This window comes from Chryseosolibacter histidinae (assembly GCF_018598225.1).
In the GTDB taxonomy this organism is placed as follows: domain Bacteria; phylum Bacteroidota; class Bacteroidia; order Cytophagales; family Cyclobacteriaceae; genus Chryseosolibacter; species Chryseosolibacter histidini.
On the sequence record NZ_JAHESF010000040.1, the window covers coordinates 1 to 57,671 of the forward strand.

General features: G+C 51.3%; 50 protein-coding genes (1 of these 50 running past the window's edge). 21 read left to right on the plus strand and 29 right to left on the minus strand.

Going from position 1 to position 57,671, the window contains the following annotated elements:
* On the plus strand, positions 1–227 hold a 227-nt coding region (locus KK083_RS26075; protein ID WP_254168975.1), incomplete at its 5' end, for a LytR/AlgR family response regulator transcription factor.
* 25 nt (positions 228–252) lie between these two features.
* On the opposite strand, the gene KK083_RS26080 is transcribed toward KK083_RS26075, so the two are convergent.
* The 12 genes from KK083_RS26080 to KK083_RS26135 all read right to left on the minus strand — a co-directional run bounded on the left by KK083_RS26080 (position 253) and on the right by KK083_RS26135 (position 11,208).
* Entirely contained in the window at positions 253–555 is a 303-nt protein-coding gene (locus tag KK083_RS26080; RefSeq protein ID WP_254168977.1) for a DUF4286 family protein, read from the minus strand.
* 113 nt (positions 556–668) lie between these two features.
* Entirely contained in the window at positions 669–2,135 is a 1,467-nt protein-coding gene (locus tag KK083_RS26085; RefSeq protein WP_254168979.1) for a DEAD/DEAH box helicase, read from the minus strand.
* 96 nt (positions 2,136–2,231) lie between these two features.
* The gene (locus tag KK083_RS26090; RefSeq protein WP_254168981.1) at positions 2,232–2,711 is read right to left on the minus strand and encodes a 3-oxoacyl-ACP synthase; all 480 of its coding nucleotides are present in this window, start codon (positions 2,709–2,711) and stop codon (positions 2,232–2,234) included.
* A complete protein-coding gene (locus tag KK083_RS26095) occupies positions 2,692–3,918 on the minus strand; it encodes a DUF5009 domain-containing protein (protein WP_254168983.1) in 1,227 nt (408 codons plus the stop codon). The genes KK083_RS26090 and KK083_RS26095 overlap by 20 nt, the downstream gene beginning before the upstream one ends.
* Before the next feature lie 4 nt (positions 3,919–3,922).
* Positions 3,923–5,140: an NAD(P)-dependent oxidoreductase gene (locus KK083_RS26100; protein ID WP_254168985.1), complete on the minus strand. Its 1,218-nt coding sequence runs from the start codon at positions 5,138–5,140 to the stop codon at positions 3,923–3,925.
* A gap of 69 nt (positions 5,141–5,209) precedes the next feature.
* Complete coding sequence (locus KK083_RS26105; protein WP_254168987.1) at positions 5,210–5,782, minus strand: DinB family protein; 573 nt, start codon at positions 5,780–5,782, stop codon at positions 5,210–5,212.
* A 66-nt stretch (positions 5,783–5,848) separates the two neighbouring features.
* Positions 5,849–6,424 (minus strand): Crp/Fnr family transcriptional regulator, encoded by a 576-nt coding sequence (locus tag KK083_RS26110; RefSeq protein WP_254168989.1) that lies wholly within the window; start codon positions 6,422–6,424, stop codon positions 5,849–5,851.
* Between the two features lie 53 nt (positions 6,425–6,477).
* A complete protein-coding gene (locus tag KK083_RS26115) occupies positions 6,478–7,251 on the minus strand; it encodes a TIGR00266 family protein (protein WP_254168991.1) in 774 nt (257 codons plus the stop codon).
* A 21-nt stretch (positions 7,252–7,272) separates the two neighbouring features.
* Positions 7,273–8,898, minus strand: coding sequence for a M14 family metallopeptidase (locus KK083_RS26120; protein ID WP_254168993.1), 1,626 nt, complete (start codon positions 8,896–8,898; stop codon positions 7,273–7,275).
* A 64-nt stretch (positions 8,899–8,962) separates the two neighbouring features.
* Complete coding sequence (locus tag KK083_RS26125) at positions 8,963–9,181, minus strand: hypothetical protein (protein ID WP_254168995.1); 219 nt, start codon at positions 9,179–9,181, stop codon at positions 8,963–8,965.
* 8 nt (positions 9,182–9,189) lie between these two features.
* Positions 9,190–10,725, minus strand: coding sequence for a glutamate--tRNA ligase (gene gltX / locus KK083_RS26130; RefSeq protein WP_254168997.1), 1,536 nt, complete (start codon positions 10,723–10,725; stop codon positions 9,190–9,192).
* Positions 10,726–10,824: 99 nt separating this feature from the next.
* Positions 10,825–11,208 (minus strand): RidA family protein, encoded by a 384-nt coding sequence (locus KK083_RS26135; protein ID WP_254168999.1) that lies wholly within the window; start codon positions 11,206–11,208, stop codon positions 10,825–10,827.
* A 72-nt stretch (positions 11,209–11,280) separates the two neighbouring features.
* Here KK083_RS26135 and KK083_RS26140 point away from each other — a divergent pair, with 72 nt between their 5' ends.
* Positions 11,281–11,949 (plus strand): 3-hydroxyacyl-CoA dehydrogenase family protein, encoded by a 669-nt coding sequence (locus tag KK083_RS26140; protein WP_254169001.1) that lies wholly within the window; start codon positions 11,281–11,283, stop codon positions 11,947–11,949.
* Positions 11,950–12,060: 111 nt separating this feature from the next.
* Here KK083_RS26140 and glmS read toward each other — a convergent pair whose 3' ends face one another.
* The 3 genes from glmS to KK083_RS26155 all read right to left on the minus strand — a co-directional run bounded on the left by glmS (position 12,061) and on the right by KK083_RS26155 (position 16,156).
* A complete protein-coding gene (gene glmS / locus KK083_RS26145; protein ID WP_254169002.1) occupies positions 12,061–13,896 on the minus strand; it encodes a glutamine--fructose-6-phosphate transaminase (isomerizing) in 1,836 nt (611 codons plus the stop codon).
* A 30-nt stretch (positions 13,897–13,926) separates the two neighbouring features.
* A complete protein-coding gene (locus tag KK083_RS26150) occupies positions 13,927–15,213 on the minus strand; it encodes a DUF4270 family protein (RefSeq protein ID WP_254169003.1) in 1,287 nt (428 codons plus the stop codon).
* Positions 15,214–15,352: 139 nt separating this feature from the next.
* Positions 15,353–16,156, minus strand: coding sequence for a glycogen/starch synthase (locus tag KK083_RS26155; protein WP_254169004.1), 804 nt, complete (start codon positions 16,154–16,156; stop codon positions 15,353–15,355).
* Between the two features lie 120 nt (positions 16,157–16,276).
* Between KK083_RS26155 and panC the strand changes: the two genes are divergently transcribed.
* From panC to KK083_RS26180, 5 genes are all read left to right on the plus strand, one after another.
* A complete protein-coding gene (panC, locus tag KK083_RS26160; protein WP_254169005.1) occupies positions 16,277–17,122 on the plus strand; it encodes a pantoate--beta-alanine ligase in 846 nt (281 codons plus the stop codon).
* A gap of 73 nt (positions 17,123–17,195) precedes the next feature.
* Positions 17,196–17,543 carry an aspartate 1-decarboxylase gene (gene panD / locus KK083_RS26165; RefSeq protein WP_254169006.1) on the plus strand — a complete coding sequence of 116 codons (348 nt, stop codon included), beginning with the start codon at positions 17,196–17,198 and terminating at the stop codon, positions 17,541–17,543.
* A 31-nt stretch (positions 17,544–17,574) separates the two neighbouring features.
* A complete protein-coding gene (locus KK083_RS26170) occupies positions 17,575–18,615 on the plus strand; it encodes a lysylphosphatidylglycerol synthase transmembrane domain-containing protein (protein ID WP_254169007.1) in 1,041 nt (346 codons plus the stop codon).
* A gap of 274 nt (positions 18,616–18,889) precedes the next feature.
* Entirely contained in the window at positions 18,890–19,594 is a 705-nt protein-coding gene (locus KK083_RS26175) for a zinc metallopeptidase (RefSeq protein ID WP_254169009.1), read from the plus strand.
* A gap of 108 nt (positions 19,595–19,702) precedes the next feature.
* Entirely contained in the window at positions 19,703–20,842 is a 1,140-nt protein-coding gene (locus KK083_RS26180; RefSeq protein ID WP_254169010.1) for an acyl-CoA dehydrogenase, read from the plus strand.
* 132 nt (positions 20,843–20,974) lie between these two features.
* On the opposite strand, the gene KK083_RS26185 is transcribed toward KK083_RS26180, so the two are convergent.
* From KK083_RS26185 to KK083_RS26205, 5 genes are all read right to left on the minus strand, one after another.
* Complete coding sequence (locus KK083_RS26185) at positions 20,975–21,745, minus strand: phosphoglycerol geranylgeranyltransferase (RefSeq protein ID WP_254169011.1); 771 nt, start codon at positions 21,743–21,745, stop codon at positions 20,975–20,977.
* Positions 21,732–22,148, minus strand: a complete 417-nt coding sequence (locus KK083_RS26190) for a hypothetical protein (RefSeq protein ID WP_254169012.1) — start codon at positions 22,146–22,148, stop codon at positions 21,732–21,734. The genes KK083_RS26185 and KK083_RS26190 overlap by 14 nt, the downstream gene beginning before the upstream one ends.
* 6 nt (positions 22,149–22,154) lie before the next feature.
* Positions 22,155–22,511 carry a phage holin family protein gene (locus tag KK083_RS26195; protein WP_254169013.1) on the minus strand — a complete coding sequence of 119 codons (357 nt, stop codon included), beginning with the start codon at positions 22,509–22,511 and terminating at the stop codon, positions 22,155–22,157.
* 117 nt (positions 22,512–22,628) lie between these two features.
* Positions 22,629–23,762: a Na/Pi symporter gene (locus tag KK083_RS26200; protein WP_254169014.1), complete on the minus strand. Its 1,134-nt coding sequence runs from the start codon at positions 23,760–23,762 to the stop codon at positions 22,629–22,631.
* Between the two features lie 61 nt (positions 23,763–23,823).
* On the minus strand, positions 23,824–25,011 hold the full coding sequence (locus KK083_RS26205; RefSeq protein ID WP_254169015.1) for a M20 metallopeptidase family protein: 1,188 nt from the start codon (positions 25,009–25,011) through the stop codon (positions 23,824–23,826).
* A 200-nt stretch (positions 25,012–25,211) separates the two neighbouring features.
* On the opposite strand from KK083_RS26205, the gene KK083_RS26210 reads away from it, so the two are divergent.
* The 9 genes from KK083_RS26210 (at position 25,212) to KK083_RS26250 (ending at position 36,126) form a co-directional block, all read left to right on the plus strand.
* Complete coding sequence (locus KK083_RS26210; RefSeq protein ID WP_254169017.1) at positions 25,212–27,137, plus strand: 3-keto-alpha-glucoside-1,2-lyase-like domain-containing protein; 1,926 nt, start codon at positions 25,212–25,214, stop codon at positions 27,135–27,137.
* 21 nt (positions 27,138–27,158) lie between these two features.
* Positions 27,159–29,108 carry a DUF7133 domain-containing protein gene (locus KK083_RS26215; protein ID WP_254169019.1) on the plus strand — a complete coding sequence of 650 codons (1,950 nt, stop codon included), beginning with the start codon at positions 27,159–27,161 and terminating at the stop codon, positions 29,106–29,108.
* Between the two features lie 82 nt (positions 29,109–29,190).
* Complete coding sequence (locus KK083_RS26220) at positions 29,191–29,589, plus strand: NUDIX hydrolase (protein WP_254169021.1); 399 nt, start codon at positions 29,191–29,193, stop codon at positions 29,587–29,589.
* Between the two features lie 54 nt (positions 29,590–29,643).
* A complete protein-coding gene (locus tag KK083_RS26225; RefSeq protein ID WP_254169023.1) occupies positions 29,644–30,510 on the plus strand; it encodes an aldo/keto reductase in 867 nt (288 codons plus the stop codon).
* A gap of 39 nt (positions 30,511–30,549) precedes the next feature.
* Positions 30,550–31,083 (plus strand): Uma2 family endonuclease, encoded by a 534-nt coding sequence (locus KK083_RS26230; RefSeq protein ID WP_254169025.1) that lies wholly within the window; start codon positions 30,550–30,552, stop codon positions 31,081–31,083.
* Positions 31,084–31,187: 104 nt separating this feature from the next.
* Entirely contained in the window at positions 31,188–34,037 is a 2,850-nt protein-coding gene (uvrA, locus tag KK083_RS26235; protein ID WP_254169067.1) for an excinuclease ABC subunit UvrA, read from the plus strand.
* Between the two features lie 21 nt (positions 34,038–34,058).
* A complete protein-coding gene (locus KK083_RS26240) occupies positions 34,059–34,307 on the plus strand; it encodes a hypothetical protein (protein ID WP_254169027.1) in 249 nt (82 codons plus the stop codon).
* Positions 34,308–34,366: 59 nt separating this feature from the next.
* Entirely contained in the window at positions 34,367–35,407 is a 1,041-nt protein-coding gene (locus KK083_RS26245; RefSeq protein ID WP_254169029.1) for a sensor histidine kinase, read from the plus strand.
* Positions 35,404–36,126, plus strand: a complete 723-nt coding sequence (locus KK083_RS26250) for a LytR/AlgR family response regulator transcription factor (protein ID WP_254169031.1) — start codon at positions 35,404–35,406, stop codon at positions 36,124–36,126. The genes KK083_RS26245 and KK083_RS26250 overlap by 4 nt, the downstream gene beginning before the upstream one ends.
* 134 nt (positions 36,127–36,260) lie before the next feature.
* On the opposite strand, the gene KK083_RS26255 is transcribed toward KK083_RS26250, so the two are convergent.
* The 8 genes from KK083_RS26255 to rhaT all read right to left on the minus strand — a co-directional run bounded on the left by KK083_RS26255 (position 36,261) and on the right by rhaT (position 47,313).
* The gene (locus KK083_RS26255) at positions 36,261–38,285 is read right to left on the minus strand and encodes an ATP-binding protein (RefSeq protein WP_254169033.1); all 2,025 of its coding nucleotides are present in this window, start codon (positions 38,283–38,285) and stop codon (positions 36,261–36,263) included.
* 182 nt (positions 38,286–38,467) lie between these two features.
* A complete protein-coding gene (locus KK083_RS26260) occupies positions 38,468–39,046 on the minus strand; it encodes a LutC/YkgG family protein (RefSeq protein ID WP_254169035.1) in 579 nt (192 codons plus the stop codon).
* On the minus strand, positions 39,039–40,427 hold the full coding sequence (locus KK083_RS26265; RefSeq protein WP_254169037.1) for a lactate utilization protein B: 1,389 nt from the start codon (positions 40,425–40,427) through the stop codon (positions 39,039–39,041). Before KK083_RS26265 ends, KK083_RS26260 begins: the two co-directional genes overlap by 8 nt.
* A gap of 92 nt (positions 40,428–40,519) precedes the next feature.
* Positions 40,520–41,245, minus strand: coding sequence for a (Fe-S)-binding protein (locus tag KK083_RS26270; protein ID WP_254169039.1), 726 nt, complete (start codon positions 41,243–41,245; stop codon positions 40,520–40,522).
* Positions 41,242–42,630 (minus strand): FGGY-family carbohydrate kinase, encoded by a 1,389-nt coding sequence (locus tag KK083_RS26275; protein ID WP_254169041.1) that lies wholly within the window; start codon positions 42,628–42,630, stop codon positions 41,242–41,244. Before KK083_RS26275 ends, KK083_RS26270 begins: the two co-directional genes overlap by 4 nt.
* A gap of 37 nt (positions 42,631–42,667) precedes the next feature.
* On the minus strand, positions 42,668–43,942 hold the full coding sequence (locus KK083_RS26280) for a sugar isomerase (protein ID WP_254169043.1): 1,275 nt from the start codon (positions 43,940–43,942) through the stop codon (positions 42,668–42,670).
* Positions 43,943–44,104: 162 nt separating this feature from the next.
* Positions 44,105–46,228, minus strand: a complete 2,124-nt coding sequence (locus tag KK083_RS26285; protein WP_254169045.1) for a bifunctional aldolase/short-chain dehydrogenase — start codon at positions 46,226–46,228, stop codon at positions 44,105–44,107.
* A gap of 26 nt (positions 46,229–46,254) precedes the next feature.
* Complete coding sequence (rhaT, locus tag KK083_RS26290) at positions 46,255–47,313, minus strand: L-rhamnose/proton symporter RhaT (RefSeq protein WP_254169046.1); 1,059 nt, start codon at positions 47,311–47,313, stop codon at positions 46,255–46,257.
* Positions 47,314–47,526: 213 nt separating this feature from the next.
* Here rhaT and rhaM point away from each other — a divergent pair, with 213 nt between their 5' ends.
* The 5 genes from rhaM (at position 47,527) to KK083_RS26315 (ending at position 57,520) form a co-directional block, all read left to right on the plus strand.
* Positions 47,527–47,841: an L-rhamnose mutarotase gene (gene rhaM, locus KK083_RS26295; RefSeq protein ID WP_254169047.1), complete on the plus strand. Its 315-nt coding sequence runs from the start codon at positions 47,527–47,529 to the stop codon at positions 47,839–47,841.
* Between the two features lie 116 nt (positions 47,842–47,957).
* On the plus strand, positions 47,958–50,870 hold the full coding sequence (locus KK083_RS26300; RefSeq protein ID WP_254169048.1) for a glycosyl hydrolase: 2,913 nt from the start codon (positions 47,958–47,960) through the stop codon (positions 50,868–50,870).
* 279 nt (positions 50,871–51,149) lie between these two features.
* Positions 51,150–54,464 carry a SusC/RagA family TonB-linked outer membrane protein gene (locus KK083_RS26305; RefSeq protein WP_254169049.1) on the plus strand — a complete coding sequence of 1,105 codons (3,315 nt, stop codon included), beginning with the start codon at positions 51,150–51,152 and terminating at the stop codon, positions 54,462–54,464.
* Positions 54,465–54,491: 27 nt separating this feature from the next.
* The gene (locus KK083_RS26310) at positions 54,492–56,339 is read left to right on the plus strand and encodes a RagB/SusD family nutrient uptake outer membrane protein (RefSeq protein ID WP_254169052.1); all 1,848 of its coding nucleotides are present in this window, start codon (positions 54,492–54,494) and stop codon (positions 56,337–56,339) included.
* Between the two features lie 209 nt (positions 56,340–56,548).
* Positions 56,549–57,520 carry a methylenetetrahydrofolate reductase gene (locus tag KK083_RS26315; protein WP_254169054.1) on the plus strand — a complete coding sequence of 324 codons (972 nt, stop codon included), beginning with the start codon at positions 56,549–56,551 and terminating at the stop codon, positions 57,518–57,520.
* A 3-nt stretch (positions 57,521–57,523) separates the two neighbouring features.
* Here the strand turns inward: KK083_RS26315 and KK083_RS26320 are convergent, their stop codons facing one another.
* On the minus strand, positions 57,524–57,671 hold the 3' end of the coding sequence (locus KK083_RS26320) for an MFS transporter (RefSeq protein ID WP_254169057.1). Its footprint extends 1,031 nt past the window's final position; 148 of the gene's 1,179 nt are visible here — the last part of the coding sequence; the start codon falls outside the window, past its right edge; the stop codon is at positions 57,524–57,526.

Here is a 57,671-nt window from a genome sequence, read left to right on the forward strand (position 1 = left end):
AGATCCACACGAAAAAGCAAAAGCATATTGTCAGGAACACGTTGAATGAAGTGGAGGCGCGGCTGCCGCAAAATCAGTTCGTGAGGGTGCACCGCTCCTACATCGTACGGCTGGAGGCCATTAAAGCGCTCGATGCCCAGAACATCCACCTCGAATCCACCACCATTCCCATCAGTCGTAAGATCCACAGCTGGCTGCTGGACAATCTCAACCTGTTGTCTTCCTGATCAAAAACCTGGATGTTGTAATTCTTCAGATCTCCTCCAGCAGCGTGTTGAACGCTACATGCCTGTTGACAAATTTCCGGCGATGCTCTTCAATAAGCATGGGCGCAAAAACTTCGAGGTACTGTTGTATGTGATCGATGCTCTTGGCAAAATACTGCACGCTGTACGAAATAGTGTTGTCGTCCTGGTCGTGCAGCACCTTGTACATCTTGAATGAAACAAACATGCCGGTATTCAGCACATCGGGAATATGCTTTTCCTTCATCCACTGAAGCCATTCCATCTCGACATCCTTGTCGATGCCAACCGTAACGTTATAGAGCAACATGAAACAAAATTACCTTCTTTTGTTGTATAAACAATGCGCTGAGCCTGCCTGTACGGTCATAAAAAAACCGGTTGTTACACCGGTTTATATTTTTCAGATCCATCAGATGCACATCAGTAGCTCAGGTTGTCGCTGCCAAAAGAATCGCGGTTAGCCCACCATTTCCTTTTGTCGTTGCGCGATGAGCTTGACGTATTGCCGCCCTTGCTCCTGTTGTTGCCACCGGACTTGTTATTATTATTCCTGTTGCCGTTGTTGGGCGTGGCCGCGCTCTTGTTGTTACTTTGAGCAGCCTGCTTGTGGTTATTGCTGGCAACAGGGCTCTTTTTCTGTGAGGTATGCTGACCACCGTTGCCGTGCTGGCGTTGCCTTTGAGGCTGTTGCTGACGCTGTTTCGGTGCAGCAGGCTGACGTTGTGCCGAAGTGTGTTCCGGCATCTGCGCGCTCATAGGGAACGGCTGATCGGTGATCACCGGCACCTGTTTGCCGATGAGCTTTTGAATATCTCTCAGGTACTCTTTTTCTTCGGCATCACAGAACGAATAAGCGATACCGCTCATGCCGGCCCTGCCTGTACGACCGATGCGGTGTACGTAGGTCTCAGGCACATTCGGGATCTCATAGTTGATCACGTGTGAAAGCTCATCCACGTCGATGCCGCGGGCAGCAATGTCTGTGGCCACCAGTACGCGCAGCTTGCCCGACTTGAATGCCGTGAGCGCATTTTGTCTTGCGTTCTGGGACTTGTTACCATGGATGGCAAGAGAATGAATGCCAGCCTTGGAGAGATCTTTGGCGACGCGGTCGGCACCATGCTTCGTGCGGGTGAACACCAGCGCCGATACAATAGGCTTTTCACGAAGGATGTGGATCAGCAGCTTCTTTTTATTGTTCTTCTCCACAAAATATACGGCCTGCTCGATCTTCTCTGCCGTGGATGAAACAGGTGTAACCTCAACTTTGATAGGGTCTACCAAAATGGTGTTGGCCAGCTTCTGGATCTCGGGCGGCATGGTAGCCGAGAAGAAAAGTGTCTGCCGTTTTTCAGGCAGCTTGGTGATCACTTTTTTAACATCGTGGATAAAGCCCATGTCGAGCATGCGGTCTGCTTCATCGAGCACAAAAAGTTTCAGATGCTGCAGGTTGATGTAACGCTGGTCGATAAGGTCGAGCAGCCTTCCTGGTGTGGCGATGAGAATGTCTACACCGGCTCTCAGCGCATCGGTTTGTGCTTTTTGTGATACACCACCGAAGATCACCGTGTGGCGCAGGCGAAGATATTTGCCATACGCGGCAAAGCTTTCGCCGATCTGGATGGCGAGCTCACGCGTGGGTGTAAGGATCAGTGATTTGATACCGGCAGGTCCTTTTTTGTACAACTCGTCCTGGTGCAGGATCTGGAGAATAGGAATAGCGAAGGCTGCTGTTTTGCCTGTGCCGGTCTGCGCACATCCCAGCAGGTCTTTTCTGCTCAGCACAACCGGTATGGATTGCTCCTGGATGGGCGTAGGCTTGGTATAGCCCTCTGCCTTCAGCGCATTGCGGATAGGCTCAATTAGTTCTAATTTTTCGAATGACATGAATATGTTGATATTGTTTAAATCCAGCCTGAATTGGCTGTTTTGTTCAGGTGTGTGGTGCAAAGATAGGCTTTATAATCGGATATACCACCATGGCTACCACACCTGCTCAATCTTGTAAGTTTTGTTGCCGAAATTGAACGATTCGCCCTGTTTCAGGCCCTTGAGCTTCAAACCCAGGGGTGACTCTGCAGAAAGGGCGATGTACGTCCGGTTTTCCACCACAAGTTGTCCAACACTGATGGCGACAAAAAAGTTGCCCTGGTCTGTGATCACCAGGCTTCCCGGCTGAACCGCTACCGGCTGATGGTCTACCCTGATCTGGTCCAGCAGACGCTTCAGCTTCATGGCCTCGGCAAGCTGCGCACTGTGCTTCTCCATTTCGATCTGCATCATGGCACGGCCGGTTTCGTATTTGTCTCCCGCGCTGCTTTTGGTTTCATCGTTGGCAGCATCCTGCGCACCTTGCAGCGCATCCTGCGCAGTAGCCATGCGTTGCGAAAGGTAGGCCTGACAACGTTCGTAGAGTTGTTGTTTGATCTCCCGCAAAGGATCGTTAGAGTTTGAGTTGAACACCGCGTTTACCCAACCACCCGGCAATGAACACGCAGAGCAGCGCAAACACGAACGACTTGATGAGTCCCACCACTCCATCGAGCATCAAGGCAGGCCAGTGAATTCCCACAAGGCGCACCACGGCATAGGAGAAATAAGGAATGAGGTAACACAACAGCGTGTTGGTACCCGCCGGTTTGATAACATCGAACCAGTTTGCTTTTCCTTTGATATCGGCGAGCCAGTAGACCAGGATAAAGGTTGTGATGGTGATGCCGCTGCAGATCAGGATCCACGGCGGTGTGGCACCCAGCTTGGCGATGATCCAGAATTTGTTGGTATAAAGGCCGGCCGCAAAAAGCAATGCAGCCATACCGGCGAACAATGCCAGCATCTTGCCATCGGCATTCTGTTTTTTGAAACGCAGGTACAGCAGGGAGATCACGATGCCACCCATGGTGAGAAACGGCAGCGAGCCATTGCTCAGCGGATCCATCATAAAACTGAGAAACCCGAAGGAGATCATGCCGGCGTTGGAGGCCATCGACATCACCAGCATCAGCGCCCATGCCGCGATCACGGCCACGAGACTGCTTCCTACGAAAGTGTAAATAATACTGCACACCAGGTACGACCATCCGATGAGGCCGAGTATTCCCCACCAGTATGTTGTGAAAGTAACACCTTGCTCGCCTCCACGAACCATGAATGCCAGCGTCAGCAGTGTAATGATGCCCACCGCTCTCGCTGCCCACGCCACGGCGGGTTTGACCGTTGAAGGATAAGCATTCCAGATAAGAATGAACGATGTGCAGCACAGGGTGAAATACAGCAGGCGATGCATGCCGGTAGCGGCCGCGTTGAGGTTCTCGCCATTCACCAGGAATACACCCATGATCAGCAGGGCACCGCCGCGCATGAGAATGTGCAGAACGATGCGGCCATTGCTATCCCCTTTTTTTCTCCGGTTGTTGATGGCAAACGGAATAGACATGCCAACAATGAACAGGAAGGCGGGGAAGATAGCGTCAGACAGTCCCATGCCATCCTGGTCGGCCGTGGTATGCAGCAGCCATACCGGTATGTTGGTCAGTGACCAGAGGTCGTTCACGAAGATCATCAGCACCATGGTGAGTGCCCGGAGGATGTCGACGGAAGCGATACGGGTAACACGCGCTGTCGCGGTTTCCTGACCAGCGATCAGGGGAGACTGTGCCGTGAGTGACATAATTTTATGTGGTTTGAGAAACGTAATCCTGCAAATATAAAAAATGAGGTGTCAATGCTCCGTTCTCTGTGATGGTGGCACGCTCGATCACTTCGTCTTTGTCTGCACAAACAAGCATGGGCACCACACGGTCTATCAGGTCTCTGCCAAATTCTTCGGATGCGCTCCGCGGCAGCTCACAAGGCAAGTTATCGATCGCCATCACGGTAACAAAGCGGTCTGACCGCAGTGGCGGCTGAATGCTGTCAGAAGCCGGGTCATAATCATAAATGGGATCAGCGATGGAGCTCGCCTTTTTTGTGCTCGGGATAGAGCCGTTGATATCGCAGGTAATGTCGGCGATCACCTTGATCCTGAAGTCGGGCTGAAGCATATCGGCAGGCGTGAAGAGCACGGGCGCTTTCGGATTCCAATAGGCACCGGCCATCAGGATGTCGGCCACTTTGGTGTAATCGCGGAAGAATGAATCGTACCGTTCAGGATGTTTGTGAAACTCTTCACGGTTGAAATGTCCGCCTTCCTTACGCCGGTGATAGTCAGCGCTGCTCAGCTGCACATACACGGGCTCTTCGAAAGTGCGGGTCAGAAAATCCTGCGCGCTCACTTTACGGATGCCGGCGCTGTCCAGGGTTTCCATGGAACCACGCCCCACACGACCTGCGCCGGTGAGAATGATCTTCACAGGCGGCAGCTTCACTTTGCGCAGCTCGAGCTTCAGGTCGTTCACGTCAAAACATTCAAACGCCCTGCGCAGCGAATAAGTACCGTAACGTTTTCCGTAGGTCCACAGCCCGTTATAGGCGCCCACAATACCGGCGTAACGCCCGAAGGCCACCAACCGGTTGCCCTGCTTGTCTTTGAGAGCCTCGTAGTCGATGAGCCTGATGTTCTTTTTCAGGACCTCTTGTAAAAGCTTCCGGTTGTAAGGCTGCTTCTTGATGGTGTGCGAAAAGAACAGGTATGTTTTATCGGCGATCAGCTCCTGGATCGGCACCTCTTTGATGCCCATCAGAATATCGCAGTGTTTTACGTCGGCAGCCACTTCAATATCCAGCTCCTGGTATTCACGGTCCTGAAAACAACGGGCGATGCTTTGCTGACAAACAACTTTCACATGAGGATACCGTTGTTCGATCTCTTCTGTCTGGATGGGGGTGAAGGCAACACGTTTGTCGGGAGGTGTTTTTCCTTCGCGGATCAATCCAATCTTAATGGCGTTCATTCAAAAACTTTACACCAAAAATAATGAGCTTTTTGGGATAAACTTCGATCGAACCCAGTAGCGGTGAATTTATATCGACAAAACCGGCATTTTCAACGCATGTGTTCCCGTCAGTGTGGTGTGTGCCTGAAGCACATGGCGTTGTTCGTGCACGATCACGAACTGAAGTGCCTCACCGATGTTCATCTTCAGCATCTTAAAAAACTCAACAGGCACTTTTCCGGCGTTGATGTTCACGCGTTCTGCCTTTTGCAGCAGAATCATCAGTTTTTCCTGGTCTCTCAAGAACAGGTCAAGCTCCGTTCTGTCTTTGGTGCTGTGAACAGGATCCATCCTTTTAAAGGTCTTTTGCTTTTTGCGATTGCCGGGTTGCATCATGCTGATGGACTTTCGTCCGATCCAGGTAGTCTTAACTTCCTGGTCAGCGGGTCCCTCCACCAAAAAGAGAGCATCTTCAATAGCTTTCAGGTAATATCGGTTATACAGGTTGAGGTGTGCAAAACATTCCAGGATGCTCCATGTTGAAACTTCCGGTTTATGGTTGAGGATGGCATCGGGCAACGTATAAAAATCATTCTTTACAGCACCAATGATCGCGGCGGTGTCTGATTTCAATGCCTGGAGAAACGCTTCTGTTTTCATCGTGATTTAATTTTCCTGTAAAGGAAAGCACTCAGGGAATGGAAAATATTGACGGAAATCAAGATTTCACGACGGCCTGATGCGGCTCAACGTTTCAGGTGTCATGCGAAGATACGAGGCAATGTACTTGCGGGGAATGATCCTGAAAATATGCGGGCTGCGACTCATCAGCCGGTTATACCGTTCCTCTGGGGTGAAGGTGAGCAGCTCCGTTTCGCGTTCGATCTTTCCCACCAGCGCTTCTTCCTGCAACATTCTCCAGGCGCGTTCTATTTTCGGGAACCGGTCGAAAAGTGCGTAAAAATCTTTTCTGGCGATGGCCGCAATCTCACATGCGGATAACGCCTGAATGTAATAGGCCGAGGGCTGCTGCCGGATGAACGACGGATACGAGCAGATCAGGTTGTGATCATAAGCGAAGCCCACGCAGATCTCGTCGTCGTTCACGGGATAATAGATGCGCAGGCTTCCACTGATGATGTAAAAAAGATTGGTTTCCGTTTCATCTTTCCGGATCAGAAAATCGTTGCGCTTCAACGATGGTTTGGTGTGCCAACCTTCGGCAAGACTTTCCTGCTCCCCGGGTGTAAGACTTACCGTGGCGTTAAAAATGCCGATGATCTTTTCCTTCCACTGATTCATATTTACAGGGATGACATTCGCAGAGATGACATCCTTCAAAAGGATGTCATCTCTTAACGTTCCAGCAGGCTTCCCAGCAGTGAGCCACCTTCTTTGCCGCTGTTGCCTCCGTAAGGCGCCAGTGCCTGGATGAGCTTGCGGATGGGCATCGACTGCAACCATACCTTTCCTGTTCCACGAAGGGTGGCGAGAAAGATACCTTCACCACCAAAGATCATGGAGCGCAGTCCGCCGGAGGTTTGTACATCAAAATCGATATGCGATTCAAAGGCAACCACGCACCCTGTATCCACGCGAAGTGTTTCATTGTTCAGCGTTCTTTCGATCACAGTACCGCCCGCGTGAACAAACGCTTTTCCGTCGCCCTGGAGCTTCTGAAGAATAAAACCTTCACCACCCACAAGGCCGGAGCCGATCTTTTTGTTGAACGTGATCGATACTTTGGTTCCGTACGCTGCGCAGAGGAATCCATCTTTCTGCACGATCAGCTCGTTGGAAGGGCTTTGTGCCAGGTCGATGGGGATCACGGTGCCTGGATACGGTGCAGAGAATGCCACTTTTGCTCTCCGGTTGCCGCGGTTGGTAAAATGGGTCATGAAGATCGATTCACCCGTCAGGATCCTGCTTCCGGCAGAAAGCAACTTGTCGAACAATCCCTGGTTGGGGTTCGAGCCGTCGCCCATCTTCGCTTCGAAGGTGATGCCGTCTTCCATATACAACATGGCACCTGCTTCCGCGATCACGGTCTCCATCGGGTCTAGCTCCACCTCTACGATCTGGATGCTTTCACCTTTTATCTGATAATCGATTACGTGTGATTTGCTCATAATTTTTGTCAGTCAATGGGTTTATGGATAGTACTTAAATACGGGATAAGCCACCGGTTTGTTCTTCACATCCTGCTTATCAAAATAGGCATCGAAGAAATTCCAGGTGATCAGTCCGTCGTCTGATTGCGGCTCCAGCATGTAAAAAATGAGATTCGCCAGCGGCTGCGCCAGGTCTACAACATAATCGCCCTTCCGGAATCTTTTCGAGGCGGGTGCAAAAGTACCGGTAGCAGTAGCCATGAAGTGGCCTTCAAACTTACGCTGTGCCCGTTGCAAGGCCGTAACATTAAAAACCTCACCTTTGAAAGTACGCGAGGCCGTAAGCTGTTCCACTTTCACGCCGTGTTGTTTCAGGTTCTCGGCAATGGCTGAGAACTCCGCGGGGATCACATAACCCCTGGGAAGTGTGGCCTCAACCTGCGGTGTGAACTTAGCATAGTAAGTTACACCATCGTATTGCACAATGTTGCCGGTTCTCAACCACTGGGTTGTACCGTCAGCCTTCTTCATGCCCACATAATCATAAGTAGGAAATTTATTCAGTGTGGTAGCGCTGTCCATCCTGAAGCGTACGCCCTTCTTCACTTTTCCCGCATTCTCTTTTACGTTACTGATGGCATTCTCGTCGGCTTTTTGATTGATGGTGACGATCTCTTTGGTATGGGTGTTCGTATACTCGAGGATCTCGGAAGCGAAAGTGTAGGTTGAATGAATGCGCTGATAGAATCGTTCGTGTGAAAAAGCCTCGCTCAGAATAGCCATCCGGTTGCGCAGGCTGAACTGGTTCACCAGGTAACGGGGATGATGATTGTAAGTGTAGAATTTTTTAACAGGCCATCCTTCGCTTACCTCGTAATCGCCGTAAGGCCCCATCGAAAGTCCATAACGTTCCTTCGCCGTCTTTGTGATCGCCTTCAGCATCACATCGTTGGTGTAATCAGAGGTAATGGCTTCACCAGCGTAATGATAGCTTGGCGCCCACGTGAGCGACCACGCGTGCCAGGTGCCGTTGGTGGTGTGCAGGTCTACAAACAGCTGCGGGTCCCACGGCACGATAATGCTGGTGAAGAGACCCAACGTTTCTTTGGCTTCCATCTTGATGCCGTCGCGGTTGAGGTCGAGGCCCTGGCTGTTCTCCCGGATGCCTATTTCCAGGGGACTGTCTTCCTGTGAGGGCCTTCTGCCCTTCTCCATCTTGTCGTTGCTGTCGGTGTTATAGATCGGCGCAAAAAGAATGATCTGGTTATCGAGCAGGTTCTTCTTGTTGCCCAGCAGGATGTCGCGCATCAGCATCATCACCGCTTCCTTGCCTTCCACTTCTCCCGCGTGAATGTTGCCCTGGATGTAGATCACCGGTTTGCCCGATGCCTTTGCCTCCTCCGGTGTTCTCACCAAAGGATTGGCAAGGATCGCTACCGGTATGTCTTTCCCCTCAGGGCTTTTGCCCATGGAGATCACATGAATGTTGGAGCTTTGTTTGCTGATGGCATCGATAAAAGAGATCACATCGGCATGGGTGGAGGTCTTGATGAAGCTGGACTTTTCAGGTGTAAGGATCAGCGACTCCGGCCAGGTTGACTGCGCGCTTGTGAAAAAAGAAAAGCCCGACAGGGCTATCGTTGAAAATACGGTGGTGAATCTCATCTTTGGCTGAATAATGAAAGATGAAAATGGCGGTAATGAAAGGTTATTCCAACTGAACAGGAATTTATTTTTTCTTCTTCTTTTTGCCTTTCATCTCGTCGTAGTCCTCGCGCTCGGCGAGCTTCTTGTCATCCACGTTCTCGTTGAGGAACTCGTTGATCTTTTCAATATTCATATTGGATTTGATCTCCCCAAAAGAATCGATGGATATATCGAACCCCTGAAGCTCCTTATGGACCTTCGGTTTGGGTTTGTTTTTCTTTGGTGTTTCCTTTTTAGACATATCAATATTTACGCAACTTTCACTTTCAGGGTTTTTACAGCCCCCTCAATTCTTTGCACTATTTCTTGCTTTCCAATGATTTCCATGATCATCATCAGGTCGGGTCCTCCTCCAGCGCCGGTAAGCGATACCCGCAATGCCTGCAGTATTTTGCCGGTTCCGATATTCAAAGCTGCCGTAACTTTTTCAAGCGACGCTTTGGCCGTTGCCGCATCCACCGTCGAAAGCGTACTGACCTCATCTTTAAAAGCCAAGAGCACTTTTACGGCCTCTTCATTCCATTTTTTGGCAACCACACCCTGGTCGTATTCCGCAGGTGCGTGAAAGAAATATTTGCCCTGCTCCCAGAAATCCTGCGGAAAAGTGACACGCTCTTTCATCACGGCGGCAATTTTTACAGCCTTTTCCTTGCTGCACGAAATGTTCTCTTTTTGCAGCGACTGCAGCAGGAATTCAGCGAGCTCCTCGTCGGATTTTGCACGCAGGTATTGCTGATTGAACCACTGCGCCTTATGAATATCGAACTTCGCACCTGCTTTGCCAATGCGTTCGATCGAAAATGCCTGGGTGAGCTCCTCCACAGAAAAGAGCTCCTGCGTTGTGCCGGGGTTCCATCCCAGAAAAGCGAGGAAGTTCAGCAGCGCTTCCGGCAGATAACCGGCCTCCCGGTATCCTTTGGCAACTTCCTGCGTGTGGGGATCTTTCCAGGTGAGCGGAAAGATCGGGAAGCCGAGCTGATCGGCGTCACGCTTGCTCAGCTTGCCGTTGCCATCGGGCTTCAGCAGCAAGGGCAGGTGCGCAAACTGAGGCATGTCGTTCTCCCATCCAAAAGCGCGGTACAACAGCACATGCAATGGCGCCGATGGAAGCCACTCTTCACCCCTGATCACGTGTGAGATCTTCATCAGGTAATCGTCAACAACATTGGCGAGGTGATACGTGGGCATACCGTCTGACTTCATCAGCACTTTGTCGTCGATCTGCGATGAATGTACCGAGACCCAGCCGCGGATCAGATCGTTGAGCCGCACTTCTTCCTTGCGAGGCACTTTGAGCCTGATCACATAGGGTGCGCCCGAATCGATAAGACGTTTTACTTCTTCCGCAGGCAGGGTGAGTGAATTGCGCATCTGCGTGCGGGTGATGCTGTTGTACTGTGGTGTATCCACGCCACCAGCCTTCAGCTTCTCACGCATCTGCTCGAGCTCTTCAGCGGTATCAAAAGCATAGTAACCCTGGCCGGAGTCGATCAGCTGCTGCGCATATTGTTTATAGATAGATTGACGCTCAGACTGGCGGTAAGGCGCATGCGGGCCTCCAACACCCACACCTTCGTCGATGGTGATGCCGACCCATTTCAGCGAATCCAGAATATATTGCTCTGCACCAGGCACATAACGGGTCTGGTCTGTATCTTCAATACGGAGGATCATGGTGCCTTTCTGCTGCCGGGCAAGCAAATAGTTATAAAGGGCTGTTCTCACGCCCCCAATGTGCAGCGCTCCCGTGGGACTGGGAGCAAAACGAACGCGTACTTCTCTCATGCTGTCGTAAAAGTCTGAATTCAGGACTGCAAAGGTAAACCGGATTTACGATTTACGGTACCCTTTCGGATTCTTATGACGCGTGGGAAGCTGTTTTTCTCAGGATTTTACGGCAATACACGAGATCTCCACGTTCACATCCTTGGGCAAGCGGCTTACCTCAACTGTTTCACGGGCAGGCGGTTGCGACTTGAAGTACTGGCCATAGATCTCATTCACCTTCGGAAAATTATTCATGTCTTTAAGGAAAATGGAGCTTTTTACAACGTTGCTGAAATCCATACCCGCTTCCTTCAGTATTACTTCGAGGTTGAACATCACCTGTTTGGTTTCCTGCTCAATGTTGCCTGTGAGGATGTTGCCCGATGACCTTTCGATGGCGATCTGGCCACTGATGAAGAGTATATTGCCCGACTGGATGGCCTGGCTGTAGGGCCCGATGGGTTCGGGAGCCTGTGCTGCGTATACGACTTTTTTAGACATGATTTTTTAAATTTGAAAACGTCACGTATTTCGTCAAAAATAGGTATATCTGCAGATCATTTCTGTTAGCGAATGAAAATTTTGATCATCGGTGAGCAGGCAAACTTTGAGGAGTGCCGCGAAAAATTAGGCCACGACCACACCTATTCATGGGTGGGCGACCACCGTGAAGCGGAGAAATTCCTCGACACCCATTCGCTGATCTTCGATTTTATCATCGATGAAGAGCCCCACGAATTTGAGATCTATGCCAACAAGTCCGTTACCGTATTTCTGAACACCTGCAAGATCAGCCTGGGGGAGCTGGCCCATTCGGTGAACCACAAGATGTTGTGCACCGTGTTCGGGTTCAACGGCCTGCCTACACTTTTCAACAGGCCGGTGCTCGAGCTGGCCCTGTGGCAACAGAAAGACCAGCAGCAACTGCAAAAGATCTGCAGCAGCCTCGGCACAGAATTCATGCTGGTGGATGACCGGGTTGGACTGGTTACACCGCGGGTCATCGGCATGATCATCAACGAAGCCTACTATACCGTACAGGAAGGCACTGCCAGCCGTGATGACATCGACATGGCCATGAAGTCTGGCACCAACTATCCCTATGGTCCTTTTGAATGGAGCCGTCGCATCGGCATCAGGCATGTATACGAATTGCTGGAAGCGGTTTATGAGGACACGAAAGATGAGCGGTACAAGATCTGCGCATTGTTAAAGAGGGAGTATTTGAGTACCGGTGGTTAAAAGTTTAAAGTTGGGGGTCGCATTAACTTGAAACTTGAAACTTTCAACTTGAAACTAAAAAAGGCTCCTTTTTCCGGAGCCTTTCACTAAGAACGTTTTCAATAATCGCTGCTATTCTACCGTTACCGACTTCGCCAGGTTGCGAGGCTGGTCTACGTTGCATCCGCGCATCACAGCGATGTGATAAGAAAGAAGCTGCAGCGGTATCACTGACACCATGGGCATCAGCGCTTCGTGAACAGCGGGAACTTCGATGGTGAACTCTGACATTTTGGGAATCAGCTTATCACCTTCGGTCACCACGGAAATTACCCTTCCTTTACGGGCTTTCACTTCCTGGATATTGGAAACTATTTTCTCGTAGGAGCTGTCTTGTGTGGCGATGAACACCACGGGCATCTCCTGATCGATGAGCGCAATGGGTCCGTGCTTCATCTCTGCAGCAGGATATCCTTCGGCGTGAATGTAAGAGATCTCTTTCAGCTTGAGCGCACCTTCCAGGGCCACCGGGAAATTGTAACCACGGCCCAGGTACAGGAAGTTGGAGGCGTCTTTGAAAGTATCGGCGATGACCTTGATCTGGTCATTCAGCTTGAGCGCTTTTTCAACTTTTGCAGGAATGGTCTCCATGTCTACCAGCAGCTCGTGGAATTTCTGCTCCGTAATAGTTCCCTTCTTCTGTGCTACGATGAGCGCGATGAGGTTGAGCACGGTAAGCTGCGCAGTGAAGGCCTTGGTGCTGGCCACACCAATCTCAGGACCTGCGTGTGTATAAGCACCGGCATGCGTAGCCCGTGGAATAGAGGAGCCCACAACATTACATACACCGAAGATGATAGCACCTTTCGATTTCGCCAGCTCGATCGCCGCAAGGGTATCTGCGGTTTCTCCCGATTGTGAAATAGCGATCACCACATCACCTTCGCGGACCACCGGATTGCGGTAGCGGAACTCCGAGGCATATTCAACTTCTACCGGGATGCGGCAGAACTCTTCGAAAAAATATTCAGCCACCAGCCCCGCGTGCCATGACGTACCGCAGGCAACGATGAGGATACGGTCTGCATTCACCAGCTTGTTCACGTATTCGCGCAAGCCACCCAGCACCAGCCTTCCTGTTGCAGAATCGAGGCGACCCCTCATACAATCGCTGATGGAACGGGGCTGTTCGAAGATCTCCTTTAACATGAAGTGCTCGAACCCGCCTTTTTCGATCGCTTCCAGCTCGAGGTCAACGGTCTGGATATACGGCGTCAATGGTAGATTGGCTGTGTTCTTGATGCTCAGTTTGCCACCGTGGATCACAGCGATCTCCTGGTCGTTGAGGTAAACCACTTCATTTGTGTACTCTACAATGGGCGTTGCATCAGAAGCCAGGAAGAACTCGTCTTTGCCCACACCCACTACAAGGGGGCTGCCTTTTCTGGCGGCCACAAGCAGGTCAGGATCTTCCAGCGACATGATCACAATGGCGTAGGCACCGATCACCCGTGTGAGCGCGAGGCGTACGGCTTCATCCAGCGAACATTTTTCGTGTTCTTTGATGTCTTCAATAAAATGGATGAAAACCTCGGTGTCGGTTTCGCTGAGGAATTTATGTCCTTTGTTAATGAGCTCCTGTTTCAGGGCGCTGTAGTTCTCGATGATACCGTTGTGGATGATGGCAAGCTTACCGGTAGACGAGTAGTGCGGGTGAGCGTTCACATCGTTAGGCTCTCCGTGGGTGGCCCACCGGGTGTGGCCGATGCCGATGTGGCTGTCGAGGTTTTTGCCTTTCAGGTATTGTTCGAGCTCAGATACTTTGCCTTTCTTTTTGTAAACGTTAAGGCCTCCGTTCAGCAGAGCGATGCCGGCGCTGTCATAGCCCCGGTACTCAAGACGTTTAAGTCCTTTAATGACAATTTCGTGGGCCTGTCGTTTGCCCACGTAAGCTACAATTCCACACATATTGGGTTAGGGTTAGGAGATGGTTGGATTTTACGGGGTCGCGCCGCTGTTAGCCGGCACGGTATAAAAGATTCGGAGTTTTACATTGTTAGCATTGAAAGTGGTGCGGGTTACGCTGGTGCCTGAGGCCGGATTGAGCGGATTGATGCCCAGGTATCTGAGGCGGCTCTCATTCACAGCGTCGCCGGTGTTCCGGCCGTTGAACAGACTCTGAACGAACAGGGTCATGAAGCCGGAGAACCGATCGTCGTCTGCATTGTATTTAAGACTTACCGGTGTACCGGATGAAGCATCGGAGTTCACATAGTAGTGCCGGCTGTCGTTGAACAGGTAATAACGCAACATCGCTTCACGGTCGGCCGTCACCCTTGCGTACATGAACTGGTCATTGTTATTGACCACCTTCAGCAGCAGGTCTGTGTGCACCTCCGAGCCGGCAGATGATCCTACGTTATCGATCACCAGCTCTGCGGAGTTGATGACCAGTTTGTCGATGGTGTCGGCAAAGGCATAAAATCCTGACAGGTCGAGCTTTGTCATCATCGGTGCACCGCTCTGAACAGCCCTGAGCCCGGAAGCCGGTGCCATGCTTTGGTAAGATTGTGTAAGCGTTGCCAGCTCGGTAGCGCCGCGGTTCACGGTTACGTTGGTGAAATTGGGTGCATAAAGCGCCCCGTCAACAAACACAAAGCTCTTCTGTAACGTATCCTTCGTAGCGCCGTTTTCCATGGTATGATAGTGCACGATCAGCTTGCTCAATGAATTGGTAGGATTCAATCCAAGCACACCATTATCCTGCGTGGGTGTTATGGCAATGCCTTTTACAGCCGTCCGGAATTTCTTCGCGTCAGACAACTCTGAATTGTTGTCGTTATAGGCGATGTTGAACAGCTTCGTTCCAAAGGCATCGTTCAACCGGGCCTTCAGCAGGAACGTATCCTGTCCTGAAGTAAGCGCCTGGTTCTTTTTCAGGCTGTCGTAGTCCACGAGGATGTGTGCTTCACCGAGGGTTGCGGGGTCGTACGGAACGGTGTAGTTGTAATACTGCCGCTTGTAATTGTTGATCGTATCGGTAAGCTCATGGACATTGAACTGCATATTCTGCGCGCCTGGAAATCCATACGAATAGAAATTCAGTCTGAGCTGAAGGGTTGTAGAATCATACACCGCCGAAGCATCGAGTTTCGATGTAGACGCCGGCTGCATCTGGAAGAACGATTCCGTTCTGACCTTCCCGAGTTGCGCGTCGTTATAGGCGCCGATCAGGTTGATACCGCTGGTTCCCAGGTTATCGGTGATGATAGAGTCTATCAACACCACGCTGCTGGGCAACGGGATCTCAACATATGCAACATCAAATTTTGGTCGGGGATTTTTAAATCCTAGGAAGCCTGGTTCATCTTCACAAGAGAAAAAAAATAAGGCAACTGCCGCTATCAACAGTTGCCTTAAGCTCTTAGCCCACAAGTTCATTATAGAGATTGTAGTATGATTCGGTGTAGTTTTCGTTTTGATCGATGGTCTCTACTTTCTTTTCTTTGATCTTTTTGAAGAGTCCTTCCAGTTTCTTGTTGTCACCTGCCATAATCACGGCATCTGAAAACTCAACACCCAATTTGATAAACCCTTCAAAGTCTGCTGTTTTAAGGTTGCCCAGCATGTTGTCTTCGATATCCATCATCTTCACCTTATCGAGCAGGTTGCTCTTGAATTTGTGGCTGAAGGCGTTGTTGTAGATCGAGAAAACAGTTTTTGCATTTTTGAACAACGGATCGTTTTTATAGGTGGTCTTCAGGTACAGCGGAATGAAGCTGGTAATCCAGTCGTTGCAGTGTACGATGTCAGGAGCCCATCCTAATTTTCTTACCGTTTCGATCACGCCCTTGCAGAAGAAGATGGCGCGCTCATCATTGTCTTCGTAAAAATTGTTTTCCTTATCGTGGAAAACAGACTTGCGGTGGAAATAGTCTTCGTTGTCAATAAAATAAACCTGAAGTTTAGCATTCGGAATGGATGCCACCTTGATGATCAGTGGTTTTTCTTCATCACCTACCGAAATATTGATTCCCGAAAGCCTTACTACCTCATGTAGCCGGTTCTTACGCTCATTGATTATTCCAAACCTCGGCACCAGGATCCTGATCTCCATGCCCCTTTCCTGCATCGCTTGCGGAAGTTTCCGCACGAAATTAGCGACCTCGGAAGTTTGCAAAAAGGGATCGATCTCGCTGGCTACATAAAGAATACGGATTTTCGACATATTTTTGATATTTAAAGTAGAACGGAATTTAGAGCCACAAAAGTACAAAAAAATACCCCCTGATTCAACATATTTTCGGTTTTCACTATATCTTTGCGACCCTTTGCCAAACGGCCTAAAATGAAGATTTTCAAGCAAATAAGCCCATTGAAAGCCCATTTAGAGGCTGCCAGGCTGAGCGGTAAAAGTATCGGATTGGTACCCACCATGGGAGCCCTGCACAAGGGCCATCTCTCGCTGGTTGAGGCTTCTCAGGCTCAGAACCAGATCACTGTTTGCAGCATTTTTGTTAACCCGGCGCAGTTCAACAACCCCTCGGAGCTCCTCAAATACCCCCGCACCATAGAGAAAGACACGGAAATGCTCAAAGAAGTTCGATGCGACGTGCTCTTTTGTCCGGAAACCGAAGAAATGTACCCACATCAATCAATGATCAAGCTCGATTTCGACCCGCTCGATAAAGTGATGGAAGGCAAATTCCGTCCCGGACATTTCAGCGGCGTGGGACTGGTGGTATCCAAGCTGTTCAACATCGTGGAGCCTGATCATGCTTATTTTGGTCAGAAAGACTGGCAGCAGTTTGCCATCATCAACCAGATGGTTCAGGACCTGAGCTTCGATATTACGCTGCACAGCATACCAACCTTGCGCGAGCCAGACGGCCTGGCGTTGTCTTCGAGAAACCAGCGATTGACAAACGAGCAGCGGCCACACGCCACTGTTTTTCACCGCGCACTCACCCTTGCAAAACACAAGCTGCTGGAAGGCGAAAGACCTGAAGCAGTGCAGGCTGTCGTCAAAAATATGGTGGAAAATGAACCGGGTGTAACGTTTGAATATTTCGAGCTTGCCGACAGCACAAACTTAAACAGTATAAAAAACGTTGAAGCATCGAACCGGCCGATTATGTGTATAGCCGGGTACGTTGGCGAAGTGCGATTGATCGACAACATGTTTGTTGAATAGTCCACGGTCCACAGACGACGGTCCACAGAAATGCCAGGTTCGGAATTTGAAATCAACCAGAAATCGAAAATCAGTGAGAATAGAGGTTTTAAAATCGAAAATTCACAGGGCGAAGATCACGCAGGCTGAGCTTCATTATGTAGGCAGCATCACCATCGATGAGAACCTGATGGACGCCGCCAACATGATCGAGGGAGAAAAGGTGCAGGTGGTGAATGTCAACAACGGAGAGCGGCTGGAAACCTACGTGATCAAAGGCCAGCGCGGTTCGGGCACGGTTTGCCTGAACGGACCCGCGGCACGCAAAGCCCAGGTAGGCGATATTGTGATCATCGTCTCCTATGCCTCGATGGAATTCGAAGAAGCAAAAAAATTCAAACCCACGATCATTTTTCCTACGCCAGACAATAAATTATCTTAAATTGTTGCGTCGGTATATCTAAATCGTATTGGTGTCTCCCCGTATTAAAACTATTCTGCAATATGTGATCATCATCGGTATCACAGTTGCACTGATCTGGTTCTCGCTCCGTGGTCTGACCGTTGGAGAGGGCGAAGATAAATTTGATTTTTTGCTGCGCACCTGGCAATCCGCCAGCAAAGGATGGCTGTTTCTCATGGCGTTCATCGCGATGGTCAGTCATGCCATCAGGGCGGAGCGATGGCGGATGCTCATCGAACCCGCCGGTCATACCACAACGTGGGGCTACAGCTTTCTGTCACTCATGGTTGGTTATCTGGTGAACCTGGTGATACCCCGCGGCGGCGAAGTATCGCGTTGCTACAACCTCTACAAGCTCGACAAAACGCCGGTGGAGATCTCGTTCGGCACGGTGGTGGTTGAGCGCATCGTTGACGTGTTGTGCCTGCTGCTGTTGCTGTGCATCTCGTTCATCGTTGAATCAGAAAAACTTTTCGCGTTCATTGCCACATTGCCCATCGGTGAAGGTGGCCAGTCATCAAAGCTGAAGACGGTGCTCATCATTCTCGGTGCCGGTGTGATCCTGGCGGGCCTGCTGTTCTGGCTAGTAAAAAGGAACAAAAAACTGAATGCGTTCGTCCGCAAAACATGGATGGGCTTCCGGGAAGGATTGCTCTCAGTGTTCCGACTCAAGAACAAGGGCCTTTTCATTTTCTACTCGCTGCTGATCTGGACCCTCTACTTCGTGATGAGCTATACGGTCATCCTCGCTTTTCCTGAAACAGAACACCTGGGCATAAGTGCTGTGCTCAGCCTGTTTGCCATCGGCTCCATTGCCATGGCCGCGCCACTACCGGGTGGCACCGGATCTTATCACGTGCTGGTGCCCCAGGGACTTGTTTTTCTGTATCATGTTCCGCAGGCCGACGCCATCGCTTTCACATTCATTTTTCACGGATGGCAGACGGCGATCATGATCTTCGGCGGGGCTATTTCGCTGATCATCACCTCCATCCTGGTAAAGAAAAAATCCGCTGCAGCCAAACGAAATACCGTGGAAAAACGTCTTTAATTCATAGATGGCGCAGCCCGCAAACCTGCCCTATTTCTCAGGATTGATTTTACCAGCTTTCATGGCAGCCGGCGAACTGGCAAATAATGGTTTGCCTTCCCTTTAATTAGAAAAAGATTAGATTGATCGGATTGGAGAACTAAATGCGCTGTGCTGGCGTGGATATAGGTATAGTACAAATGCCTTTTTGACAGGAAAGCGGATTTGGCTCAAAGCTTGATAATTGCCATCTTACAAATTGAATTTTGAAACAACTTTAAAAAAATAAAAAACTATGAGTTTCGGTGCTTTGTTTATAGGCCTTTTCTTCATGCTCATCGGGTGGATCGTGAGCTCACGGTTGAAAAGTAAATTCCGTGAATATTCGCAGATCCATCTCACACGCGATCTGACGGGTGCTGAAATTGCGCGGCTGATGCTGGCCGATAATGGCATCTCTGATGTTCAGGTGGTCAGCGTGGAGGGTCAGCTTACTGACCATTATAACCCTGCCAACAAAACAGTGAACCTGAGCCAGGAAGTGTATCACGGTCGCAACGCCGCTGCTGCCGCTGTAGCCGCCCACGAATGTGGCCACGCGGTGCAACACGCCCGGGCGTACAGCATGCTCGAGTTTCGCTCGGCCATGGTTCCTATCCAGAATGTGAGCGCGCAGGTGATCAATTTCCTGTTCATGATCATGATGTTCGGTTCCATTTTCGCGCAAGGCATTCTGTCGTGGTCAACCGCATTGCTGGTCATTATCGGATGTTACGGTGTTTTTACACTGTTTGCGTTCGTAACGCTGCCGGTTGAATTCGATGCGAGCAAACGTGCGCTGGCCTGGATCGAGGCCCGTGGCATTGTAACACGGCAGGAGCATAATATGGCAAAAGATGCCTTGAAATGGGCTGCCATGACCTACGTGGTTGCCGCCATCGGTGCGCTGACAACCCTTTTCTACTACGTCATGATGTTCCTGGGAAGCAGGGATGAATAAAATATTCTATATAGAGCGCAATCGTTTTAAAACAGCCGTTATTTTTGTAAGCCTGGGCCTTTGCTCAGGCTTTTTCTTTACACGCACTAACCCAATACCATCCACATCATGAACTTTGAACTTTCAGAAGAACAGTTGGCCGTTCAGAAAGCCGCCAGGGATTTTGCACAAACCGAATTGCTACCCGGCGTGATCGAACGCGACACCCATCAGAAGTTTCCCGCAGAGCAGATCAAAAAAATGGGTGCGCTCGGGTTCATGGGCATGATGGTGGATCCTAAATACAACGGCGGCGGTATGGACTCGGTCTCCTATACCCTGGCCATGGAAGAGATCTCCAAGATAGACGCCTCCGCTTCAGTTTGCATGTCCGTGAACAATTCACTGGTATGCTGGGGGCTGGAGCGATTCGGCACCGAAGAACAAAAAGAAAAGTATTTAAAGCGCCTGGCTACCGGTGAAGTGATCGGTGCCTTCTGCCTGTCAGAGCCTGAAGCGGGATCCGATGCCACCAGCCAGCGCACCATCGCTGAAGACAAAGGCGATCACTATCTTTTGAACGGAACCAAGAACTGGATCACCAACGGCAACAGCGCCAGCGTGTACGTGGTGATCGCCCAGACGGATGCCGAAAAACGCCACAAGGGTATCAACGCCCTGATCGTTGAAAAGGGGATGCCCGGTTTTGTGGTGGGCAAGAAAGAAGATAAAATGGGCATCCGCGGATCTGACACGCATTCGCTGATGTTCACCGATGTAAAAGTGCCCAAAGCCAACCGCATCGGCGAAGACGGCTTCGGTTTCACTTTTGCCATGACCACACTGAATGGCGGAAGGATCGGTATCGCCGCACAGGCTCTGGGTATTGCCGCCGGCGCCTACGAGCTTGCGCTGAAGTATGCCAAAGAGCGCAAGGCTTTCGGCAAAACACTGTCGGAACACCAGGCTATCCAGTTCAAGCTTGCGGAGATGGCTACCAAGATCGATGCCGCACGTCTGCTCGTTCACCAGGCAGCTTCCCTTAAAGACCAGAAAAAAGATTTCATCAAGGCCGCGGCCATGGCCAAGCTCTTCGCCTCACAGATCGCCCAGGAAGTAACAACGGAAGCGGTACAGATCCATGGCGGTTATGGTTATGTGAAAGAATACCACGTAGAACGTCTCATGCGCGATGCCAAGATCACACAGATCTATGAAGGCACCACGGAGATCCAGAAGCTGGTGATCTCCAGAGAACTTATCAGGTAATAAAGGTCCATAGTCCATGGTCGATGGTCCATAGCAGGGAGGACTAAAGCATCATGACCGGAGTTACAATTGCAGGTTCACCCTGCACGTCCATGGACCATGGACTATCGACTATGGACCTGCATTTTTTGCCTACTGCCTACTGGTTCCCGCCAGTCGCTGGTTCCACTCGTATACCTTATCCGAGATCTCGATCAGCATGTCGGGATCTTTTTCCAACGCATTGCCGATCACGATCATGTCTGCTCCTGCTTCGAGGGCGTTCATGGCCTTGATGGGTGAGTTGATGCCGCCTCCGATGATCAATGGCAGGCTTATGGCTCTTCGCACCGAGGCGATCATCTTCGGGCTGATCTCACGTTCGGCGCCGCTGCCGGCATCGAGGTAAATGCATTGCAGACCCAGCATCTCGCCGGCCATGGCGGTGCAGGCTGCAAGCGAGTACTTGTCTTCAGGAATGGGAATGGTATTGCTGATGTAGGCTACTGAGGTGATCTTCCCTGAATTGATCAGCATGTATCCTGTGGGAATGATCTCGAGCCTGGTGTTTTTCAAAATAGGTGCCGCCATCACATGCTGGCCGATCAGCAGCTCCGGGTTTCGTCCGGAGATCAGTGACAGGAAGAGAATGGCATCCGCCGATGGTTCGATCTGCATGGAGTTGCCGGGAAAAAGAACCACCGGGAGATTTACGTTCTTCTTGATGTGCTTGATCACCTCCGAGAGATTGGCTGTGGTGATCAGGCTGCCCCCAACGAAAAAGTAATCAACACAGTTTTCGCTGGCCAGGTTGATCAGGTAATGAAGCTTAGACAGGTCATCGACCTTATCGGGATCGATGAGCACAGCGATGGATTTTTTTCCAAGCTTGTGTTTCTCACGCAGCGCGCTAAGCAGGTTCATTGGTGTGTGGTTTCTTCGCCTGCGATTGCAGGAATTCACCGAGCTTTTCTTTGGCAAGGCTCAGTAAAAAAACAGTAGCCTGACTTGCCAGGGCTGTTCCTATCTGTGAAACAATTCCGGGTGCCTCCGGTGCTTGTGCCACGGGTACAGCCTCTTCTGCACGGCCCTGCACCAGCTTTATCTTTGCGGCCTTCGATCTTTTCTTTTGCTTCGATCCGCCCGAGAACTGGTTCACCAGAATGTAAGTCAAAGCCAGTGCGCTACCGATGATCACAGCGTTTGTAATAACCTTTTGTGTACGCTCAGAGATCATTTTTACTTCTTCTTCAAGTTGCTCACGATGCATAGCCGATTTCTTTAGTAGCTGACCTTTTACGGGGTCATCCGTTTCAAGCAGTTCCATATCAATTTATCTCTTTTTCTTATTGAACATCGCAGATACTTTCTTCTCTACTTTTTTCACAAGTGTATCGCGCGATAAGGCCAGGCCTGTGCCCACCAACAGGTAAAAGCCCGCCACCACAGCAAACCCGCCGAATCCACCGATGCGCTCTCCTATCATCAATGCCAGCGCCACGCTGATGAACACAATTACCAGTGCAAACACGAACGCCAGCAGCAGGTAAACCAACACATTCGATAACCCTTTGGAGAACTCTTCCTTCGCCTCAACCTTCAACAATTCGACCCGGGTCTCTATATACCCTGTGAGATGACTGATCAGACTATCCACTTTAAAAAACTTCGCAATCGAATCCCTTATCATAAAACAACTCCTTATGCAATATAGACAGAAGATTTTAACCCGGAAAAAGGAATGCCCGGGGTAAAGTTTAAAGTTCCCGGTTTAAAGTTTAAGGCTCAAAGTTAACGTTTGCCGGCCTTAATCCTTGTTAAAATAGATGAGAATAAAGGGTAAAAGGAAAAAAGTGACGAGTATAAAAACGAATCCTGCAAAGCGGTGTTTCATCGTGATCTCACCCAGGCCCCTGGCCATGCGCAGCGGTAGCTCCTGCAGCACCGGCACCGGGAAAAAAAGCAACACCCCGATAAAGTTGAACAGGAAATGGGCGATAGCGATGCTGATGGCGCTGGTATTCGATTTCATCATAGCGGCAATAAACGCGGTGATGGTTGTGCCGATGTTGGCCCCCATGATGAAAGGAGCCGCCTGACGAAGGGTGGTGATCTTTTTGGCCACGATCGGTACCACCACCGAAGTAGTAATGGTGCTGGAGCGTATAGCCGCCGTGGTGAGCACTCCCCAGAGAAAAGACTTGAACCGGTTCATAAAAAAGAAGCGGCTGAAAGCTTCAGGCGATTTTGCCTTGAGGAGGTCGGAGATCAGCTTTCTGAACAACAGAATGGATGCAAACAGCAATACAAACGAAAGCACCACCAGCACAATGCCGGAAGGGATAATGTCTGTCAGTAATTCTACCGCCGGATTAAACCCTGAAGACCAGAGGTGTTGTGCGCTTTTGTTGATCTGTACCGCGGGGCCGTTGAAAAAATAGATGGAAAGCGAGCTTGAGACGGACGACAGAAATCCATACCAATATTCCAGTGGGAATAATACAATCACTGTAAGCAGGTTAAAAAAACAGTGATAGCTTCCGCCTGCCACAGCCCGTTTGAATTCCTTTTTCCGGTTGATGAAGGCAAATGAAACGATGATGCTGGTGATGGTAGTGCCCACGTTTGCGCCCATGATGATGGGAACAGCGCTGCGAATGGTGAGCGAGCCCGAGGCAACCATGGCCACCGTAAGGGCTGTGGTGGTGGAGCTGCTCTGGATCATGGCTGTGATGAGCAACCCGATGAACAGGCCCGCAAACGGGTTGGAGGTAGCCGCAATGATGGTTTGAACGGTATCCTGCCCCAGATACTGAAGCGATGAGATCATCAGGTCGAGGGCAAAGAGGAAAAGCAACAATGCTCCCAGAATGTAGAGTGTTATCCTAACGGTACCCCAAAACCTGGGATTGGTACGGAGGGTGGGGGTGGTTTCTTCCACAGTTATGGGTGCAGCGGTTTGAGCCCTGAAAATATCAATCCTCAGAAAGCTAATCAAAAAATTATTGCAATTCCTGCACGGCCATCCACGCCATCAACCCGGGCCCGATCTTCAGGGCATCTTCGTCGATATCGAACGTCGGGGTATGCACATACGAGGTGATACCTTTTTCCTCATTTCGTGTGCCCAACCGGTAAAAAGAGGCCGGAATGATCTGCGAATAATAGGCGAAGTCTTCCGCGCCCAGCGTAATGTCGAGCTCAACCACATTTTCTTTTCCCACATAGGCTTCGGCTGCCTTCCGGATGCGGCGGGTCAGCTCCGGGTCGTTCTGCAGGTAAGGGTATCCCCTTGAAATATCCACCTCGCATTTCCCACCCATGCCTTCCGCAATGCTTTCGGCCATCTTCTTTATTTTGCGCAGCGCCGATTCACGCCACTCTTCATTCATGGCGCGGAAGGTGCCCGCGATGTTCACTTCATTGGGGATGATGTTGGTGGCGCCTTCGCCGATAATCTTGCCGAACGTGAGCACCGTAGGTTGCTTGGGGCTGGCATTGCGGCTGATCACCTGCTGCAGCGCGATGATGATGTGCGAGGCGATCACAATGGGGTCGATGGCCAGGTCAGGTGCCGCACCATGGCCACCCTTGCCGATCACCTTCAGGTAAAGCTCGTCGCAGCTGGCCATGTACATACCTTCGCGAAAACCGATCTTACCGACAGGCAGCAGCGGAAACACGTGCTGGCCAACGATGCCCGAAGGCTGCGGATCTTTCAGTGCGCCCTCGCGGATCATGTACGAGGCACCGCCGGGATTCTTTTCTTCTCCAGGCTGAAAGATAAAACGCACCGTGCCTTCGAAGCGGTCTTTGAGCTCATTCAGGATCCGGGCCGTACCGAGCAGGGAAGACGTGTGCACATCATGGCCACAGGCGTGCATAACGCCCGGCACTTTTGATTTATAGGGAACGTCGTTTGCCTCGTAGATCGGCAGCGCATCCATATCGGCACGCAGGGCAACGCTTTTCTTCTCAGGGTTTCTTCCCCTGACCTCTGCAATGAGGCCAGTGGTAGCCACACCCTCTCTGGGTGAAAGCCCGAAGGCCTTCAGTTGTTGCGCCACATATTTTGCCGTATCGTATTCATGATACGAGAGCTCGGGGTTTGCGTGCAGGTGCCTGCGAAAGGCGATCACGTCTTTGCTGTACTGGACCGAAAGCGATTTGATATCATTGAGTAGCTCCATTCCTGTCTCCATTGAAATCCAAAATTACTAAAGTTTACCGATCTGTGCGGAATCGCATAAGTTTCTCCACCTTGCGTACAAGTGTTCGCCATTCAGATCACTACACGGCGCACGGCTCTCAGATTATTGAACTGAATTTTGTGAATGAGCCTTCCTCATCAGATATTAGCGACCCATTGCAGTATAACCCAAACACAATCATGAAAAAATGTTTTTACTTTTTTGTGCTGATGTTGTGTGCCGCTTTCGCCAAAGCGCAGCCATCATCGTCAGCACAGTCTCTTGCGCTCGAGGATATGTCGGCCTTCAGACAGCAGGCCGGCAACTGGCAGATCGTGGGCGACGTAGTGATGAATCCTTCCGTGGATGTTCACCACCAGGAGCAACCCGGGCAGGCGGCAGACCCTAAAACACAAAAGAAGAAAAAATCGAAGGAGCCTGAAGTTGTGGCAGAAGCTCCGAAGGCCGTTACCTTCCAGGCCGGCAAAGGCATTCTGCTCAACATCAACGATGCCACACGGAAAGACAACCTTGTAACAAACTTCGAGCATGGCGATATCGAGCTCGAGCTTGAAGTGATGCTGCCGAGAGGATCGAACTCCGGTATCTACCTCCAGGGACGTTACGAAGTGCAGTTGCTGGACAGCTGGGGTGTGAAGAATCCCAAATATTCAGACATTGGAGGCATCTACCGGAACTGGGAGAACCAACCCGGCAAGATCTACATGGGCAAAGCGCCGTTGAGCAATCCAGCGAAAGCTGCCGGCTTGTGGCAGAAAATGCGGATCGCTTTTCGCGCGCCGAAGTTCGATGCCTCCGGAAACAAGATCGCCAACGCACGTTTCGTCTCTGTTGAGCTGAACGGCGTTAAGATCCACGACAACGTTGAAGTTCCGCTGCCTACCGGCGGTCCGATTGAAAACAATGAAAAAGCCACAGGTCCCCTCATGATCCAGGGCGATCACGGCCCGGTTGCCTTCAGGAACATCAAATACAGACTGATGAAGGATGGCAACGTTTCGATCAGCAACATTGCCTACAAGACGTTCTACGGTAGTTTCAAATCCACGTCAGATTTTGCCAATGCCAAACCCGCGGCTTCCGGCACCATGAACGAGCTCACCTGCGAGATCCTGGCCAGCGAAAATGCGTATGGTGCTATCTACACCGGAAACATCACCATTCCCGAAGACGGCGATTACACCTTCAACCTGCGTTACACCGGTGGCGGCACATTCACGGTCAACAACGAAGAGCTGTTAAGCTTTCAGCGTCCTGACGGATGGCGCAACGATCGCAAAACGGTCAGTCTGAAAGCGGGCACCTATCCGTTCGAGATCCGCAATTTCAAAGATGCTTCGTGGGCACCTCCGCGCCTCGCGCTTTTTGTGCAAACGGCCAATACCTATCCGCAGGCACTTCACGCGTTCGGCTCGTTTCCGCCCGATGACGAGGCCACCTCTCCCATCTTCATCACGCCCGGTGACGGTCCCAAACTGCTGCGCGCGTTCCTCGATTTCAAAGGCAGACGTGCCAACCGCCTGACGCATACCATAGGCGTTGGCGAGCCCGCCGGCATTCACTACGTATACGATCTTAAATCGGGCAACCTGGTGTGCGTGTGGCGCGGTGCTTTTGTAGACGCAACACCGATGTGGCACGACCGTGGTGATGGCTCATTCAAACCAAGGGGTGCTGCACAGTACCTGTTCGTGAACCAGCCCCTCGCTATTCTCAGCAACGCCAACGATCCTTTCCCTGACGCCAGCAACGAAGCCGACTTCCGCAGCAAAGGTTATCAGCTCGATGAAGCAACTTCACGGCCCATATTCAAGTACATTTACAAAGGCCTTGAAGTTGAAGACAAGGTTTACCCTGACGACAACAGCCGCATTATCACACACGAGGTGAACATCAAAAACCGCGGCAACGAGCAGCTCTACTACAAGCTTGCTGAAGGCAGTGCCATCACTACCATGCCCGACGGATCGTACGCTGTTGACGACAAGCAATACTACATCAGGCCGGATCAATCCATCAAACCCGTGGTCCGCACCGTCAACGGCAAACAGGAGCTGGTGACGCCCGTGCAGGGAAATGTTGTGAAGTATTCAATTATCTGGTAATCCTAAACAATGATCATGACCATGAAAGCGATAAAAATACAATTTATAACGCTGGTGCTACTGGTGATCTCCATTCTCCAGGTGCCTGCACAAAAGGCAGGAAAGGCGCCGGCGGAGGAAGATTATTACAGGATTGTTACCATTCCGGCACCTGAAGGCATTCTGCTTGAAGTAGGTGGCGTGGCAACGTTGCCGGATGGAAGGATAGCCGTGTGCACAAGAAGGGGCGACGTATGGGTGATCGAAAACCCGGAGATGGCAAACGGTGCTGTGCCCGTATTTACCCTCTTTGCCTCAGGATTGCATGAAGCGCTGGGACTTGCTTATAAAGATGGCTCGTTATACACCGCACAACGGGGTGAGCTTACCAGGCTTGCCGATACCAATGGCGATGGCAAGGCCGATGTATATGAAACGGTGTATGCGTGGCCGTTGTCAGGTCATTACCACGAGTATTCATTCGGGCCGAAGATCGCTGCTGACGGAAGCTTCTTTGTTTCCGGCAACGTTGCCTTCGGAGACGAAGAGTGGTGGCGTGGCGAAAGCCGGGTGCCGTGGCGCGGGTGGGTGATGAAGATCAAACCCGACGGCACCATGGAACCCTGGGCAACCGGCATGCGCTCACCCTGCGGACTCGGTATGATCGATGGCGAATTATTGTACGACGACAACCAGGGCGACTGGATGGGATCCGGTGGCATCTGGCATGTGAAAAAAGGCATTTTCGCAGGTCACCCCGCGGGTCTTCGCTGGACCGACCAACCCAACTCACCTGTGAAGCTTACAACGGACAAGGTGTACGCGCTGGCAGATCCGCGCCGGGTGAAGAATGACGGAGGCCGCTATATTAAACCTGAGAACATTGCAGATGAAAAAGATCCCAACCTGTTGTTCGAGCTGAAGAAAGAAATCCCCGAGCTTCAGCTGCCGGCGGTGTGGTTGCCTCATGGTATTCTCGGCATCTCCAATTCGGAGATCATCAAAGACGAGACAAAAGGAAACTTCGGTCCCTTTGCAGGACAGATCTTTGTAGGCGATCAGGGCCAGAGCAAGGTAATGCGTGTAGTGATGGAAGAGGTGAAAGGAGAAAAGCAGGGTGTTGCCTTCGATTTCAGATCAGGATTTCAATCAGGTGTACTGCGCATGAACTGGGGCCACGATGGCTCGATGTATGTAGGTGAGACCAACCGCGGATGGGGTTCTGCCGGTGTAACCAACTCGGGCCTCGAGCGCCTGGTGTGGACAGGGAAAACACCTTTGGAAATGAAAACCGTGAGCGCTAAACCGGACGGGTTCGAGATCGAGTTCACGCTGCCGGTAGACCGCAAGTTGGCCGAAGACCTCAGCTCCTACACGGGCAAGAGCTTCGTCTACAAGTATCATCCTGTGTACGGCAGTCCGCCAGTGAACGAAGAAAAACTTCAGATCAAAGGTGTAAAGGTGTCTGACGATGGATTGAAGGTACGCGTGGTGATCGACAACCTGCGCCAGTATTATGTTCATGAGCTTTCGCTGCCCGGCATCCGTTCAAAAGACGGCGCGTTGCCCGTGTTGCATGCCACAGCCTATTACACGCTGAACAACATCCCCGACGGTGCTAAGCTGCCCGCGAATGAGCTCAGCACAAAACGTTCTGTGAGCACCGCTACCAAAGCTCCCGCGCCTGTTAAAACAGCAACCGCTAAAACAGCGACAACCGCGGCACCGACCTACGCCGACATAGAACCGTTGCTCACCAAGAACACCTGTACCGCCTGCCACCAGGTTACCAAAAGACAGGTAGGCCCCGCGTTCAAAGATATCGCCAAGCGCAATTATACCAACGAGCGCATTGTGCAGCTCATCTACAACCCCGAGCCAAAGAACTGGCCCGAGCATGAAACACCGATGGCACCCATGCCTCAGGTGCCCAAAGATGAAGCGCTGAAGATCGCCGCCTGGATCAACTCGTTGAAGCCGGAGAAGCCGTAACAGATTTCGTTTTAACCAAACCCAACCCTTTGAGCGGTTTAAAACCCTCAAAGGGTTTATTTTTTTCTTAATTTACCTCTCTATGAGACTGATCGACAAACTTGCCTGGATCGAATTAAAAGACAAGTCCATTCTTGTAACAAGAAGTTATGGCAAAGACAAATACTACATCCCCGGCGGTAAAAGAGAAAACGGAGAAACAGATCAGCAGGCTTTGTGTCGCGAAATAAAAGAAGAGCTCAGCATCGACCTGAGAACCGATACGTTGCAGTTTGTTGGTGTGTTCGAAGCGCAGGCCCACGGACAACCTGAGGGCACCATCGTAAAAATGACCTGCTACGCCGCGCATTATGACGGAACGCTGCAACCCGATGCGGAGATCGAAGAAATGCGATGGCTCAACTTTTCGGACCAGGACAAGATCTCACACGTTGACAAGCTGATCTTCGCGTTCCTGAAAGAAAAAGGATTGCTGGCCTGAGGAGGACGTCAACGGGGAACGGATTTTTATTTTCAATGCTTAAAGAAGTGAATCATGGAAAGAAAACACCTTCACCTCAAAGGACCGGAGCTGTCGCGTATTGTGGCCGGTGCATGGCGCTGGAACGCGGAAGCTGACGTTCACAGGCTTGTCAGTGTATCGCTCGAAGCGGGCATAACGTCTTTTGATCATGCCGACATCTACGGCGATTACGGGAATGAAAAGATCTTTGGCGAGGTGCTTCGAAAGAACCCGGGCCTGAGAAAAAATATGCAGCTGATCACCAAGTGCGGCATCAAACTTTTATCGGGCCATCACCGGAAAACCTGGATCAAACACTACGACACTTCCAAAGAACATATCCTCGCTTCGGTAGACAATTCGTTAAAAGCGCTGGGCACAGACTATATCGACCTGTTGCTGATCCACCGGCCCGATCCGCTGCTCGACCCGGAAGAGGTCTCGGAAACATTCGGTCTGCTCAAACAGAACGGCAAAGTGCTTCACTTCGGTGTTTCAAATTTTTCGAACACACAGTTCGAGATGCTGCAAAGTTACCTGCCGTTTCCGCTGGTGACCAACCAGGTAGAGGTATCGCTCAGCAAGCTCGATGCATTGTATGACGGCACGCTCGATACCCTGCTGCGTTTCAAGGCTTGTCCCATGGCCTGGTCGCCACTCGGTGGAGGAAGATTGATGTCGGCCGCCAGCGCGTTGTGGTCGAAGAAGGAAAGTTACAAGGCCACAGAAACCCAACTGTCGCTTGCATGGCTGCTGAAACATCCTTCGGGCATGTTCCCGGTGATCGGCACCACACAGCCGGAGCGGGTGATAGAAAGCGCCAAAGCCATCAACATCAACCTTGACCGCCAGGATTGGTTCGAAATGTTGAAAATTGCTTCAGGAAGGGATGTTCCTTGAGCAGACCAAAAGTATTGAAGAAATCGTTAAATTAGAGGTATGAAAATCGTGATTGACAGCCCTCCAAGAACAATGATGGAAGTGTATAAGATGTTACCGGAAGGCACTTTAGCCGAGCTTGTAGATAACATTTTATATATGTCACCCTCTCCTGTTTTTAACCATCACAATGTCGGCAAAGCAATTTTGCGGAAGCTGTTGGAATTCGAAGATACCGGTAAAGGATCAATTTTCAGCGCCCCATTCGATGTATATCTAGACGAAACTCAAAATGCTGTCCAGCCAGATTTGTTTGTTGTGCTCAATGCCAACAGGCATATTATCGATACGAAGGGCCATATCCATGGAGTGCCTGATCTCATTATTGAGATACTGTCGCCGGGCAACGAAAAACATGATCTTGTCCGTAAGAAAGCTCTTTATGAGCGATTTGGCGTTAAAGAGTATTGGATTGTTAACCCGGATAATAAGCTGGCAATGGGCTTCGCGCTCAGGGACAAAGCATATCAACTAATCGCCGAAGACGTGGGATTGGTCAAATCAACGCTGCTTCAGGCCTCTTTTACCTTCTGACAAGCCGGTAACGTTTTCTCAATTATCCCGTTATCATTTGATTAATTCATTTGGTTTGAAACCATATGGATTTCATTTTTGTATTCTTTCCATATTTACCGGCCATGGCCAAAGCAGCAGCACAAAAGAAAGTAACAGACCTGACAGGTTTTGAAAATATAGAGGTAATCGGTGCCCGGGAGCACAATCTCAAGAACATCAACGTAGCCTTTCCCCGCAACAAGCTGGTGGTGATCACCGGCATCAGCGGAAGCGGCAAATCGTCGCTTGCGTTCGATACCATTTACGCGGAGGGACAGCGCCGGTACATGGAAAGCTTTTCCGCGTATGCCCGGAGCTTTATCGGCAACCTCGAGCGGCCGGATGTTGACAAGATCAACGGCCTGAGCCCCGTGATCTCCATCGAGCAGAAAACAACCTCGCGCAATCCGCGCTCAACGGTAGGCACCGTTACAGAGATCTACGACTTCATGCGTCTTCTCTACGCCAGGGCCGGCGAAGCCTTTTCATATCTTAACGGTGAGAAAATGGTGCGGCAATCAGAAGACCAGATCCTCGATACCCTGCTCGGCAACTTCAAAGGCAAAAAGCTTATACTGCTGGCGCCGATCGTAAAAGGCCGCAAAGGACATTACCGCGAGCTCTTTCAGCAGATCCGTAAATCGGGTTATACCAAAGTGCGTGTAGACGGCGAGATCCAGGAGATCACACCCAAAATGCAGGTAGACCGCTACAAGATCCACGACATTGAAGTAGTGATGGACCGCATCGTTGCCGATCCAAAAGACCGCGCACGCATCGGGCAATCCATCTCCAAGTCGCTGAAAGAAGGCAAAGGTGTGATGATGCTGCAGGAAGAGAATGGCAAGGTACACCACTTCTCCAAATACCTGATGGATCCCAAAACCGGATTGTCTTATGACGAGCCCGCTCCGAACTCTTTTTCTTTCAACTCCCCATACGGCGCATGCCCTGTTTGCAACGGACTTGGGCAGATCGAAGAGATCACAGAAGCATCGGTGATCCCAGACAAGAGTCTTAGCATCAGCCGCGGCGGTATTCTGCCCCTGGGAGAATACAGAGACATCTGGATCTTCAAGAAGATCGAATCGATATTGAAACGTTACAAGCTCACGCTGACCACACCGATCAAGAGCATTCCGAAAGATGTGATCCAGATCTTGTTGTATGGTGACGATGTGCCGGTAGGTGTTCCTTCAGTAAAATATCCGGGCACAGAATGGTCGACAAAATTTGAAGGCATTGTAAACTTCCTGGAGAAACAGCGCGACGAAGGCTCTGAATCCATCAAGAAATGGGTTGAAGATTTCACCATCATCAAAACCTGTGCGGAGTGTAATGGCGCGCGCCTCAAAAAAGAATCGCTGCATTTCAAGATCGACGGAAAGAACATCGCAGAGCTGGCTACCATGGGCATCAGCGAGCTGAAGGCCTGGTTCAACGGACTCGAAAACCGTCTCGACTCAAAACAAAAGGTCATTGCTACCGAAGTGCTGAAAGAGATCCGGAAACGCATCGGGTTCCTGCTCGACGTTGGCCTCGATTACCTGAACCTGAACCGCCCCATCAGAACACTGAGCGGCGGAGAATCACAACGCATCAGGCTTGCCACACAGATCGGCACCCAGCTTGTAGGTGTGCTGTATATTCTGGATGAGCCCAGCATCGGATTGCATGCCCGCGATAACGTGAAGCTCATCAAGGCGCTCAAAGACCTGCGCGACCTCGGCAACTCTGTGGTGGTTGTGGAGCACGATAAAGATATGATGCTGGAATCGGATTACATTCTCGACATCGGGCCTGGCGCGGGACGTCATGGCGGCCACGTGGTGGCTGAGGGCGACCCGGCATCGTTCCTGAAAAACAACAGCACCACCGCGAAATACCTCAGCGGCAAGCTCGGCATCAACTACTCGAAAGAACGGAGAAAAGGAAAAGACGAGGCGCTGGTGCTCACGGGCGCCGGGGGCAACAACCTGAAGAATGTAGACCTGCGCATTCCGCTCGGTACGCTCACCTGCATCACAGGCGTTTCCGGAAGTGGAAAATCCACGTTGATCCACGAAACGTTGTTCCCCATCCTGAACAGGCATTTTTACAACTCGAGAACAGAGCCGCTTGCCTTCAAAAAGATCGAAGGGCTCGAACATATCGATAAGGTGATCGAGGTAGACCAGTCGCCGATCGGGCGCACGCCCCGTTCAAACCCGGCAACGTATACCGGTGTCTTCACCGACATCCGCGACCTCTTTGCCCAGCTGCCAGAAGCGAAGATCCGTGGCTACAAATCCGGAAGGTTTTCTTTCAACGTGAAAGGTGGACGCTGCGAGACCTGCGAAGGTGCCGGCCTCCGGTTGATCGAGATGGAGTTCCTGCCCGACATCCACGTACCATGCGAAACATGTAAGGGCAAACGTTACAACCGCGAGACGCTGGAAGTAAGGTTCAAAGGTAAATCCATTTCGGATGTGCTCGACATGACGGTGGAAGAAGCCGTTACATTCTTCGAGAACCAGCCCAAGATCCTGAGAAAGATCCAGACACTCTCTGAAGTTGGCCTGGGATACATCTCCCTGGGGCAGCACGCTACTACCCTCTCCGGCGGTGAAGCACAACGGGTGAAGCTGGCGACGGAGCTTTCGAAACGCGATACCGGTAAAACTTTTTATATCCTCGATGAGCCCACCACCGGGCTGCATTTTCAGGACATCGCGCACCTGCTCGACGTGCTGCAGAAGCTTGTGGACAAAGGCAACACCGTGCTGGTGATCGAGCACAACATGGACGTGATCAAATCGGCCGACCATATTGTTGACCTGGGACCCGAAGGAGGAGAGAAAGGCGGAAGAATTGTAGCGATGGGGAAACCCGAGGAGGTAGCTAAAAATCCGGCCAGCTTTACCGGCAAGTTCCTGAAAGCCGAGCTGGGATAAAATACCATAACTTTCATCTTCATGAGATCTCTCACCCGGCAGTATCTTTTCGGACTCATTTTCATTGGCGTTGCCATCTACCAGCTCGTGATCAAAGACCATCTCGAGTTTGCACTGTATGGAACCGCAGGTCTGGCGTTCATTTTCAATGCGCTCACGTTCGAGCCCAAGCTGATCGTTTATAAAAAGGCATTGGTGATCACTTCGTGGGTGCTCATTGGCGCCACCGGTATCCTGTTCCTGTACCTGCTCCAGTTCAAGTACTTTTAAGTTTTCCGCTGGTAAAAAAGCGGAGCCGTGCTTCGCTGATAAATCATTAATTTTAACCCGTGGTAAAAAGGAGACTTTACTGGACCTTGCAGATCGGCGGATGGCTCGTGTATGGGATCGTTCAGATCGTTTCCAGCAGCATTCTCCAGTCAGGAACGGTGAGCCCGCGCAGGGTTGTTTTCCTGGCCTATGAAGCGCTCATCTTTTTGCTGCTCACCCACTGCTTCCGCCTCTTTGTGAAACAGCGGAAGTGGATCAACCTCAACATGCAGCGCCTTATTCCCAGGGTGCTGGCCAGCATCGGGTTGCTGGCGCTCGCTGTATACTTTTTCAGGATGCCGGTAAGTTTTCTGCTGGGCTTATTCGATAAGAATGTAGCGCTTGATCCTTCTCGGATCCTGGGGCTGACCTCCGTATATGCCATGATCCTCTTTCTGTGGTCGGTGTTATACTTTACTTACCATTATTTCGATCAGTATAACAAGGCCCTGAAATACGAGGCATCCATGGTGCAGATCGAGCTGAACAACCTGAAGTCGCAGCTCAATCCGCATTTCATCTTCAATGCGTTGAACAGCATCCGCGCCCTGGTGGATGAGAATCCTCTGAAATCGAAGCAGGCTATCAACCAGCTTTCCAACATCCTGAGAAGCTCGCTGGCCTCTGAAAAGAAGGGGCTGACCAAGTTCGACGACGAGCTGAAAATAGTGAAAGATTACCTCGGCCTAGAGAGCATCCGGTTCGAGGAGCGGCTTAAAACGGAATTCGATATCCATCCGGAGTCGCACGACTTCTTTGTACCACCGCTCATGATCCAAACGCTGGTAGAGAATGGGATCAAACACGGTATATCCAAGCTTACGGCCGGTGGCATTATCCAGCTTAAAACAATCGTTGACAGGGGGCGTTTGAAGGTCCAGATCCGGAACAGTGGTCATCTGGTAAATGGTGTCAAGCGGAACAAAACGGGTATCGGTCTAAAAAACACTGTACAACGTCTAAAACTGCTGTATGGCGATGAAGCGGCATTTCGTATTGTGAACGAAAACGATAATTTTGTCCTGACCGAAATTGTTATACCTCAAAACAAGAAAGTATGAGAGCATTAATCGTGGATGACGAGCGACTGGCGCGAAAGGAGTTGATGAAGCTGCTGGAAGACCATCCGATGATTGAAGTGATTGGCGAGGCGATGAATGCCGATGAAGCCGTGCCGATGATCAACGAGTTAAATCCCGACCTTTTATTCCTGGATATACAGATGCCGGGAAAAACCGGTTTCCAGCTGCTGGAGATGCTGGATTCGGTTCCCCTGGTGGTGTTTACAACGGCTTACGATGAGTTCGCCCTGAAGGCATTCGAAGTCAACGCGCTGGATTACCTGCTCAAGCCGATCCATCCCGAGCGCCTGTCCGAGACCATTGCCAAGCTTTCGGAAAAAGAACGCGCGAAAGCAGTAGCCGTGCATGGCCCTGAGAAAAAGCTGGGACTGAACGACCAGGTTTTTGTGAAGGATGGCGACCGTTGCTGGTTTGTGAGCCTGAGCAACGTAAGACTCTTTGAATCTGACGGCAATTACATCAAGGTATATTTCGATAACAACCGTCCCATGATCCATAAGTCGCTGAACGCGCTGGACGAAAAACTTGACGAACGTGCCTTCTTCCGCGCAAGCCGCAAGCACATTGTAAACCTGAGCTGGGTAGAAGGCATCGAACCCTGGTTCAACGGTGGGCTTATGGTAAGGTTGAAAGGTGGCGACAAAGTGGAAGTAAGCCGTCGCCAGGCAGCCAAGTTCAAGGACATGATGTCGCTTTAGAGTCCACAGACCACGGTCGACGGTCCACAGTAGTTCGGTGTGAGAAACCAATCAGGACTTCGTAGGCAACATTAAGTTCCAACACTCCACTGCAGTGGACAGTGGACTGTCGACCGTGGACTGATAACGTTCACTTATTGAGTAACCGCCGCATACTCGCCTACATAAGGCAAGGCAAAGCTGAATACCGAGCCCTTCCCTACCTCACTTTCAACCCAGATCCGTCCGCCATTCTTTTCGATGAACTCTTTGCAGAGGATCAGGCCGAGGCCGGTTCCTTTTTCGTCTGCCGTGCCTTTGGTTGAATATTTTGTGTCGATGCGGAAGAGCTTCTGCACCACTTCCGGAGGCATGCCTACCCCGTTGTCTCTGATGGAAACGATCACTTTGTCATCACTTTGTTTCATGCCCAGCACAATGGTTCCTCCTTCGGGGGTGAACTTGATGGCATTGGAGATCAGGTTGCGCACCACGGTATTCACGGAGTGCCTGTGCGCATTGATGGTAAGCGCATCGGCATATTGACTTTCAAGGGTGATCTTTTTGTTCTGGGCCTGGGCTTGCAGCAGCTCTTTATTCTGTTGCAGCAGCGCCGGCAGGTCGAAGCGTTCGGGTTTGAACTCGATGCTGCCGGTCTGTGAGCGCGACCATTCCAACAGGTTCTCCAGCAACGCGAACAGGTTCTTCAATGACTTATCGAGGTCTTTCGCCAGCATCTTGATCTCATCTTTGCTCAGGCTGTCGGTATGGTTGATGAGCAATCCCGAAAAGGAAGTAAAAGAGTTCAACGGCCCTTTGAGGTCATGGCTGATGATGGAGAAGAACTTGTCTTTGGTAGCGTTCAGCTCCTGCAGCTGAAGGTTCTGTTGTTGCACCCTGGCATTGGCCACCTGCAGTACTTTGTTGGAGCGCCGCTTGACAATGTACAGGTAGAGCGTGAGCAGAACGATCACGGCGGCGAGGGCGATCAGGGCTACCAGGAAATTCCTGAACTGTTTCTGGGCCTGCAGCTCCTTTTCACGCTCGGCGCGGATGGCATCGAGTCTTTCGATCTGCGATTGCTTCTGATCCATCACATACCGGTTTTGAGTGGCCAGCAGCCGCTGCTCCGTTTTTTCGTTCTGGATGAAATCGTTGATGAGCACAAAATCATCTTTGTAGGCCAGGGCTTTCTGATAGTCGCCCAACGCGCTGTAGCATTGACTGAGGTAATCGTAGCTTCTCCTGATCTGCTCGCGGGCTTGTGCATCGCGCGCGGCGGCAAGGCCCAGCAACAGGTTGGCGATGGAGCGTTCAAAATTCTTCTGCTGGAAATACAACACACCGATGTTGTTGAAAGACTCGGCAAGATCGCGTTTGTCGCCAAGGGCCTGCCGGATCTCCAGCGCCACAACGTGGTTGGCCAGCGCTTTTTCTTCGTTCTTCATCAGGCGATACAGCTCACCGATGTCGTTCAGCGAAAGCGCTTCGTTCTTTTTATCACGGATCTCACGGCGGATGCGCAGTGCCTCCTTATGCGTTTCAAGCGCCTTCTCGTATTTTCCCTGGTCGGTATAAAGGTGGGCGATGTTCAGCAAAGCTGCAGCCTCGTGCCGCGCATCCTCCACGTCGTCTTTGTAGCTGAGCACCGTCTCATAGTTCTCAAAAGCAGCATCGATCCTGCCAATGGAGGCGTTGGTTTCTCCAAGCTTGTTGAGGATCAGCACCAGCAGATCAACATCCCGGAACTGATCGTTCAACGCGTGAGCCTGTTCCAGCAACTCGAGGCTTTTGTAAGGATCGCCCGCTTCTTCAAACACATGCGCCATGGCCAGATAGGTGTAGACCTGATCCTGCTTCAGCGATAACGAATCTTCAATGGACAGTGAACGGATGAAGAAGTCCATCGCTTTTTCGTAATCGTGCGTTCGGGTGAGATGGATCAGACCGAGTGTTTTGCTTGCCATGGCTTCCGCCGTCGCGTCGTGGGCATCAACCGCTTCGTCCAGGTCAGCCACGGCCTGCTTCAGGTCATTTTCAGCAGAGGTCTGCTTGTCCCTGAAAAAGCGCTCGTACCATTGTATGGTTTGCTGCGTGGTTTGTTGTTGTGCAGGTGAATGCCCATAGCAGAATGCCAGCAGGGTCACAGCTCCGAAAAAAATGATTGTCTGGGAAGACATTACGGAAAAGTTTTCTCAAAAGTGAGAAAAAAGTAAGACTATATTCAGGGGAAGTGGGGATTAATCTTACATCGATCGGGGTGTGGTGTTTGGCCAGAAGTCAGGAGCCAGAAGCCAGGAGTCAGAAGAGCGACCCTTCGGTCAAGCACTGGTCCGCGTACCTCGTATTTCGTACCTCGTACCTATTTCATCAAATACACCACCAAACTCTTCGCGCCATGGGCTCCGAGCACGAGCGACTGCTCGATGTCGGCGGTTTTTGATGGGCCTGCAATGAAAGTGCCGAGGTTGTAGGACGACATCCCTATCTGCTGGTATGCTTCGTTGAGGGTGGGCAGGATATCTTGTTTGCGAATGACGAGGGCAAGGTTCTCGCAGATGAAAGGTAAAGCGCGGTCACCCATCATTTCGTCGGTGATCCAGACCGCACCATTTTCGGCTACGGCAAATTTTCCGGGAAGCACCGCCAATGCCACATTCTCCAGCAAGTGTGGATCCTGCCTGAAGTCGACAGTACCAATTCGCTGATTCAGTTCAGGGATGGTGGTGACGATCCGTTTGTTTGTGAAATTAGTGACGAGGCTTGCGTGAAGCTCATCCCATCCGCTCACTTCCAGCACCGCGCCGCCAATGTTCACCAGCACCGTGCTGAACTTCTCGGCGATGTTATCAGACGAAGAAGAAAAATTCAGATCGGGAAGCATCGCCACACCCGGCTGATTCTTTCTCACCTGCGACAAGATCTTTTCTCTGCTATCCATGATTCTTCCGGTTCTTGCTATACCATTTCCTGAACGACTGTGCGGGGGCTTCCGGCATATTGCGCTGCTTATACCACGGGTTGAGCGGGTTGTTCACGAGAAAAGGGAGATACCGCATAATCCACCGGCCAAAAGCACCGGCGCGCCTAAAAATATTTGGATCAGACAACACGGCAGTCATTCCCTGCATTGCTATTTTTTTTCCGCCAGGAGCATATCCTTGCTGTACGATCACCTGCCGCCACTTATAGAGCTGGTCATGAATATCGATCTTGACAGGGCACACGTTTGAGCATGAGCCGCAAAGTGTAGAAGCAAACGGAAGATCTGCGTAATGTTTCATGTCGAGCCCGGGTGCGAGAATGGAGCCTATCGGTCCGGCTACTGCATTGTGATAACTATGACCACCGCTTCTCCTGTACACGGGGCATGTGTTGAAGCACGCCCCGCAGCGAATACACTTCAGCGCATTCCGGAAATCTTCACTTCCCAGACGCTCGCTGCGGCCGTTGTCAAGCAGCACGATGTGAAGCTCCTGGCCAGGCCTCGGTTTTTTGAAGTGGCTGGAGTAGGTTGTGATCGGTTGCCCCGTGGCGCTCCGTGCCAGCAGCCTGAGGAACACACCCAGGTGCTTTCGCTGCGGGATGATCTTTTCGATGCCCATACAGGCAATGTGCACATCCGCCAGCTGCACACCGAGGTCGGCGTTACCTTCATTGGTGCACACCACAAATTCTCCTGTTTCAGCAACAGCGAAGTTCACACCCGTGATGGCAAGCTTGCTGGTCATGAACTTTTCACGGAGGTGTTGTCTTGCGGCCGCCGTCAGGAACTGTGGATCGGCGTTGCCTTTAGGTGTACCCAGGTGTTCACTGAACAATTCACCGATCTCTTCTTTCTTCCAGTGAATGCATGGCAACACGATGTGGCTGGGAGGCTCGCCGGCAAGCTGAACAATACGCTCGCCGAGATCAGTATCCACCACGTTGATGCCCCGCGCCTGCAGGTAATCGTTCATGTGGCATTCTTCCGTGAGCATGGATTTGCTCTTCACAATGTTGGTGACACCATGCTTTTGGATAATGCTGTGAACGATCTGGTTATGCTCTTCCGGGGTGGAAGCCCAGTGTACCGTGGCGCCGTTGGTCTGTGCATTTTTTTCGAACGCCAGCAGATAGTCGTACAGGTTGCTGAGCACATTGTGCTTGATCTGTGATGCTGTCTCGCGAAGCTTTTCCCAGTCGGGCAGCTGCCACGCCGCCTTATCGCGCTTTTCGCGGATAAACCACAATGTCTTGTCGTGCCAGTTCACACGGTCCTCATCCCGGTTGAACCGTTCGGCAAGGTCTGCGTGCGATTTATGTTCTTTAGTTTCGTTCACGTCTTCGAAGTTTTTCCCGCTGATCACGCAGATAAACGCAGATCCTGATAAAGATCTATTCTGCGTGCATCAGCGAGATCTGCGGGAAAGTATTATGCATTCAGTATCTCTGCTATGTGTACGACCTTCACGGCGCTCTTTTGTCTTTTCAATATTCCTTCCAGGTGCATCAGGCACGACATGTCACTTCCTGTGATGTAGTCGGCACCGTGTTGCAGGTGGTCTGTAACCCGGTCTTTGCCCATCTTCGCTGAGACCGCTTCTTCAGAGACGCAAAAAGTACCCCCAAACCCGCAACATTCATCCTTCCGATTGAGAGAAATTAATTCAACGCCCCGTACCATCTTCAGCAAACTTTCTGATTTGGAGAAACCCGGTGCCACCAGCTCAGACATCTGGGCGATCTTGAGGCCACGTTGTCCATGGCAGCTCTGATGCAGTCCTACTTTGTGGCTGAATGTGGCATCCAGTTGTTTCACCTGCAGCACATCCGTGAGAAATTCCGTAAGCTCATAGGTGCGGCTTCGGATGGCGGCTGCTTCCGTCTCATTACCGTGCAGGTGATCTTTGATGTGCAGCACACAACTGCCCGACGGCGATACGATGTAATCGTAGCCTGAAAAGTTTTCAATGAACAGGTCGTTACACGGCTGCGTCAGATGCTCAAATCCTGAGTTGGCCATCGGCTGCCCGCAGCACGTCTGCCTTTCGGGAAAGTGAACCGAGACCTTGAGCTTCTCCAGCAATTCGAGTGTGGCAATGGCAACCTGGGGATAGAACTGGTCGATGTAGCAGGGAACAAAAAGTGCAACCTTCATAGCTGATGCTCCTTCACAGCAGAGTAATGTTTTAAATGGATCAGGTCTTTTGGAAGAGGTTTTTTATTCCATACCTGGTCAATGGCCAGTGCAGCGCCCATGGCCGTAGCCTGTGGCATCGAAGCTGCATAGACCTCCGCGCCAGGAAAAAAGGCAGCCAGAAAATTCATGTACAGATCATTTTTACCAAAGCCTCCGTCTACAAAGATCCGTTTCGAAGATGTGCCCATGATCACCCGCTGTGTGGCCGTGCGCTGTTGTGTTACCAGGTCGAACATGAGTTGGTGATAAGCTTCTTCTGCTGTATTAAAATCCGAGAGGTCACGCTTTTCGAAAACAGAGTCTGTGACATCCTTTCCTGAGGCATGGGCATTTGCCGAAATATCTTCCTTTTTCATCTTCTGCGCAAATGCACGGTCGAACGAAACAGATTTAAAGTGACCGGCGGCCTTATGGAAATGTGCAGCGATGCGCTCGACCTGGTGATCGTGAATATATCCGGCAAAAAGACGCGAGGCCTTCACGGGTGTTCCCTTATACTGAAGATAACAGAGACAATCACTGGCAAGCTCTTCGGCCGTAAGTGGCGACGGGTTGAATGGGTTCAGGCTGATGCACCACGTACCAGTAGAGATCAGCACAAAGGGTTCATGAAAGTTGACCAGGTACGGGATCAACGCCGCAGAGCTGTCGTGAAGACCAACACCCACCGGACAATTTTTATTGCCAACGTTTGTGGTCACTGTGGAATCTGACGGAACGAGCGGCGGCAGCTTTGCTTCGATGCCCTCCTGCTGCACCCAGCGATGATATTGGTGGCTCTTAAAATCCCACAGGTTAGTGTGGCAGCCGATGCTGGTAATATCCGTGCATACTTTTCCTGTAAGCAGAAAGCTGAGATACTGCGGCAGGTGCAGCGCATGTTGTATCTTTTGAAACACCGCCGGCTTCTCGTGCTTCAGGCGGTAAAGCTGCATGCCCGAGTTCAAACTTCCCAACACCGGAGAGGCAGTGGTAAAAGCAAATTCAGTGTCTCCGCCATAAGCATCATAGAATTTCTTCTTCAATGCTTCCGGATATGGCTTCAGGTAGTTATAAAGCGGTGTAACGGGTTTGCCGTCCTTACTTATGTTCACGAAGCTGGCACCGTAAGTAGCAAAGTTGACAGCCTTCACATCAAATGACCGGCCAGCGACCACTTCATCGAGCGACTGCTTCACAAAAGTGGTAAGGCTTTCCAGATCTTCGCAGGGGTCTCCGTCCTCATCGCGTATCTCCTCGAATTGTGCCGAACGTTCGAACACGATGTTGTAGGCCTCATCGAACAGGAAGAGCTTCTTGTTCGTTTTGCCGGCATCGAATACAGCGATCACCGAAGTAGTCATGACGATTGAATGTTTCCTATCACCCCTGCAACATATTTTATAACCCGGTAGCCACTGTTTTGGCGCCGCGTTCTTTCACAAGCTCTGTGCGCACTTTCAACTTCCGGAAAAGGGTGAGTGGCTGAAGGGCAGCCCCCGCACGCAGCCGCGCTTCGGCAACGAGGGGACGCACATCGGTACGATAGGCGGCCTGTAAGATCTCCTGCGCGCGGGTCACATCGTTTTCCTGCTGCGCCTGCTCCAGCTCCCTGCGGTTCACCAGCAACGCCTGTGCATAGGCCAGCTTGATCGCCTCCACAGATTGCAGCAGGTCTTCCAACGGATCTTTTACGTTGTGCGATGCATCGATCATCCAGCCAAGGTCTGTAGCGTGGTTCATGCCGCGGGCATCCATGCCTTCGATCAGCTCATTGAAGATCAGGAACAATTGATAAGGGCGGATGCTTCCCACGGTAAGGTCATCGTCTCCGTATTTTGAGTCGTTAAAATGAAATCCGCCAAGCTTCTTCTCCATCAGCAGCAGTGAAACGATCTGTTCGATGTTGGCATTGGGAAGGTGGTGGCCGAGGTCGACCAGTGTGTAGGCTTTCGGTCCCAGTTTGGAAGCGTAGAGCAACGACTGTCCCCAATCGCCAACGGTCATGGAATAGAAGTTCGGTTCAAAGGCTTTGTACTCCACAAACATCTTCCAGTTGTCGGGCAACGCGGCGTAGACCTGTTGCAGTCCATCCAGCGTATGCTGAAATGCCTTTCTGAAGTTCAGCTGGCCGGGGAAACACGAGCCGTCCGATAACCATACCGTGATAGAATCGGAACCGAGTGCTTTGCCATAGTGGATCACTTCGAGGTTGTGTTCGATGGCTTGGTCACGCACCGCTTTGTTCACGTGCTGCAATGATCCGAACTTATAACTGTGCTTCTGGTCTTTCTGATCCTGAAAAGTGTTGGAGTTCACGGCATCGAACCGGATGCCATGCTGTGCTGCAAGAATTTTGATCGCGTCTGCGTTTTTGGGAATGTCCCACGGAATGTGGAGCGAGATGGCCCCGCTCGATTTGTTCAGCGCATGGAGCAAACCGATGTCTTCGATCTTCTCTTCCAGGCTTCGCGGCTCACCTGCACCCGCAAATCTTCCGAAGCGTGTGCCGCCGGTGCCGAGCGCCCAGCTGGGGATGGCAATCTGGAAGGCCGTCAGTTTCTGAAGAACATCTTCAATATTGGCAACACCGTGCGCCGTAAATTCAAACCTGCGTTTGTGCTCCGCCAGCAACGACTGGTTATGTTCGTCCACCTGATACTTTTCAAGCTGCATAACAAATGTTTAGGATAGATAAAATACTTCTTTTACAGCAATACTGCAGGGAGAATGGCTGAAATCTTTCCACAAGCTTTTATCTAACCTAGTTAAAAATACACAAGCCCGGAGCTTGCACAGGTAGATAGACTCGAAGAAATTGATTTACCCCTACGCCGCCTAGCGAACAAATCCGGGCGCCACGCCGCCATCAACATTCAGCACATTGCCGGTTGACTTGCTCAGCAATCCGCCTACAAAAGCAAAACATGCGTTGGCGATATCTTCGGGCAGGATCACTTCGTTCAGCAGTGTGCGCTTCGCATAGAAGGCCGGAAGCTCTTCCACTTTCACACCATAGGCTTTCGCTCTTCCCTCGGCCCATGCGCCAGCCCAGATCTTGCTGTCGGCGATCACGGCATCCGGGTTCACCACGTTCACCCTGATCTTGTCAGCACCGAGCTCTGCCGCGTTGAGACGACTCAGGTGAAGCTGGGCCGCTTTTGCCGATCCATACCCGGCGTTGTTCGGGCCCGACACCAGCGCATTCTTGCTCACAATGTTCAGCACATCGCCGCCAAGGCCCTGCTTGCGCATCACATTCACACCGGCCTGCGTGATCATGAACTGGCCTTTCACCAGGATGTCATACAGCAGGTCCCAGTCTTTTTCGGTATGGTCTTCCAGCGGTTTGGAGATGGAGATGCCCGCGTTGCTCACAATGATGTCAACACCACCGAATGCAAGCGCCGCAGTTTTCATGGCTTGCCGAATGTTGTCACTGTTCGTTACATCCATCAGCGTAGACGCAAACACATCTTTACCATAGAGCTTCTTAAAATCGTTCTCAGCTTCCGTGAGCCGGCTCTGATCATTGTCGCTGATGATCACACAAGCGCCTTCATCGGCAAACTTTTTCAGGATAGCCTTCCCGATACCTCCGGCGCTGCCCGTAACCAGCGCGATCTTGCCAGACAATGGCTTGGGCTTCGGCATGCGCTGAAGCTTGGCCTCTTCCAGCAACCAGTACTCAATATTAAATGCTTCCTGCCTTGGTAATGATGTATATTCAGAAATAGCTTCGGCACCTTTCATCACGTTGATGGCGTTGATGTAAAACTCCGCCGCCACCCTGGCTGTCTGTTTGTCTTTGGCGAACGTGAACATGCCGATGCCGGGATACAAGATCACCACGGGGTTGGCATCGCGTATGGGAGGACTGTCAGGATGTTTGCATGTTTCGTAGTATTCCCTGTACATGGCGCGGTATGCTTCAAAAGCAGGCGCCAGTTTTTCTTTAATAGTCTTGACGTCTGAAAGATCCTGATCCGGCGAAAGACTCAACACAAGAGGGCTGATCTTGGTGCGCAGAAAATGATCCGGGCAGCTGGTGCCCATGGGTGCGAGCCGGTCGAGGTCTTTCGAGTTGATGTATTCGAGCACGCGATCGTCATCCGTGAAGTGGCCGATCATGCGTGTCTGACTCGAGCAGAATCCACGCAGGATGGGTGCAAGCGCGGAGGCCTGCTCCAGGCGTTGTGCCTTGTCAGGACTTTTCAACTTCGTGCCACCAAACACAGGTCTTCGCTTGCCTAAATTCTCTTCGAGGTACTCGGCGCAGCGCTCCACCACTTCGAGCGTGTTCATGTAACTTTCATAAGCGGTGTCTCCCCAGGTGAAAAGCCCGTGCGACCCCAGCATGATACCGCGGATGCCCGGTGTTTCTTCCACACACTGCCTCAGCTTCAGACCCAGGTCAAAGCCGGGACGTTGCCATTCCACCCAGCCGATGGTGCCGTTGAACAGCTCGCGGGTGATGCGCTTTCCATCTTTGGCCGCCGCAATAGCGATGGCCGCATCAGGGTGAAGGTGATCGATGTGTTTGAAAGGCAGAAAACCGTGAAGGGGCGTATCGATGGAAGGCGCCTTCGACTGAAGATCGTAGATGCAGTGATTGAAGAGCTCAACCATCTCATCTTCGTACTGGATGCCGCGGTAAACATTGGTGAGACTCCTCAGCCGGTCAACGTACAGGGCTGCAAGTCCGCTGCGTTTTAAAGTACCGATGTCGCCGCCGGAGCCTTTCACCCACATGATCTCCGTCTCCTTTCCGGTGAGTGGGTCTTTCGCCATGGCCTTGCACGACGTATTTCCACCACCGTAGTTGGTCAACCGGAGGTCGGCCCCCAGCAGGTTAGACCGGTAAATGAGAAGGGCCACTTCATCGCCAGCCAGTTCTGATGCCTTTTTTTCGTCCCACAGGTAGCTGACGTGCCTGAATTTCGTTTGTGTTGTAGCAGCCATATAGTTGATATTTTTATTAAATACGCTTATTCAGTAAGGGCGTTACCAATTCCTACCAGAAAAACCGAAGCGAGAATAGTGAGGATGCCGGTAGCGATGGTGAACTTTGTTTTCACGCTCACGCCCTTCCACTCCTTCAGCGCAATGCCCCACATATTGGATACCAGGATGATGAACGCCATGTGCAAGATCCACGAGCTGGCGCCGTTGCCGAGCTTGCTTTCACCCATGCCGTAAAAAAAGAACTGAAGAAACCATGTTGTGCCGGCGAGCGCGGAGAATAAATAGTTGTTTGCCAACGGAGCCTTCGCACTGGTGTAGTCGCCGAGCGTTTTGTTCTGAAGATGAAGAATGATACACCAGAGAAAATTAGTGGTAAGTCCGCCCCACAGCAGCACCACATAGGTGACATTATTTTGGAACAGCGGATTATAACCTTGCTGCACCGCGGCCTCAGCCATGGGTTTACCCGCTTCAATGCCGAAATTAAAACAGGCGCTCAGGATACCCGATATCGTGGCAACAACAAGTCCCTTCCCGAGGTTGAACTCGGCGATGCTTTTTTTCTTTTGTGCTTCGGGCAGATCTTTCTCCTTCAGCATGCCTGCGCGGCCACAGATGAAAATACCCAGCAGGCACACCAGCACACCCAACAGCACCAGCTGGCCTCCGCCCGAAGAAAGCATGTCTGAGAACGTGACCTTGCCGGCTTGTTGCGAATAATTATAATAAATGGGTGGGATGAGCGATCCAAAGGCCGCGCAATATCCGAGGATCACGGAATTACCCAGCGACATGCCCAGGTAACGGATGCCGAGGCCGTAAGTGAGTCCGCCGATGCCCCACAAAACACCCATAGTATAAGTCCATGCAAGGGTCGATGCGTCGGTCTGACTGATGATCTCGGAGAAACCCGGCAGTGTCAGCGCTGCAGCGATGGGAGGCACGATCAGCCATGAGAACAAACCGCCGATAAGCCAGTAAGTTTCCCAGGCCCATCCCTTAACTTTTTTGAAGGCCATGTAGAAACTTCCTGAGGCGAAGCCGCCCAGAAAATGAAACAATACACCAAGAATAATTCCCATGAGCTGTGTTTTTGCGAACGGTGGAACAGAATAACAATTTTATGACTCGATAGAGGTATGTCTGTCATGTACTGTCATGCTTTTTGACCGGTTGTGGAAATCAAACCAACATCCCCTCTTCTATGAACGCGTTCTTCATCTCTTCAACAGCCCGGTAGTACAGGATACCTTTCGTTTTTCTGGATGACTAGCTTTAACTTCCACAAAAAAAACATGAACCGCACAGCCTTTAAGATGAAACTGAAGCCCGGCTACAAAGAAGAGTATAAAAAAAGACACGACAATCTCTGGCCCGGTTTAAAAACACTGTTAAAGAACGCCGGCGTCAGCGACTATTCCATTTTTATCGATGAAGAAACCGATACCCTCTTTGCGGTTCAGAGAACAGCCGGCACGGGCGGATCGCAGGACCTTGGCAAGGAAGCGCTGGTGAAACAGTGGTGGGCATACATGGCCGATATCATGGAAGTAAACCCTGATAATTCGCCAGTATCTGTACCGTTAGAAGAAGTCTTTTATCTCGAATAAAAATTGGGCATTGAGGCGTTAAGACGATCTTTGTATCCCGCTGCATTTTCCAATGCCCAATGCCTGACCTCCCAATGCCAATACCTTTGTATAAAAACAAAAATTTGATCCCTTAGATGAACCCTGTTTCGAAAGCATTATTCCCCCTCATTATTGCAGCGGTGATCATCGTCTGTCAGTCGTGCGATAACACACCGCCGCGCCAACCGGGATGGCCGGAGATCACCTCTGAAACCAGGCCGTGGACCCGCTGGTGGTGGCACGGCAATGCGCTGACAAAAGAAGGGATCACAGCAGAAATGGAAGCCTACAAAAAAGCAGGCATCGGCGGACTCGAAATAACACCCATCTACGGCGTGCACGGATATGAAGACCGGTTCATCAACTACCTCTCGCCACAGTGGATGGAGCTGCTCATGCACACGCTGAAAGAAGGTGAGCGCCTGGGGCTGGGCATCGATATGGCTACGGGCACGGGCTGGCCATTCGGCGGACCCTGGATCGGCGCTGAAGATGCGTGCAAGAATATGTACCACAAGGTCTTTGAGCTAAAAGGCGGAGAGACCCTGAAAGAACCGGTTCAATATATTCAGCAACCGTATTTGCGGGCGGTCGGCAGCCAGATCTACGAAGTGCATGACAACCCTGTGGTTGGCGCCGAGCCCAAGGGTAGCCGCAAGGAGCCGCTCATGCAGGCCAGTGGAAAACAGATCAGGATCGAAGACCTGGTCGATCCCATTGCAAACAATAAAAATCTTCAGGCGCTGGCCATCGACCAGGTACAATTCGAAAAGCCAATACCGTTGCAAACACTGATGGCCTACAACGAGTCTGGTGAGGTGCTCGACCTTACCGGTAAAGTTGATGCAAAGGGAAAACTGAACTGGGTTGCACCCGAAGGAAATTGGAAACTCTACGCTGTATTCCAGGGATGGCACGGCAAAATGGTGGAGCGCGCAGGGCCTGGCGGCGAAGGAAATGTGATCGACCATTTCTCGGCAGATGCATTGGCGCATTATTTCACCAGGTTCGATAGTGCCTTCAGAGCTCACAACATCAAATCGCTGCGCAGCTTCTTCAATGACTCCTACGAAGTAGACGACGCCCGCGGCGCAGCAGACTGGACCCCTGAATTGCTGAATGAGTTTGCCAGGCGCAGGGGCTACGATCTGCGTCATCATTTGCCGGCACTGTTGGGTCACGATACCGAAGAAAAGAACCAACGCGTGCTCAGCGATTACCGCGAAACCATTTCGGAGCTGCTGCTGACCAACTTCACACAACCCTGGAAAGCGTGGGCACACAAGCACGCCGCGCTTGTACGCAACCAGGCGCACGGATCGCCCGCCAACATCCTCGACCTTTATGCCACGGTAGATATCCCCGAGATCGAAGGCGTGGAACCACTGCGCATCCGCATGGCATCTTCGGCCGGAAATGTTACGGGAAAAAAACTGGTCTCATCCGAGTCGGCAACATGGCTGAACGAACATTTTGAGTCCAACCTTTCCGATATCAAAACCGCGCTTGACCGGTTCATGCTCAACGGTGTCAATCATATTTTCTATCACGGCACTTCTTATTCACCGCCGGGTGAACCGTGGCCGGGATGGCTCTTCTACGCCGCCGTGCACCTGAACCCCAGAAATTCTCTGTGGAACGATTTCGATGCGCTCAACCAGTACGTGGCGCGTTGCCAGTCATTTCTGCAGCGCACAAAACCCGACAACGATGTGCTGCTTTACTATCCGGTCTATGACCGCTTTGCTGTGCATGGCCAGGAAATGATCGAACACTTTGATGGCATCGGCAAGCAGTTTGCCGGAACAACTTTTGCATATGCGGCCGAAAAAATGCTGGCGAAGGGATACGCGTTCGATTTTATCTCCGACGCCCAGATCGAAAAAACGATCTTCAAAGACGGCACACTGGTAACCGAGGGCAATAGTGCATACACAACACTGGTGGTCCCGCATTGCCGTTTCATTCCTTTGGCAACGCTGAAGAAGATCGTTGCGCTGGCCGAAAAGGGCGCTACCATTATCATGCTGCAGGGCGCTCCTGATGCTGCCGCAGGATACGCGGACCTGGAAAATAAAAAGCATTCATTCGAAGCGCTGATCAACCAATTTCATGAAGGCCCCAAAGTGCTGGAAGGCGACAGCATTGACGTGCTGCTGCAACAGGTCGGCACCCGGAGAGAAGCCATGACCGATGCCGGCATCAGCTTCATCCGGAAAAAAGATGAGAATGGAACCACTGTGTACCTGATCAGCAATTCGAAGGATACACCATTTGAAGGATGGCTGCCGTTACAAATAAAACCGGAGACGGTGATCCTGTACGACGCCATGACGGGCGAATACGGAAAAGGCAGGATGCGAACCGGCAACAATGCAACGGCTGAGGTATACGTACAGCTCACGCCACGCCAGACCCTGATCGTGGAAGCACAGCAGAAGTCAGTGACAGCAGATGATTTCCCGTATTATAAAACGTCTGGCCCGGCAGTAGCGCTCAAAGGACCGTGGAAGATCGCCTTCGCTGCAGGTGGGCCGGAGTTACCACCCGCTGTCACGGCAGATACGCTGGCATCATGGACCACTTATGGAAAACCGTACGAGCCCTTCTCCGGAACGGCGGTGTATACGTTGTCATTCAGCAAGCCCGAAGCGCAGGCGGAAGCATGGCTGCTCGACCTGGGCGTGGTGAAAGAAAGCGCCGAGGCAATTTTGAATGGTAAGTCCCTGGGCAAGTTGATCGGCCCTGCTTATACGGTGCGTGTAGACGCTTCACTTTTGAAAGCCGACAACCAGCTCGAGGTAAGGGTCTCTAACCTGATGGCTAACCGCATTGCCGACATGGACAAGCGAAACGTCTTCTGGAAGAAGTTTTACAACGTGAATTTCCCGGCGCGCAAAGTAGAGAACCGAAAGCATAACATATTCGATGCTTCAGGCTGGCTTCCGCGCGATTCAGGGTTGATCGGTCCTGTGCGGTTGCTGCCGGTAGCGGTCGGGGGGCAGTAGGCTGAAGGCAGAATCTTACATCAGTTCGTATTTTGTGAAACTTTTTTTGACTTATAACTAATTGGTAATAAGGCGTTTCACTGTATTTTTTATTGATTTTTTCAAACGATTACACAAACGGTATAGTGCAGGACAGTTTCCTTTATCTTAGGGTGTACATTCGTAAGGATCGTGCAATCGATTGCGCATCCTATCAAATTAACTCTAACCCTAAATCGTATGACGAGACTTCTATCTCACTTAAACTGTTCTGCCCGGCGCTTTTGGCCGGTCGGATTCATGCTCCTCCTGTGTTGTCATGCCGCCACCTGGGCGTACGGCGACAACTCCTTCTCCACTTTCCAGGAACGCACCATCAAAGGCCGCGTAACATCGGCTGACGATGGCCTTGGCTTCCCGGGGGTGAACATCATTGTAAAGGGAACCACCCGCGGCACCGTATCGGATGCCGAAGGCAATTACTCCATCGAAGTTTCATCGGCGGATGCCATCCTGGTGTTCAGCTCCATCGGCTACAAAACCACCGAGGTTGCCGTGGGCACACAAACCGACATCAACCTGGCCATCGAGCCGGATGTAACGTCGTTGTCTGAAGTAGTTGTTGTTGGTTATGGAACCGTGAAGAAAAGCGATGTAACGGGTGCACTCGCCTCCGTATCAGGAGAGCAGCTGCGCGCCATCCCCGTGCAGAGCATTTCACAGGCACTCCAGGGCCGCGCTTCCGGCGTCGACGTCTCGCAATCAGGTTTCCGCCCCGGTGAGAACCCGGTGATCAGGATCCGCGGTAACCGCTCGCTCATCGGTGGTAACGATCCCCTCATTGTGCTCGACGGCATTCCACTCCCGGAAGGGTCAGGCATCAACGACTTCAACCCCAACGATGTAGAATCGATCGAAGTGCTCAAAGACGCTTCCTCCGCCAGCATCTACGGCTCGAGGGGCGCTAACGGTGTGATCCTCGTAACCACAAAAAGAGGAAAAGCAGGTAAAGCAAAAGTAAGTTACGATGGTTATGTTGGCGTTTCTTCTGCGCTGTCTACCATCGATATGATGAGCGGCGGCCAGTTTGCCGAGCTGAGAAGGGAAGCAAACCGTAACAACTCAGGCCTCGTGTACAGCTTGCCTTGGGCCGATGTAGCGCAGGACTTTGCAGCGTTCAGTGGCCAGGACATCGAGATGTGGAACTCTGTTGCTGACGGATACCAGTGGGTTGATCGCGCCAACAGGATTCCCGTAACACGGCCTGTCACTGCCGAAGAACGTGAAGCATACGAAGCCTACTATCAGCAGGCGCTCATCCGTTATCCTGTGGGTTCCCAAAGAACTGCTGCCATTACAACCAAGCTCAATAACCTCCGTGCGCTGCTCGATGATCCGAACCTTCAGATCCCGGTGTATGATGCCAGCAAAGTAAGGAACACAAACTGGGGCGACCTTGCGCTGAGAACCGGCATCAAACAAAACCACCAGTTCAGCGTATCCGGAGGAAGTGACAACATCGGTTTGTTCTTCGGCGGCGGATACTACAGCGAACGCGGGATCCAGGAGTCACAGGCGTTCAAACGTTTCAACGTAAAGCTGGGCCTCGATTACAAGATCAGCGATGCGATCAAAGTGGGCGGTACCATTACCGGAACCTCTTCCACCCAGAACTACGGCTCACCCCTTTACTTCAGGGCTATCGGCCAGCTTCCGGTGGCCATCCCTTATGACGCCGAAGGGCGTGTGATCCTTCAGCCTGGTGGCGATGCGCTCATCTTCAGCCCGCTCAATGAGATCGAAGACTTCGTCGATGACAGGCTCACCAACAGAGCATTCGGCAGCTTCTATGCCGATGCCAAACTCCCTATCAAGGGACTTCGCTATCACGTGAACGTAGGCACAGACTTCAAACATTACAGAAGAGGACGTTACCAGGGTGCGCTCACCTCTGACAGAAGGGGTGGAACTTCCTGGGCAGACTATTCGCAGGAACAAAACTTTACTTATGTGCTGGAGAACCTGCTTTATTACGATAAACAGGTGGGCGTTCACAATTTCGGTGTAACAGCGCTTTACAGTATCCAGGAAGATCGTTTCGAAGCTTCCGGTGTTAACGTTGCCAACCTTCCTTATGAGTCACAGCTGTTCTACAACCTGGGCTCCACCAATGCCACAGGGCCTGATGCGTTCAGCTCCAATTTTACAAGAAAGGTATTCATCTCGTACATGGGCCGTATCAATTATTCATTGATGGACAAATACCTCCTGACGGTAACAGGCCGCTACGATGGATTGTCGCCACTGGCTCCCGGCAACAAGTGGGGTTTCTTTCCCTCGGCATCACTGGCGTGGAAGATCCATCAGGAAGCTTTTATGGACAACCTGAATCTTTTTGACGAATTGAAGTTGCGTGTGGGCTACGGTGAAGTGGGTAATGCAGCAGTGCCACCTTACCTGGCACCGGGAAGGATCATCAAGACTCCCTACGTATGGGGTGAAAGCGCGGCGTGGGGTTTTGTGCCCCAGTTCTTTCCGAACCCCAGCCTGAAATGGGAAAGTACACAATCGCTGAACGTCGGTATTGACTTCGGCATCCTGGGTGGCCGTATCACCGGTAGCATCGAAGGCTATCAACAGAATACGCAAGACCTGATGATGTACCGGAACCTGCCTACCGCTTCAGGCTTCTCATCTTATCTCGAGAACGTAGGAAAGGTACGCAACACCGGCATCGAGCTCTCACTGAACTCCGTGAACATCGATGCAGGCGACCTGAAGTGGACCACCGGCATCATCTTCTCCAAAAACAAAGAAGAGCTTGTTGAGCTTTATGGAGGAACCAATGACGACCTGGGCAACCGCTGGTTCATTGGCCATCCAATTACAACTTATTATGACTGGGAACCCATCGGCGTATGGCAGTCTGATGAAAAAGATGCTGCTGCAGCGTACGGAAGAATCCCCGGTCAGGGCAAGATCAAAGATCAGCTTACCGTGGATTCAGATGGAGACGGTGTAAAGGATGCGCCTGATGGTGTGATCAACGCCTCCGATATGGTGATCAGGGGTAACAACGTACCCAAGTGGACAGGAAGTATTGTGAATACCGTTTCTTACAAAGGCGTCGAGCTTTCATTCATGGTCTACACCCGTCAGGGACAGCTCATCGCCAGCGGTTATTACAGGCCCGCGCTCGCCGGAAGGTACACAGAGCCTGCGTTCGTGGATTACTGGACTCCCACCAATCCAACCAACGTGTATCCCCGTCCTACTACAGATCAGGAAAGGATCGATTATCCCAACGCGTACCTGTATCAGGATGCTTCGTTCGTGAAGATGCGGAACATATCACTTTCTTATACTTTCCCCAAGTCGATGATCTCCCGCTTTAAAATGGAGAACCTGAAAGTATACGTCACAGCATACAATCCATTCCTCTGGACGGATTTCAAAGGTGGTGATCCGGAGTTCTATGCAAACTCAACCCGCATACCTGCCGGGCAAACACTTCCTGTTCCCATCACCAATATCGATGACCAGCTTGTCAACGCAAACAATGGCAGTAACCTCAGCGAAAGGAGTTTTGTGTTCGGCCTTACCGTTGGTTTCTGATCAAGAAAGACTAAAAGAAATTGAGCTATGAAAAAATTAAAACTATTCATAATCGCTGCAACACTCCTGGTTGGTTGTGCAGACAAGCTGGATGAGGAAGTGGTTTCACAGGCACCCTTCAGCTATTTTAATACAGAGGCAGGTGTGGATGCGCTGATCAACGGCGTTTATAATTCACTGCGCTGGCAATTCAATGGTGAGCAAAGCTTCACGTTGTGGAATTATGGTGTGGATGAGTATATCCAGGCTGCTGACGGATCGAACAAATTCGTAGACACGTATACCAATCAGCTGAACCCGAGCTTCGGTATGTTCCACGATATGTGGACGGAGTATTACAAGGGCATTAACAACGCCAACATTGGACTGAAGCTGATACCAACGGTTAAAGCCGAGGGTGGAGCATTGACTTCGGCTGGCGTAAAGGAGCAACGTATGGCCGAGCTTCGTTTCCTGAGAGGTTATTTTTATTTTATGCTGGTTCAGCAATTCGGCCCGATACCGCTTAACCTGGAGGCAATAGAAAGTCTGGAGCTGGAGTTTCCAAGAGCTCCTGTGGCCGATGTTTACAAAGCCATCATCAGTGACCTGCGTGCTGCGGAAGCCGTTCTCCCCGGCACACAATCGCAGCGTGGCAGAATCACGAGCTGGGCAGCGCGTCATTTCCTTGCGAAAGTTTATCTCACCCGTGGAAGCGCCGTGACAGACCAGCGTGGCCAGAAAGCCACAGACCTTGACAGTGCAGCGTATTATGCCGACATGGTGATCAACAGCGGCGCATTCTCGCTGGTACCCAACTTTGCCGACCTCTGGAACATTGCCAACGAAGCAAATCCCGAGATCATCCTGGCAGCGCAGTTCAACAACAATGCGCTGCTGCTGAACAACTCCGGCAACAGGGTACATCTCTATTTTCAGATGACCTACGATGTGAAGCCCGGCATGGAGCGCGACATCACTTATGGACGCCCCTTCAGAAGGATCAGACCCACGTCTTACACCATCAACGTGTTTGACCGCAAGAACGACTCAAGGTTCTACAAGAGCTTCCGTACCGCATACTTCAGCAACGACAGAACCGCGCCGTTCACCATTCCCAAATGGACCCAGGAAGAAGTTGACAAAGGTTACGTCGCTGCCTCGAAGCTGGGACAAAACAAGTTCAACGTAGGCGATACTGCCGTATTCATCACCATGGATCAGGGTATATCAGATGCAGCCATCGGCAAAAAGTCTTACCTGTGGATCCCTCAGAACAAGTGGAACAATTCTGATTTCCCCACCTTGATCAAGTGGATGGACCCTACACGCCTGGATGTGGGAACCGAGTTTGCCGGACGTGACGGGATCATGGCCAGGCTTGCAGAGACCTACCTGATCGCCGCAGAAGCCTATGGCCGCAAGACAGACTATGTAACGGCCGCCGCGCGCATTAACAAGCTGAGAGAACGCGCTGCATACAAGGCAGGTGAAGTAAAACCGGTACATTTCTATAAGAGCGAAGGTGGCACTTACGGAGACGTGACCAGCACCGAGGCCGCCATTACACTTCCGGCAGATGGATCGTACTGGGATACCGCGCCAGCATTGGAGCAATATCCGGCAACCGCCACCGACAAGGCTTCGCGTTTTGTTCATTTCATACTCAACGAAAGAACCAGGGAGTTGCTCGGTGAGCTTCATCGCTGGAACGACCTTGTACGTACTGAAACATTCTATGACCGCGTGAAGCAATTCCATTCGCTGGCCGCGCCCAATGTGCAACCGTTCCACAAGCTGAGGCCTATACCACAGGCGCACCTTGAACGTGTGTTCACCGCGGGCAGACCACTCACCGCGGAAGAAAGAGCTGCTAACCAGAACCAGGGATACTGAGTTAATTTGTTTGTTTGGGGTAGTGAAAAGGTTGCCTGTCATGGGCAACCTTTTTTTATTTCATGCAATTGTCAGACAACCTACCAGTCATTAGGCGACACCGAATGAATTCACGAGCGACCGATGCAAGCCGGTGCAGATGAAGTGTAGCCCTGATATTGTATGTGTTATTTCTTTATCTTTGACCTTTTATCGAATAACTCCGTAGCATGTTTTTGACCAAGATCAGGAGAAAAGAGTCAGGGATCCTACTCTATGGCATCACTCCGCCCAAAGTACAAACGGCGCCCGAAAAGATAACGGAGATCGCGGAACGCACTTTTAACATTCTCCATCCACTCGACATCGATGCCCTGGTAGTTTATGATGTGCAGGACGAATCGGCCCGCACCACGGAAGAAAGACCTTTTCCGTTCGCCAGCGCGCTTGATCCTTTTGAGTATACCAGTCAACACCTGCAACGGCTTACCATCCCCAAGATCATCTATCGCCCTGCAGGCAAGTTCACCCGCGAAGAGCTGACGCAGTGGCTCAACGGCCTGAAGACGCACGGATTTTATCCCGTGTTCGTAGGCTTGCCTTCACCCGATTATGTTGTGAAAACAAGCCTCGGCGAAGCGTATCAGCTATGGCGCGAGCAGCATGCACACCACTCCGTGATCGGCGCCGTTACCATTCCCGAACGCCACGCCGTGCTGAAAGACGAAGATGTCAGGATCCTGGACAAGGTGAGCTCGGGTGTTTCTTATTTCATATCACAATGTGTGTTCAACGTAGACTACGCCCGGCAAATGCTGGAAGCGCTCGTCACCACCTGTGCGAATAAGAATCAGGAGCTGCCCACGGTTATTTTTACATTGACGATCTGCGGCTCAGTGAAAACGCTTCACTTCATGGAGTGGTTGGGCATTCACATCCCCGAGGCCATGAAAGAAGAGCTCAAGGTGTGCAGCAGTCCCGTGGCGCGTTCGGTAGAGATCGCCACATCCATTGCCCAAGACCTGATCCGTTACTGCCAGGAAAAGGCCATCCCCTTCGGATTCAATATTGAAAGTGTGGCCACGCGAAAAGAAGAAATAGATGCATCGCTCGAGCTGTTGAATACTGTAAGGGAGCTGCTGAAAGTAAACGGCTTGCGCAGCGAAGTGAAGGCACACCAGTTTGTGAACGTGAACCGCTAACGTTTACCTGGCGGGTGCAGGACGCACGAACTTCACCAACGACAATACACCGATAAGCGGGCCCGGCACGAGCACCAGGAACAGGTACTGCGCGGGAATGAACTGTTGCGCATAGCTGATCAGTTGAATGCTGGCGATGGTGATGCAGAAT

Excerpts from the sequence above, each read along its gene's own strand:
- KK083_RS26285 (WP_254169045.1), bottom strand. The coding sequence starts at position 46,228 with ATGGCTGCTACAACACAAACGAAATTCAGGCACGTCAGCTACCTGTGG.
- KK083_RS26095 (WP_254168983.1), bottom strand. The coding sequence starts at position 3,918 with ATGTCACTCACGGCACAGTCTCCCCTGATCGCTGGTCAGGAAACCGCG.
- KK083_RS26140 (WP_254169001.1), top strand. The coding sequence starts at position 11,281 with ATGAAAATTTTGATCATCGGTGAGCAGGCAAACTTTGAGGAGTGCCGC.
- glmS (WP_254169002.1), bottom strand. The coding sequence starts at position 13,896 with ATGTGTGGAATTGTAGCTTACGTGGGCAAACGACAGGCCCACGAAATT.
- KK083_RS26255 (WP_254169033.1), bottom strand. The coding sequence starts at position 38,285 with ATGTCTTCCCAGACAATCATTTTTTTCGGAGCTGTGACCCTGCTGGCA.
- KK083_RS26085 (WP_254168979.1), bottom strand. The coding sequence starts at position 2,135 with ATGTCATTCGAAAAATTAGAACTAATTGAGCCTATCCGCAATGCGCTG.
- uvrA (WP_254169067.1), top strand. The coding sequence starts at position 31,188 with ATGGCCAAAGCAGCAGCACAAAAGAAAGTAACAGACCTGACAGGTTTT.
- KK083_RS26105 (WP_254168987.1), bottom strand. The coding sequence starts at position 5,782 with ATGAAAACAGAAGCGTTTCTCCAGGCATTGAAATCAGACACCGCCGCG.
- KK083_RS26305 (WP_254169049.1), top strand. The coding sequence starts at position 51,150 with ATGCTCCTCCTGTGTTGTCATGCCGCCACCTGGGCGTACGGCGACAAC.
- KK083_RS26215 (WP_254169019.1), top strand. The coding sequence starts at position 27,159 with ATGAAAGCGATAAAAATACAATTTATAACGCTGGTGCTACTGGTGATC.
- gltX (WP_254168997.1), bottom strand. The coding sequence starts at position 10,725 with ATGAGAGAAGTACGCGTTCGTTTTGCTCCCAGTCCCACGGGAGCGCTG.
- KK083_RS26175 (WP_254169009.1), top strand. The coding sequence starts at position 18,890 with ATGAGTTTCGGTGCTTTGTTTATAGGCCTTTTCTTCATGCTCATCGGG.
- KK083_RS26120 (WP_254168993.1), bottom strand. The coding sequence starts at position 8,898 with ATGAGATTCACCACCGTATTTTCAACGATAGCCCTGTCGGGCTTTTCT.
- KK083_RS26260 (WP_254169035.1), bottom strand. The coding sequence starts at position 39,046 with ATGGATAGCAGAGAAAAGATCTTGTCGCAGGTGAGAAAGAATCAGCCG.
- KK083_RS26080 (WP_254168977.1), bottom strand. The coding sequence starts at position 555 with ATGTTGCTCTATAACGTTACGGTTGGCATCGACAAGGATGTCGAGATG.
- KK083_RS26270 (WP_254169039.1), bottom strand. The coding sequence starts at position 41,245 with ATGAAGGTTGCACTTTTTGTTCCCTGCTACATCGACCAGTTCTATCCC.
- KK083_RS26135 (WP_254168999.1), bottom strand. The coding sequence starts at position 11,208 with ATGTCTAAAAAAGTCGTATACGCAGCACAGGCTCCCGAACCCATCGGG.
- KK083_RS26190 (WP_254169012.1), bottom strand. The coding sequence starts at position 22,148 with ATGGAACTGCTTGAAACGGATGACCCCGTAAAAGGTCAGCTACTAAAG.
- KK083_RS26220 (WP_254169021.1), top strand. The coding sequence starts at position 29,191 with ATGAGACTGATCGACAAACTTGCCTGGATCGAATTAAAAGACAAGTCC.
- KK083_RS26195 (WP_254169013.1), bottom strand. The coding sequence starts at position 22,511 with ATGATAAGGGATTCGATTGCGAAGTTTTTTAAAGTGGATAGTCTGATC.
- rhaT (WP_254169046.1), bottom strand. The coding sequence starts at position 47,313 with ATGGGAATTATTCTTGGTGTATTGTTTCATTTTCTGGGCGGCTTCGCC.
- panC (WP_254169005.1), top strand. The coding sequence starts at position 16,277 with ATGAAGATTTTCAAGCAAATAAGCCCATTGAAAGCCCATTTAGAGGCT.
- KK083_RS26155 (WP_254169004.1), bottom strand. The coding sequence starts at position 16,156 with ATGTCGAAAATCCGTATTCTTTATGTAGCCAGCGAGATCGATCCCTTT.
- KK083_RS26210 (WP_254169017.1), top strand. The coding sequence starts at position 25,212 with ATGAAAAAATGTTTTTACTTTTTTGTGCTGATGTTGTGTGCCGCTTTC.
- rhaM (WP_254169047.1), top strand. The coding sequence starts at position 47,527 with ATGAACCGCACAGCCTTTAAGATGAAACTGAAGCCCGGCTACAAAGAA.
- KK083_RS26300 (WP_254169048.1), top strand. The coding sequence starts at position 47,958 with ATGAACCCTGTTTCGAAAGCATTATTCCCCCTCATTATTGCAGCGGTG.
- KK083_RS26310 (WP_254169052.1), top strand. The coding sequence starts at position 54,492 with ATGAAAAAATTAAAACTATTCATAATCGCTGCAACACTCCTGGTTGGT.
- KK083_RS26205 (WP_254169015.1), bottom strand. The coding sequence starts at position 25,011 with ATGGAGCTACTCAATGATATCAAATCGCTTTCGGTCCAGTACAGCAAA.
- KK083_RS26110 (WP_254168989.1), bottom strand. The coding sequence starts at position 6,424 with ATGAATCAGTGGAAGGAAAAGATCATCGGCATTTTTAACGCCACGGTA.
- KK083_RS26240 (WP_254169027.1), top strand. The coding sequence starts at position 34,059 with ATGAGATCTCTCACCCGGCAGTATCTTTTCGGACTCATTTTCATTGGC.
- KK083_RS26315 (WP_254169054.1), top strand. The coding sequence starts at position 56,549 with ATGTTTTTGACCAAGATCAGGAGAAAAGAGTCAGGGATCCTACTCTAT.
- KK083_RS26100 (WP_254168985.1), bottom strand. The coding sequence starts at position 5,140 with ATGAACGCCATTAAGATTGGATTGATCCGCGAAGGAAAAACACCTCCC.
- KK083_RS26280 (WP_254169043.1), bottom strand. The coding sequence starts at position 43,942 with ATGCAGCTTGAAAAGTATCAGGTGGACGAACATAACCAGTCGTTGCTG.
- KK083_RS26275 (WP_254169041.1), bottom strand. The coding sequence starts at position 42,630 with ATGACTACTTCGGTGATCGCTGTATTCGATGCCGGCAAAACGAACAAG.
- KK083_RS26180 (WP_254169010.1), top strand. The coding sequence starts at position 19,703 with ATGAACTTTGAACTTTCAGAAGAACAGTTGGCCGTTCAGAAAGCCGCC.
- KK083_RS26125 (WP_254168995.1), bottom strand. The coding sequence starts at position 9,181 with ATGTCTAAAAAGGAAACACCAAAGAAAAACAAACCCAAACCGAAGGTC.
- KK083_RS26225 (WP_254169023.1), top strand. The coding sequence starts at position 29,644 with ATGGAAAGAAAACACCTTCACCTCAAAGGACCGGAGCTGTCGCGTATT.
- KK083_RS26185 (WP_254169011.1), bottom strand. The coding sequence starts at position 21,745 with ATGAACCTGCTTAGCGCGCTGCGTGAGAAACACAAGCTTGGAAAAAAA.
- KK083_RS26230 (WP_254169025.1), top strand. The coding sequence starts at position 30,550 with ATGAAAATCGTGATTGACAGCCCTCCAAGAACAATGATGGAAGTGTAT.
- KK083_RS26115 (WP_254168991.1), bottom strand. The coding sequence starts at position 7,251 with ATGAGCAAATCACACGTAATCGATTATCAGATAAAAGGTGAAAGCATC.
- KK083_RS26250 (WP_254169031.1), top strand. The coding sequence starts at position 35,404 with ATGAGAGCATTAATCGTGGATGACGAGCGACTGGCGCGAAAGGAGTTG.